Here is a 56,621-nt window from a genome sequence, read left to right as displayed (position 1 = left end):
AAGACCGTGCGCGAGCGCACCAAGGACACCTGGGGACTGTGGCGCAAGCGCGAGCTGCATGCCGAAAGCAACGTGCAGTTTGGCGAAGGCGGCGCCGGCACCTTCAGCGACGGCAAGCTCTACAGCCAGATCAAGGACCCGCGCCACCTGGGCCGCAAGGTGATGAACGAGTTCGTCAAGGCTGGCGCACCCGAAGAAATCCTCTACGTCGCCCACCCGCACATCGGCACCTTCAAGCTGGTGAAGGTGGTGGAGAACCTGCGCGAGCAGATCATTGCGCTGGGTGGCGAGATCCGCTTTGAGCAACGCGTGACCGACGTGATCGTCGAGGGCCAGGGCGAGCAGCGCCACCTGCGCGGCCTCAAGGTGCTGAACCAGGCCACGGGCGAGACCACCGAGCTGCGGGCCGACCACGTGGTGATGGCGCTGGGCCACAGCTCGCGCGATACCTTTGCCATGCTGTACCAGCGCGGCGTGGCGATGGAGGCCAAGCCGTTTTCCATCGGCTTTCGCATCGAGCACCCGCAGAGCATCATCGACCGCGCCCGCTGGGGCCGCCACGCGGGCCACCCGCTGCTGGGCGCGGCCGACTACAAGCTGGTGCACCACGCCGCCAACGGCCGTGCGGTCTACAGCTTCTGCATGTGCCCCGGCGGCACCGTGGTGGCCGCCACCAGCGAGCCGAACCGCGTGGTGACCAACGGCATGAGCCAGTATTCGCGCAACGAGCGCAACGCCAACGCCGGCATGGTGGTGGGGATCGACCCGCGCGACTACCCGCAGGACGCGCAGGCATTTGAAACCCACCTGGGCCAGACCTATGGCGTCGAGGCCCTGCCCGCCGGGCAGTTCCACCCGCTGTCGGGCAGCGTGCTGCAGCGCCAGCTCGAATCCAACGCCTTTGTGCTGGGCGGCCGCGACTACAGCGCGCCGGGCCAGCTGGTGGGCGAGTTCATTGCGGGCAAGCCTTCGACCCAGCTGGGCAGCGTGGAACCCTCGTACAAGCCCGGCGTGGCGCTGGGCGATTTGCACGCCGCCCTGCCCGGCTACGCCATCGAAGCACTGCGCGAGGCGCTGCCCGCGTTCGGTCGCAAGATCAAGGGCTTTGACATGCACGACGCGGTGCTGACGGGCGTGGAGACGCGCACCTCGTCGCCCCTCAAGATCGGGCGCGGCGACAACCTGCAAAGCCTGAACACGCCCGGCCTGTACCCTGCAGGCGAAGGCGCGAGCTACGCGGGCGGCATTCTGTCGGCGGGGGTAGATGGCATCAAAGTGGGCGAGGCCGTGGCGCGCAGCATGTTGGCGCAGAGCCTCTAAGCGGCAGCGTTCTTCTATCTCCGGATTCACCGAAATACTGTATGCTTAAACAGTTTTTAGCCCGAAGGATTTGCTGTGCCGCTGAGTTCCATTGAAATCTGTGCGGGTGCAGGCGGCCAGGCGCTAGGCCTGGAGCAGGCCGGTTTTGAGCATGTCAGTCTGGTTGAGATCGAGCCCCCAGCCTGTGAAACCCTGCGGTTCAATCGCCCGCAATGGCATGTCACGCAAGGTGATGTGCGCCACTACCAGGCAGATCGCTGGCGGGGTGTTGCTTTGTTGGCGGGAGGAGTTCCCTGCCCCCCTTTCTCGAAAGCGGGAAAACAACTCGGGATCGACGATGAGCGGGACCTTTTTCCGGAGGCCATTCGTTTGGTGTCTGAATGCCTGCCCGAGGCAGTGATGCTGGAGAACGTGCGCGGCCTGCTGGACGCAGTGTTCGACGACTACCGCAAGAGCATTGTTGAGAGCCTTCAAAAGTTGGGCTACGTCGCTGAATGGCGCTTGCTGCATGCAAGTGACTACGGCGTGCCGCAATTACGACCGCGGGTGGTTTTTGTAGCGCTGAAGAAGGATGCCGCAGCCTACTTCAGCTGGCCCGAAGCCCAATCGAAACGCCCGCCAACCGTGGGCGATGCGCTGGTAGATCTGATGCAAGCCGATGGATGGCACGGCGCTGAGCAATGGAGGCAACAGGCGAATGAGATTGCCCCGACCTTGGTGGGCGGCAGCAAAAAGCATGGGGGCCCAGACCTCGGCCCCACACGCGCCAAAAAGGCGTGGGCAGCGCTTGGCGTGGATGGCATGGGGATTGCCAATGCAGCCCCAGAGCCCGGCTTCGTCGGCATGCCTCGTTTGACGGTTCGAATGGCAGCTCGCATCCAGGGCTTCCCAGACCACTGGCAGTTCAGCGGGAAAAAAACAGCGGCTTACCGGCAAATCGGCAATGCTTTCCCGCCCCCAGTCGCCTGCGCAGTCGGCGAAAAAATACGCATCGCGCTCAACGCGGCCGCCAAACCCAAACTCAAAAGAGCCTGACCATGCAAGACAAACCAGCCCGGGGTGGTGCCCGAGGCAAACTGCGCGCCCATTTCCTCGCCAACCTGGGTCGCGTGATGGACTCAGACGAGCTGCGCACGGTGGCAGACAACCAATCTGAATGGGCTCGGAGGGTACGTGAACTGCGCACCGAAGAGGGTTACCTGATCCTGACGCACAACGACCGCAGCGCACTTAAGCCCGGGCAGTACCTGCTCGAAACCGCCAAGCCACAACCGGCATTCGCCCGTGCCATTTCGAAAGAAACACGGGCCTTCGTGCTGGACCGGAACGGGTTCACTTGCCAGATGTGCGGAGCCGTAGCAGGTGAACCCCACCCCTACGACACCACCCGCAAAACACGCTTGCACCTCGGGCATGTCATCGACAAAAGCATGGGCGGCACCGATGACCCGGCCAATTTGCGTGCCATCTGTTCGGTCTGCAACGAAGGCGCATCCAATGCCACCTTGACCCGTCCGGATCTGCAAAAAATCCTGATCCAGGTTCGCCGCGCCACGGCAGCAGATCAGTTGGAAGTGCTCAAGTGGCTCATGGCGAAATTCCCACAGCAGGCCAACGCGCACTTGCAACCCAAGCCGTGAGCGCTTGGCGGGTGTGCAATCTGCACACCCCATTTGAAGCCGTACACACTCGCACACACACCGTGGCTGCCTCCGCGTTTACCACCTTCACCTTGCGCCAGTTCACCATAACCGCCCTGGCCATGGCCGCCGTGGTGCTGGCGTCCAACATCCTGGTCCAGTTTCCCCTCAACGACTGGCTCACCTGGGGTGCCATCACCTACCCGGTGGCCTTTCTGGTGAGCGAGCTGGTCAACCGCGCCCACGGCCCGCTGCAGGCGCGGCGGGTGGCGTGGGTGGGGTTTGCGGTGGCCGTGGCGGCTTCGCTGGTGTTGGCGCCGGTGCGCATTGCCATCGCGTCGGGCACCGCGTTTTTGCTCTCGCAGTGGCTGGACATCGGCGTGTTCGACCGGCTGCGCCACGGCACCTGGTGGCGCGCGCCGCTGGTGGCCACGCTGCTCGCAGCGGTGCTGGACACCGCCGTGTTCTGGAGCATTGCGTTTGCAGGCACCAGCGACCCGTGGATCACCTGGGCGCTGGGGGACCTGGGCGTGAAGCTCGGGCTGGCGGTGGCGCTGCTGCTGCCGTTTCGCCTGCTCATCGGGCGCCAGCTGGCACCACCCCGCCGCGCGGCCTGAGCCGCACGGCGCCCCTCTTCTTTTCGCTGCTTTTTACTTGCGCTGCAAAAAGTCCACCGCCAGCGCAGCCAGGCTGCGTGCGCCGGTGGGCAGCTGGTCTTCGTCGATGTCGAACAGCGCGGAGTGGTTGGGCGGGGCCTTGGCAAATTCCTTGCCCTTGGGTGGCGCGCCCAGGAAGTAGAAGAAGCCCGGCACAACCTTCTGGAACTCCGAGAAGTCCTCCGACCCAGCGACCTTGGGGATCACCATGGTCTTGCCACCCATGGCCAGGTTCAGCGCGGGCAGCGAGGCCTGCGTGAGCTGCGCGGGGTTGGTGGTCACGGGGTAGGCCACGGGGCCAAAACGCACGCTGGCCTTGGCGCCGCTGGCAGCGGCGATGGACTCGGCCGTGGTGGTGATGCGCTTGAGCGCTTCCTGGCGCATGTCTTCGTCGAAGGTGCGCAGCGTGCCCATCATTTCCACCTTGTCGGGGATGATGTTGTAGCGCGTGCCGCCCTGGATCTGGCCGATGGTGACCACGGCCGGTTCCTGGCTGATGTTGAGCTGGCGGCTCACCACGGTCTGCAGGCCCATCACCACCTGGCTGGCGGCCACGATGGGGTCGATGGTGGCCCAGGGCGACGAGCCATGGCCGCCGCGCCCTTCCACATGGATGGTGATGTTGTCCGACCCGGCCATCAGCGGGCCGCTGCGGTAGCCCACCACGCCGCCGGGCAGGTTGGAGGTGATGTGCAGGCCGTAGATGGCCTGCACGTCCTTGAGCGCACCTGCTTCGATCATGGCCTTGGCGCCGAAGCTGGGCACCTTGCCATTGGCGTCGGCCTCCACGGGCGCGCCCTCTTCGGCGGGCTGGAAGATGAACTTGACCGTGCCGGGCAGCTGCGCCTTCATGCCCGCCAGCACCTCGGCCGCGCCCATCAGCATGGCGGTGTGGGCGTCGTGGCCGCAGGCGTGCATCACGGGCACTTCCTTGCCCAGATAGGTGGCCTTGGCCTTGCTCGCAAAGGGCAGGCCGGTGTTCTCCAGCACCGGCAGCGCGTCCATGTCGGCGCGCAGGGCCACCACCTTGCCCGGCAGGCCGCCCTTGAGCGTGCCCACCACGCCGGTGCCGCCCACGCCGGTCTGCACCTCCATGCCCAGCTTCTTCAGGTGCTCGGCCACCAGCTTGGCGGTGCGCACCTCCTGGCCCGAGAGTTCGGGGTAGGCATGGATATCGCGGCGCCAGTTGACCATCTTGGGCGCCACCGCGTTCACGGCGGCGTCGATGGCCTGCAGGCCGGTGGCATCCAGCGCCTGGGCCTGGGCCGAAGAGACAAAAGTCAGCCCGCTGGCGACGAGGCCGGCGGCAATCGCGATGGCAGAGAGGGGTTTGTGCATGGGCAGATCCGTAGGGAGTGAACAGCCACGAGGGCCTGGGTGGGGAAGCGAAAAGCACGTCCATGCTAAAAGCGCATGCCACCTTCATGACAAGCGAAAATCGCCATCCACAGAGCCAATATCGCCATGCCACCGTCACCTTTGTCCTTGCCTTCGGCGCCGCCCAAGCCCCCGGTGTTCCGCGTGGACATCCCGCTGCTGCCCGAGTCGGCTGTGGGCAGCGCGCTGCAGCTCATCGACCTGCTGCGCGGTGCCAACCTGCTGGCCAGCCTGCGGCTGGGGGCGCAGGCGCCCCGCCTGGCCTGGCGCCTGCTGGACGCCGAGGGCCTGCCGCTGACGCCCCTGCCCGGCCCCCTGGCCGCCTACATGGCGCCGGACGATGGTGCGGCAGCCCACGCGCCCGCCCAGGCGCTGCTCATCCCGTCCTTCCATGCGCCCGACATCCCGGCCATCCGCACCGTGGCAGCCCGGCACCAGGCGCTGTCCCGCCAGCTGGGCATTGCGCTGGACGCGGGGCAGAAGCTGCTCACTGTGGGCAACGGCGCTTGGCTGGCCGCACAGAGCGGGCGGCTGAACGGGCGCCAGGCCTGCCTGCCCTGGTTTTACATCGCGGGGTTCGAGCGGGACTTCCCGGGCATCGGCCACAGCCTGGGCCAGGACCTGGCGGACGATGGCCCCTGGCTGAGCTGCGCGCTGCCCAGCAATGTGAACCTGCTGGCCATCGCCCTGGTGCGCCAGGCACTGGGGCCAGAGCTGGCCGCCGCCTGCGAGACCGTGATGGCCCCCGACCACCTGCGCGCCCGCGCGGCGCTGCAGGCGAACGCGCAGCAGCACATCCCCGCCACACGCGACAGCACACTCGCCCGCGCCATTGCCTGGATGGAGGCCCACCTGGACCAGCCCTACTCGCTGGACCGGCTGGCCGAGGCGGCGTCGGTGAGCACACGCACCCTGCTGCGGCACTTCCAGCAGGAGCTGTCGCAGTCGCCGCTGGACCACCTGCACAGCCTGCGCTGCGCACGCGCCAAGGTGCTCCTGGAGGTCACGCTAGAGAGCGTGCCCAGCATTGCGGTGGCCTGTGGTTACGCAGACCCGGCGGCGTTCCGCCGCATCTTTGCGCGCTACACGGGCATGGCCCCGGCCGAGTACCGCAAGCGCCATGCGCTGCGTGCGCCACGGCGGCGCTGGCGGGTGGAAATATCGTGAAACCCCCTGTGGCGCTGCGCGCCTTCCCCCTTCCCGCATCGCTGCGCGATGCGGGAAGGGGGACGCCGCCAGCGCGGCGGGGCGGCCCTTGCGCGGCGGCCGCTGGCTTGGCCGTGCCAGTTTCGAATGCCGTATGTCACTTCAGGGAAGACTCCCTGACCTAGCGCAGCAGCGTTTTGCCAGCGGGCAGGCGGAACGCCTCCACCAGCTCGGCCAGCTGCTGCGCCTGCACGCGCAGGCCCTGGGCCGCGGCGGAGGATTCCTCCACCAGCGCGGCGTTCTGCTGCGTCATCTGGTCGAGTTGCGAGACGGCCTCGCCCACCTGGCTCAGGCCCGTGGTCTGCTCGCGCGCGGCCGTGCTGATCTCGCCAATGATGGTGGCCACCTGCTGCACCGAGTTCACGATCTCGCCCATGGTGCTGCCTGCCGCGTGGACCAGTTGCGTGCCCTCGTCCACCTGCCGCACGCTGTCGCTGATCAGGCCCCCAATCTCCTTGGCCGCGGTGGCCGAGCGCTGGGCCAGGCTGCGCACCTCGCCCGCCACCACCGCAAAGCCCCGGCCCTGCTCGCCCGCACGCGCGGCCTCGACGGCGGCGTTGAGCGCCAGGATGTTGGTCTGGAACGCGATGCCGTCGATCACGCTGGTGATGTCGGCAATGCGGCGGGACGACAGCGCAATGCCGTCCATGGTGCCCACCACGCGGTCCACCGCCTCGCGGCCCCGGCGGGCCACGTCGCTCGCGCTGGTGGCCAGGCTGCTGGCCTGTGCGGCGGCATCGGCGCTGTGGCGCACGGTGGCCAGCAGTTCTTCCATGCTGGCGGCGATTTCTTCGAGGTTGGAGGCCGTGTGTTCGGTGCGGGCCGACAGGTCACTGTTGCCCGCCGCAATCTCGCTGCTGGCACCCGCCACCGAGGTGCTGGCCTGGCGCATGCCCACCACCAGCCCCGCCAGGCGGGCCTGCATGCCGCCCAGGCGCGACAGCAGGGCTTGCAGCTCGTCGCGGTTGCCCGTGCTCAAGGTGGGGATGGCCGAGGTGAGGTCGCCGCCGGTAATGCGGTCCGTCACCTCGGATGCCTGGGCCAGCGGCTGCAGGATGGAGCGCGACAGCCACCACGCACAGGCCAGGCTCAGCAACAAGCCCACCACCGAGCCCGCTGCCAGCAGGGTGATGCCCTGGCGTTCGCTGCTGGCGGCGGCCTCGCGGGCCTGGGCCACGCGCTGGCGCTGGTACTCGGCCAGCTTGTTCACAGCCGCCGCATAGGCCTCGGCCGCCGGGCGCAGCTGGTTGGCCACCGCGTCTGCGGGCAGTGCCTCGCCCGCCTTGCGGCGCTTTACCAGGTCGTCCCGCACGGTGCGAAAACCATTGCCCGCCTTGTCGATGGCGTCGAACAGCGCCTGGGACTCGGGGTCTGCCGCCAGTTCGTCCAGGCGCTTGCGCACTTCGGACGAGCGCGCCGAGGTGGTCTTGCGGTCGGCGTCGATGCGCGCCGCGTAGGCGGGGTTGTTGTCGATCTCCAGCAACGTCTCCGCGCGGGCGGAGCTGAGCACCACGATGGCATGCAGCTCGCGCGCGAGCAGTGCGCGCTCGGACGACGCGCCGCCCAGGTCGTCGGCAATGTCCTGCAGCCCGGCCAGCCGCCAGATGCCCACGGCCGCCGAGAGCGACATGACAAGACACACAACGCCGAAGGCCAGGGCCAGGCGCACCGCAACACGTGCGTGGGAGATGGACATAAAGAGATTTCCGTGAGGATGAAAACGCCAAAAAACAGACTGCGCCCGCGCATGCCCATGGCACACCCGGGGAAACACCAACTTATCGACAAAACGATACAGGCACTTGAGACGGCAAGGCCCGGAATGCGGAGCGGGGGAGCCACCCTCGGCGCGGCCCATGAAAAAACCGCCGCAGGGCACAGACCCTGCGGCGGTTGCGTGAGGCGGGGCCCAGCCCCGGCGCGTCAGCCCTTATTGCTGCTGCGCGTTCTGCAGCGCGGCAATGCGCTCTTCAATGGGCGGGTGGGTGCTGAACAGCTTGCCAATGCCACCGGCAATGCCCATGGCGGCCACGCTCTTGGGCAGCTCGCCGGGGTGCATGCCGCCCAGGCGGGCCAGGGCGTTGATCATGGGCTGGCGGCGGCCCATCAGCTGCGCAGCACCCGCATCGGCACGGAACTCGCGCTGGCGGCTGAACCAGGCCACGATGATGGCTGCTGCAAAGCCCAGCACGATGTCGAGCACGATGGTGGTCACGTAGTAGCCGATGCCGGGGCCCGAGCTGTTCTCATCGTTCTTGCGCAGGAAGCTGTCCACCGCGTAGCCAATCAGGCGCGACAGGAACACCACAAAGGTGTTCATCACGCCCTGGATCAGCGTCATGGTGACCATGTCGCCGTTGGCAATGTGGGCGACCTCGTGGCCGATCACGGCCTCGACCTCATCACGCGTCATGCCCTGCAGCAGGCCCGTGGACACCGCCACCAGGGCGGAGTTCTTGAACGCACCCGTGGCAAACGCATTCGGGTCGCCTTCGAAGATGCCGACCTCGGGCATGCCGATGCCCGCCTTGTCGGCAAACTTGCGCACGGTCTCGACGATCCAACGCTCGTCGGGCGAGCCGGAGCCGTCGATCACGCGCACGCCCGAGGTCCACTTGGCCATGGGCTTGCTGATGAGCAGCGAGATGATCGCGCCGCCAAAACCCATGATGAGCGCGAAGCCCAGCAGCGCACCCAGGTTGAGCCCGTTGGCCGTGAGGTAGCGGTTCACGCCCAGCAGGCTGGCCACCACCCCCAGCACAACAACGACGGCCAGGTTGGTCATCACAAATAACAGGATCCGCTTCATGGCTTGAATTCTCCGTGGGGTAAACAACAACGAGTGTTTGCTGGCTTAGATGGGGGCCGGGGGCTGCGCTTCAAGCGCAGGCACCCGGCGCCATGGCCGCGATTTCATCGCGCTATGGTAGGTGCAAACCCGCGCCGGGGCCTTATCACACAAGGCTTGACGGGAATTGCGCGGGGTTCAGCGGGGCGGGCGGAACACCTGGGTGTCGGCATAAAAACCTGGCACCTCATTGGCAGGCCACCAGCCGGGCACGCCCAGCACGGGCAGCGGCGAGAACGGCTTGGCAGCCCAGGGCTCGGGCTGGATCTCCTGCACCAGCCAGGTGTCCATATTCGCTATCGATTCAATAGCTACCGGGGCTTGATAGACGTGCGCAACCATGGGTTTTCGGGGCACAACCAGCTTTTCCATCAGCGCATGGCCCACCAGCACCAGCCGGGCCTCGGCCCACAGCGGGCGCAGGTCGATGAACAGCCGCTGCCAGTCGCGCGAGCGCAGCGCCTGCCACAGCACGTCCGGCGCCTGCAGCAGTGCGCCGTTTTCATCAAACACCGTGAGGGCATCGCGCAGCGGCCCGCGCACGGCCTGCACACCGTCGGCGGCAATGGCCTGGGCCTGCAGCTGGTTCAGGCGGCGCTTGGTGTGCGGGAACTGGTGCCACACCAGGCCGTTGAAAAAATCGTGCAGGTTGTCGCGCGTGGGCACGCGGCGGGTGTCCCCGATGTACTGCTCATAGGCCATGCCCTCGGGCAGCTCGAACTGGGGCACAAAACCCACCGGCAATTCTGGCGGCGCTGCGGCCTGCAGCGCCCGGTGCACCGCAGGATCGTGCTGCAGCTGCTGCGCCACGGGCTGGCCCAGGGTGCGCCACGGCGCCAGCCAGGGGGCGCTCCAGTCGATGGCGTCGAAGGCTTCGCTTACACCAGCCGCCACGGCAGGGCTTCACCGGCGCGCAGGGGCTTGAGTTCGGCTTCGCCAAACGCAAAGCTGTCGGGCGGCGTCCACGACTCGCGGCGCAGGGTGATGGTGCCGGTGTTGCGCGGCAGGCTGTAGAAGTCGGGGCCGTGGAAGCTGGCAAAGCCTTCGAGCTGATCGAGTGCACCGGCGTTGTCGAACGCCTCGGCGTACATCTCGATGGCCGCGTGGGCCGTGTAGCAGCCCGCGCAGCCGCTGGCGTGCTCCTTGAGGTGCGCGGGGTGTGGGGCGCTGTCGGTGCCCAGAAAGAACTTGCTGCTGCCGCTGGTGGCGGCCTGTACCAGCGCCACGCGGTGGGTTTCGCGCTTGAGCACCGGCAGGCAGTAGTAGTGGGGGCGCACGCCGCCGATGAAGATGGCGTTGCGGTTGTACAGCAGGTGGTGCGCGGTGATGGTGGCGGCGGTGAAGCGGTCGGCCTGCATCACGTAGTCAGCGGCATCCTTGGTGGTGATGTGCTCGAAGACGATCTTGAGTTCGGGGAAGTCGCGGCGCAGGGGGATGAGCTGCTGCTCGATGAACACGGCCTCGCGGTCGAACAGGTCGATGTCGCTGCTGGTGACCTCGCCGTGCACCAGCAGCAGCAAACCCGCCTTCTGCATGGCTTCGAGTGTCTTGTAGGTCTTGCGCAGGTCGGTCACACCCGCGTCGCTGTTGGTGGTGGCGCCAGCGGGGTAGAGCTTGCAGGCCACCACGCCCGCAGCCTTGGCGCGCACGATTTCTTCGGGCGGCAGGTTGTCCGTCAGGTAAAGCGTCATCAGCGGCTCGAACTGCATACCGGCGGGCACGGCGGCCAGGATGCGCTGCTTGTAGGCCAGGGCCTGCTCCGCCGTGGTGACCGGCGGGCGCAGGTTGGGCATGATGATCGCGCGGCCGAACTGGGCGGCGGTGTGGGGCACCACCGTGTGCAGCGGCTCCCCGTCGCGCACATGCAGGTGCCAGTCGTCGGGGCGGGTGATGGTGAGGGTGGTGGGCGCGGTGGGGGTGTGGAGTGCGGCTGTCATGGGCGACATTGTCCCATTGGCATGATTACTATCATTTTTATAGCTATCAGCGCTTATCCATTGCGCGGAGGCAGCCAAAAACACCCATATTCCAGCGGCCCGCGCCTTATTCGGCGGTGATGCCCGCCTTGCGGACCACCTCGCCAAACTTCACCAGGCGCTCGGACATCATCTTCTCGAACGCGGCGGGGGTCATCTCTTCGGGCGGGATCACGCCGCGCTCCTTGAGGTTGGCCAGCATGGCGGGCGAGGTGGCGACCTCGCGCACCGCCTTGTAGAGGGTCTGCACCACCGCATCGGGCGTGCCGCCGGGCGCGGCCAGGCCGATCCAGGACGTGAGGTTGAGCTGGGGGTAGCCCACTTCGGCCAGGGTTGGCACGTCGGGCAACTGGGGCAGGCGCTGGTCGTTGGCCAGGGCCAGCGCGCGCACCTTGCCCGCCTGGATGTGCGGCAGCATGATGACCAGGTTGTCGAGGATGAACTGCACCTCGTTGCCCAGCACCGCCGTGATCAGCGGCGTGCCGCCCCGGTAGGGGATGTGGGTGGTGAAGGCGCCGGTGGCGGCCTTGAGCATTTCCACGTTCAGCTGGCCCATGCTGCCCACGCCGCCGCTGCCGTAGTTGAGCTTGCCGGGGTTCTTCTTGGCGTAGTCGATGAACTCCTTGAAGGTCTTGAACGGCAGGCTGCTGTGCACCACCAGCGCATTGGGCAGGCGGCCCAGGATGGCGATGTTTTCAAAGTCCTTGACCGGGTCGTAGCCCACCTTGGGCTGCGTGAGCGGGTTGGCCAGGTGGCTGCTTTGCGACGACACGACCAGCGTGTAGCCGTCGGCCTTGGCGCGCGCCACATACTGCGCGCCCACCGAGCCGCCCGCGCCCGCGCGGTTCTCCACCACGATGGGCACGCCCAGCAGCCTGGACAGCGGCTCGGAATACTGGCGCGCCATGATGTCCACCGACCCGCCGGGCGGGAACGGCACCACCAGCGTGATGGGGCGCGAAGGGAATTTTTCCTGTGCCCACGCGGGCACAGCGGCAAGACCGGCCAGGCCGAGGCCGGTGGACAGGAGGTGGCGGCGGGAAGGGATGTGGTTCATGGCTGTCTTCAAAAACGCAAAAACAAAAAAGGGGAGTAAAGCTGGAATCAGGGATGGCCCAGCACCGCCAGCGCCACGGCCTGCGCGCGGGGCACAAAGGTGGCCAGCTCGCAGTACTCGCGCTCGGTGTGCGGATGCCCGCCCACGGGGCCCGTGGCGCACAGCGTGGGCACGCCCACCGAGGCCGTGAGGCCGCTGTCGGCCGCGCCGCCGGTGAATTCGCCCGCCACCTCAAAGCCCAGCGAACGTGCGCCCTGCTGGTAGAGCGCGAGCAGGTAGTCGGGCGTGGGCTTCATGGGCAAGGTGCGGCGCGCGGTGGTGATGCGGCCCTGGGTGCGGGGCACGGATGCTTCCTCAACGATGGCACGCACGCGTTCCAGCAACTCGTCGGGATCGGTGTCGGCGGTAAAGCGCAGGTCCACCTCGGCCTTGGCATGCGGGGCGACCATGTTGGGCACGATGCCGCCCTGCACCACACCCACGTTGCAGGTCACACCCGTGGCCGGGTCGGTGAGCGCGTGCAGTGCCAGCGTCTTGCGCGCCAGGGCCTCGATGGCGCTCGCGCCTGCGGCGTGGTTGATGCCTGCATGCGCGGCCACGCCCGTCACTTCAAACTCCACCACCATCGAGCCCTTGCGGCTGGTGACCACGTTGCCGCTCACGCGGCCGGGCTCGGCATTGAACACGGCACGGGCGCCGCGCACCTTGTCCATGATGAGGTCGCGCGTGGCGGGCGAGCCGATCTCTTCGTCGCACGAGAAAAACAGGTGCAGCGGCGCAGCCAGGCCGCCACAGCGCGCAAAGGCCTCGGCCACAAACACGTTGAGCACCAGGCCGGACTTCATGTCGGCCACGCCGGGACCGTAGGCACGGCCGTCTTCCACGCGGAAGGGGCGGCGCGCCACCGTGCCAGCGGGGTACACGGTGTCCATGTGGCCCATGAGGATGATCGGTGCGCCCTCGCCTGCGGCCTCGTCCGGGGTGACCTGGGCGTGCAGCAGCACGCCGTAGCCGGGCACAGGCTCGAACTGCACAGGCACGCCCGCGGCCAGCAGGCGCTCGGCCAGCGCATGGGCCACGGCGGTCACACCCGCTTCGTCGCGGCTGCCGCTGTCGATGTTGACCACTTTCTGCAACAGGTCTTGCATGGCCTGCCCCTGGCCCGCCAGCCAGGCCAGCGCCGGAGCGGTTGGGGCAGATGGCGGCTGGGACGCCGTGTTTTCAAGCGTTTCGTGCATGTTTGTCCTTGGGTCAGCCCCCGGGCCGGGGCACAATTTGCGCCGCAGTGTTGCACGCGTTTCGGCTGTTTGCAATACATTTTTCATAAATGAGACATAAATGAAATCATCATTGCAATCATCCACCGCACTGCTGACCGAGCGCCTGGCCCGCCAGGGCGGCGAACTCACCGCCAGCGAGCGCGCCCTGGCCGAGGCGCTGGGGCGCGACTACCCCCACGCGCTGCTGGAGTCGGCCACCGCGCTGGCGGCGCGCACCGGCACCAGTGCATCCACCGTGGTGCGGCTGTTTGCCAAGCTGGGCTACGCGAGTTATGCGGAGGCCCAGCGCGAGGCGCGGGGCGAGGTCACGGCGCTGCTGCAAACCGCCGGGCAGCGCGCGCCCGTCACCATCGGCACCGAGCGCAGCCTGCAGCAATGTGTGGACGACGCCCTGCTGCACGACCAGCACAACATCACCGCCACGCGCGACGGGCTGGACATGGCGGCATTCGAGGCCATCGTGGCGCGCATCGCGCAGAGCCCGGGGCGCATTTTTGTGCTGGCGCAGATCAACAGCGCCCCCGTGGCCGCCTGGCTGGCGCTGCACCTGAACATGTGCCGCCCCGGCGTGCACGAGCTGGGCGCGGGCGCCGTGGCCGCCACCGACCAGCTGCTGTGGATCCAGCCCGAGGACACGCTGCTGGTCTTCAGCATCCGCCGCTATGCCAGCGGGCCGGTGAAGGTGGCCCAGCGGTTTCGCGATGCGGGGGCGCAGGTGCTGGCCATCATCGACAGCAACGCCGCGCCGCTGGCGGCCCTGGCCCACCATCGCGTGCAGGTGCGCATCTCCAACGCATCGCCGTTCGACTCGTACACCGCCGCGTTTTTTGTGTGCAATGCCCTGGTGTCGGCCGTGGCCCAGCTGCGGCACGAGGCCGTGTCCGAAGCCCTGAAACGGCGCGATGACCTGTGGAAGGACGTGGAAGCCCAGCTCATCGTGGAAGGCAACCCGCCGGCGGGGCGGCGGGGGAGCAAGCGCTAACTGGAGCCCCCCCCCCCGCTGGACCGCCCCACGTTTTCGGGCGTTCCTGTGCCCATGAAAAAAGCGCTCCGAAGAGCGCTTTTTACCTTCCTCTTTCCGGCCTCATCCCGCCCTGCGGACAGCCCACACCCGTGGAACAGGCAGGGCCTAGGCCAGTAGCTGCCGCGCAAGGGCCGCCCCGCCGCGTCGGCGGCGTCCCCTGGGGGAAGGCGCCACAGGCGACTCAGGGGGGAATCAATGCGCCAGGATCTTGTTGAGGAAGTCCTTGGTGCGCGGTTGGCGCGCATCGGGGTTATTGAAGAACTCGTCCTTGGAGCAGTCCTCCAGGATCTTGCCGCCCACGTCCATGAAGATCACGCGGTTGCTCACCTTGCGGGCAAAGCCCATTTCGTGGGTCACGCACATCATGGTCATGCCTTCGTTGGCCAGGCCCACCATCACGTCCAGCACTTCGCCGACCATTTCGGGGTCGAGCGCCGAAGTGGGTTCGTCGAACAGCATCACGATGGGGTCCATCGACAGCGCGCGCGCAATGGCCACACGCTGCTGCTGGCCGCCGGACAGCTGGCCGGGGAACTTGTCCTTGTGGGCGATCAGGCCCACGCGCTCCAGCATCTTGAGGCCGCGCTTCTTGGCTTCGTCCGCGCTGCGGCCCAGCACCTTGATCTGCGCGATGGTCAGGTTGTCCGTCACCGACAGGTGGGGGAACAGCTCGAAGTGCTGGAACACCATGCCCACGCGGCTGCGCAGCTTGGGCAGGTTGGTGCTAGGGTCGTGCAGCTTCACGCCGTCCACCGTGATCTCACCCTTCTGGAAGGGTTCGAGCGCGTTGATGGTCTTGATCAGCGTGGACTTGCCCGAGCCCGAGGGGCCGCACACCACCACCACTTCACCCTTGTTGATGGTGGCCGAGCACTCGTTGAGCACCTGCACGGGGCCATACCACTTGGATACGTTTTTGAGTTCGATCATTGTTTATTCCTCAATCTCTCGGATCACCGGATGATGGCGATCTTCTGGTGCAGGCGCTTGACCGCCCAGGACAGCGCATAGCACATCACAAAATACAGCACGGCGGCAGCCAGGTAGGCTTCGATGGGGCGGCCGAAGTTCTTGCCCGCCACTTCAAAGCCCTTGAGCATGTCGTAGGCGCCAATCGCATACACCAGCGAGGTGTCCTGGAACAGGATGATGGTCTGCGTGAGCAGCACCGGCAGCATGTTGCGGAACGCCTGGGGCAGCACCACCAGCTTCATGTTCTGGCCATACGTCATCCCGAGCGCCTGGCCGGCATGCACCTGGCCGCGTGGGATGGACTGGATACCGGCGCGCATGATTTCGCTGAAATACGCGGCTTCGAAGGCAATGAAGGTGATGACCGCCGATACCTCGGCGCCGATGGGGCGGCCGATGATGGCAGGCACCAGCAGGAAGAACCACAGGATCACCATCACCAGCGGGATGGAGCGCATCCCGTTGACGTAGATGGTGGCGGGCACATCCAGCCACTTCTTGCCCGACAGGCGCATCAGCGCCAGCAGGGTGCCGAAGAACACGCCGCCAATGGTGGCGATCACCGTGAGCATGAGACTGAAGTACAGCCCCTTGAGCACGAAGTTGGAGATCAGGTCCCAGTTGTAGAAGGAGAAGTCGAGATTCATATCAGTGTCCTCCCCCTGCCGCACCAGCCACCACCATGCCCGGGATGCGCACGCGTTTTTCGATGAACGCCATGATCCGGTTGATGGCAAAGGCCGAGATGATGTACAGCGATGTCACGGCGAGGTAGACCTCAATGCCGCGCGAGGTTTCTTCCTGGGCCTGCATGGCGAACATGGTGAGTTCGGCCACCGACACGGCAAACGCCACGGACGAGTTCTTGAAGATGTTCATCGTCTCGCTGGTGAGCGGCGGGATGATGATGCGAAACGCCATGGGCAGCAGCACGTAGCGATAGGTCTGAAAGGTGGTGAACCCCACGGCCATGCCCGCATAACGCTGACCGCGCGGCAAGGCCTGGATGCCCGAGCGCACCTGCTCGGCGATACGCGCCGAGGTGAAGAAGCCCAGAGCCAGCACCACCAGTGCAAAGCCGGGCACGCCCTTCATCACAGGAAACAGACTGGGGATGACGTGGTACCAGAGGAAGATCTGGACCAGCAGCGGAATATTGCGAAATAGCTCGACCCAGGCATTGCCCAGCCGAACGATCATGGGCCGGTCCTGCAAGGTGCGCAGCGTGCCGATCAATGAGCCCAACACAAGCGCCAGCACCAGGGCCAGCAACGAAACAGACACGGTCCAGCCCCAGGCCGACAGCATCCAGTCCAGGTAAGTGATGTCGCCGCCCTTGCCAAAGCAGCTCTGCACAACTTCCCGGTCCATGGTGTCCTGGCAGAACACCTGCCAATCCCAACTCATAGGAGCACCCCTTTAATTCTTGGTATTGCGCCGGGCCAGGCACCATGGCGCCCGGTCCAACAAAAAAGCCCCTTCAAACCGGCTGGCCGAAGGGGCACAAGCGTCGCAAAGATTACTTCTTGGCGTAGTCTTCCATGGGCTTGTCATTCGGATTGGCCCAAGCTTCCTTGGTCGCATCCGACATCGGCAGGCCAATCTTCACGTTGGCTGGAGGCACAGGCTGCATGAACCACTTGTCGTACAGCTTGGCCAGCGAGCCATCCTTGATCTGGCGCTTGATGGAATCGTCCACGGCCTTCTTGAACGCAGGGTCGTCCTTGCGCAGCATGCAGGCAATGGGTTCCACGTTCAGCACTTCACCGACGATCTTGTAGTCGGCGGGAGACTTGGACTTGGAGATGTTGGCGGCCAGGATGGAGCCGTCCATCACGAACGCTTCGGCACGGCCGGTTTCCAGCATCAGGAAGCTGTCGGCGTGGTCCTTGCCCATGACTTCCTTGAAGTCGATGCCGCCAGCGCGCTCGTGCTTGCGCAGCGTTTGCACCGAGGTGGTGCCCGTGGTGGTGGCCACGGTCTTGCCGTTCAGGTCCTTGATGGACGTGATGCCCGAGTTGGCCTTGACGACCATGCGGACTTCTTCCACATAGGTGGTCACGGCAAAGGACACGTCCTTCAGGCGGGCAGCGTTGTTGGTGGTGGAGCCGCACTCCAGGTCCACGGTGCCGTTGGTCACCAGGGGGATGCGGTTCTGCGAGGTCACGGGCTGGTACTTGATGTCCAGCTTGGGCAGGCCCAGTTGCTTTTGGACGTCGGCCAGCACGATTTCGCCCATTTCGGTGTGGAAGCCCACGTACTTGCCGTTGCCCAGCGTGTAGGAAAGCCCCGAAGACTCGCGCACACCCAGCGTCACGCTGCCAGAAGCCTTGATCTTGGCCAGGGTGTCGGTGGCTTGGGCAAACGCGCTGCCTGCGGCCAGGGCGGTCACAGCAATCGCGAGCAAATGTTTCTTCATAGGGATCTCCTTGTGTTGAAAACAGAAAAAAGGGGGGAATTCTAGAGACTGGCCGCAACCCGTCCGGGCTGCAAGCCCAAACGTCTAGAAATAGGGGAGGACTTACCCGAGGATATTAGTCAGAACGGGACCTGATCGGTAGGGTACTTCCAGAAGTCACGCAACAGGTAACTGACCGGCAGGTTCAGCACCGTGTTGTTCGGGGGGATGGGTTTGTTGAACCACTTGTCATAGATGGGATAAATATCGCGGCTGGTGATCAGACGGCGCATTTCCTCGTCCACCAGCTTTTTGAACTCAGGGTCGTTCTTGGGCAGCATGATGGCCAGCGGCTCGGTGGTCATGAAGCGGCCCACCACCTTGAGTGCCTTGGGGTCGGGCCGCCCAGCGGCCAAGCCATACAGCAGCACGTCGTCCATCACAAAGGCATCGGCCTCGCCTTTTTCGACCATCTCGACCGCCTTGGCGTGGTCGGGCGCTTCCATGATGGTGATGCCCATCAGGCGCTCGCGGTTGGCTTGGTCGGCCGCCTTGAGGGGCGTGGTGCCCTTAGTGGACACCAGCTTCTTGCCATTGAGGTCCTCCACCTTGTCGATGGGGCTGGCGGATTTCACCAGCAGCCGCGCGCCGGTGATGAAGTGGGGAATGGTGAACGCCACCTTCTGGCGCCGCTCGGCGTTGTTGGTGGTGGAGCCACACTCCATGTCGGCCTTGCCCTCTTCAATCATGGTGATGCGGTTGGCGGGCGTGACGGCCACGAACTCCACTTCCATGTCCTTCTTGCCGGTCTTCTTGCGCACCACCTCGGCCATGCGCAGGCACAGGTCCACGGCGTAGCCCACGGGCTTGCCCGACTGGGAATCGACATACGAGAACGGCACCGACGACTCCCGGTGGGCAATCACCAGCTTGCCGCCCGCGCTCACGCGCTCCAGGACCGTCGCCGCCTGCACGGACGCCGCCAGCAGGCAGCCCAGGGCGACCAGGCCCTTAGCGAATCTCCAGTGCTGAACTTTCATACGACGTCCCGTTAAAAGAAAGGAATCGGGTTTGCAATGTTCGTGCCATCGTGGCAGTTGCAGGCATGTGTTGTTGCCACCGACCCAGCGATGGCGCGAACTGTACGTGTCGTTACTATGAAACTCCAATGCCGTTTGCGGGCGCAACTATGCAAAGTGTTTATATCCGTATTTACCCTTAGCATGACCCTGCCTGGGCCTGGAGGTAGGTCCAGAGCGCCTGGGCCGTGCCCTTGGGGGCTTCTTTGCCCCCCGGTTTCTCGCGGTAGGCCCGCACGTCCATGGTCATCTGCAGGCCCTCGGCTTCGGAGGGTGCGGCGCTGACCAGGCGGCGCGAGCGCAATTCTTTCTTCACGGCACTGTGCGGCAAAAAGGCCACGCCATGGCCTTCGAGCGCCATGGCCTTGAGGCCCTCGGCCATGTCGGTCTCGTACACCCGCTCCAGGTGGATGGGCGTGCCCGACTGCTTGAGGATGAGTTCCGTGACCCGCCCCAGGTAGGCGCCGGGCGCGTAGCCCAGGTAGGGCAGCGGCTGGCCTGCGCGGCCCGGCAGGCGGTGCACGGGCTGGCCGTCGGCGTCGGCCTTGCTGTAAGGGGACAGCACCTCCTGCCCCAGGCTCACCATCTCGTAGCGGTCGGCATCGAGCTGGAAGGGCTGGGAGGGGTGGTGGTAGGCGATCAGCAGATCACAGCCACCTTCCACCAGGCGCATCACGGCGTCATGCACATTGAGGGCGATCAGCCGACTCTTGAACGGGCCGAACTTGTCGGCCAGGCTGGACACCCAGGCCGGGAAGAAGGTGAACGCCAGCGTGTGTGGCACGGCGAACTCGATCATGTCCTTGCCCGCGCTGGTGTGTGCGCGCAGCATGGCACGGGTGTTCTGCAGCGCCTGCAGCATTTCCAGCGCCTGGTCATACAGGGTTTTGCCAGCGGGCGTGAGGCGGGTGGGGTAGGAGCTGCGGTCCACCAGATCGGTGCCCGCCCAGGCTTCGAGCGCCTGGATGCGCCGCGAGAACGCGGGCTGGGTCACATGCCGCAACTGGGCGGAGCGGCTGAAGCTGCGCGTTTCCGCAAGACTGACGAAATCTTCAAGCCACTTGGTTTCCATCGGCGCATTATCCGCGCGCAGGCTGCGCCCTGCTGGCGCCCGGCATGAGGGTTTCTACAGATCATGCGCGGCGCGGGCCTGCATGGTGTGTCGCCTGCACGCCCCCGGCCGGGTCCAGCGGCGTCGTTTGCCGCACTGCACCAATGCTGTGCATGCTTAGCAGGCAACGCATAATGCGCTGCGCGCCCACCCCGCCGCTCCATCGGTCAACGCCCAGGTGCACAACACCGCCGGGCCACAAGATCGGCATCCGCCCCGTGTGTTTTCTGACTCCCCGCGTCCATGTCCACCTCCACTCCCGATGGCCCGCCCGCTGCGCCCACAGCGCCAGCGGCTGCTGACGCCCCCCGATCCCTGCGCCTGGAAGACTGGCTTATCGTCCTGACGATGGCCGCCCTGGCACTCATCACCTTCGTCAATGTGGTGGTGCGCTATTTCACCGATGCTTCGTTTGCCTGGACCGAGGAGATCTCGGTGTTCCTGATGATCGTGCTGGCCCTGGTGGGCGGCTCGGCGGCAGTGGCGCGGCAGCTGCACATCCGCATCGAGTTCTATGCCGATGGCGGCTCGGAGCGTCGGCGCCAGGTGCTGGCACAGTTCGGCGCGCTCATGGTCGCGCTGTTGTTTGGGCTGATCACGGTGCTGAGCGTGCGCGTGGTGTGGGACGACTACCGGTTTGAAGAAACCTCCCCCGGCATCGGCGTGCCACAGTGGTGGTATTCCGTCTGGCTGCCGGTGCTGTGCGCGCTGACCACGGCCCGGGCACTGCAACTGTGGGCACGCCTGCGGCGTACAGCGGCCCCCTCAGCCACCACGGAGGCACGCACATGATCGCCACACTGCTGTTTGTGGCCTTCCTGGGCATGATGTTTCTGGGCGTGCCGATTGGCGCCGCCCTGGGCCTGGCGGGCGCTGCCGCCATTGCACTGGCCAATGCCGAGACCCCCTGGTTCGGCCTGCTGGCCGTGCCGCAGAACTTCTATGCCGGGCTTGGCAAATACCCGCTGCTGGCCATCCCCATGTTTGTGCTCGTGGGCTCGATCTTTGACCGCTCGGGCGTGGCGCTGCGGCTGGTGAATTTTGCGGTGTCCATCGTCGGGCGCGGCCCGGGCATGCTGCCGCTGGTGGCGATTGCGGTGGCCATGTTTCTGGGCGGCATCTCGGGCTCGGGCCCGGCCACTGCCGCCGCCGTGGGCGGGGTCATGATTGCGGCCATGGCGCGCGCAGGCTACCCCGCCGCCTACTCGGCCAGCGTGGTGGCGGGTGCAGCGGCCACCGACATCCTCATCCCGCCCTCGGTGGCCTTCATCGTGTATTCGGTGCTGGTGCCCGGCGCCTCGGTGCCCGCGCTGTTTGCGGCCGGCATGTTCCCCGGGGTGCTGGCGGGCATTGCCCTGATCGTCCCGGCCGTGTGGCTGGCGCGGCGCCACAAGATGGGTGGCGCCGAAGCCGACATGCCGCGCCCGCCGTTCTGGCGCAGCCTGCGCGAGGCCTCCTGGGGCCTGGCAGCGCCGGTGGTGATCCTGGGCGGCATGCGTGCAGGCTGGTTCACGCCCACCGAGGCCGCCGTGGTCGCCGTGTTCTACGGCCTGTTTGTAGGCATGGTGGTGCACCGCACGATCCGGGTGCGCGACCTGTTCACCATCCTGCGCGAGGCCGGGGAACTCTCGGCCGTGATCCTGGTGGTGGTTTCGCTCGCGGGCATCTTTGCGTTCTCGCTGTCCACACTGGGAGTGATCGACCCCGTCACCCGCGCCATCGTGCAGTCGGGCCTGAGCGAGCAAGGCGTGCTGGGCGCGCTGATTGTGGTGCTGCTTGTCGCGGGCATGTTCCTCGACGGCATCTCCATCTTCCTGATCTTCGTGCCCCTGCTCATGCCCATCATGCAGCACTACCAGTGGGACGTGGTGTGGTTCGGCGTGGTGCTGACGCTCACGGTGGCGATTGGCCAGTTCACGCCCCCCATGGCCGTGAACCTCATGGTGTCCAGCAAGATTGCGGGCGTGCGCATGGAGCAGACCACCCGCTGGGTCGTGTGGTTTGTGCTGGCCATGACCCTGGCCATGCTGCTGGTCGTCGTGTTCCCGCAGATTGCGCTCTGGCTGCCCCAGCGCCTGGGCTACTGATTTCCTCTTATTGATTACTCACCCACCCACTCATCCATCCAACAAGGAGACAACCCATGAAACTGCGCACCTTCCTCACCTCGGCCGTGGCCGCTGCGGCCGCCCTCGCCTTCACTGCCCCCGCCGCCATCGCACAGACCACGTACAAGAGCGAGTACCGCATGTCGCTGGTGCTGGGCACTGCCTTCCCCTGGGGCAAGGGCGGCGAGCTGTGGGCCAACAAGGTGCGCGAGCGCACCCAGGGCCGCATCAACATCAAGCTGTACCCCGGCGTGTCGCTGATCCAGGGCGACCAGACGCGTGAATTCAGCGCGCTGCGCCAGGGCGTGATCGACATGGCCGTGGGCTCCACCATCAACTGGTCGCCCCAGGTCAAGCAACTCAACCTGTTCTCGCTGCCCTTCCTGTTCCCCGACTACGCCGCCGTGGACGCCGTGACGCAGGGCGACGTGGGCAAGAGCATCTTCGCCACGCTGGACAAGGCCGGTGTGGTGCCTCTGGCCTGGGGCGAGAACGGCTACCGCGAAATCTCCAACTCCAAGAAGGCGATCAAGACCCCTGAAGACCTCAAGGGCCTGAAGATCCGCGTGGTGGGCTCGCCCCTGTTCCTGGACACCTTCACCGCCCTGGGCGCCAACCCCACGCAGATGAGCTGGGCCGACGCACAGCCCGCCTTTGCCAGCGGCGCGGTGGACGGGCAGGAGAACCCCCTGTCCATCTTCACTGCCGCCAAGCTGCACAGCGTGGCGCAAAAGAACATCACGCTGTGGGGCTACGTGAACGACCCGCTGATCTTTGTGGTGAACAAGGAAATCTGGAACAGCTGGACGCCCGCCGACCGCGAGATCGTGAAGCAGGCCGCCATCGACGCGGGCAAGGAAGAAATCGCCATCGCCCGCAAGGGTGTGGTCGAGGCCGACAAGCCCCTGCTCAAGGACATCAGCGCCCTGGGCGTGACCGTGACCCAGCTCTCTCCCGCCGAACGCGCCGCGTTTGTGAAGGTCACGCGCCCCGTCTATGACAAGTGGAAGGGCCAGATCGGCGCCGACCTGGTGAACATGGCCGAGAAGGCGATCGCGGCGCGCAAGCAGTAAAAGAAAGCAAACACCTGCCCGCCCTGCGCCGTCAGCGATCTGATGGCGCTATACAAACAATAGCTGCCAGCGCTTATCCATCAGGCGCAAGCGGCTATTTTTGTATCAGATCGCCCTCCGGCACCGGGTGCTTGACCGCGTTCTTGCGCAGCTTGTTCTCCACCGCCTGGGCCAGGTCCACGCCTGCGTGGTCGGCAATCTGCAGCAGGTAGAGCAGCACATCGGCCACCTCGTCGGCAATGGGCTCCTTCAGCGCCGGATCGCCTGCTACCGCCAGCGACTGCTCGGGCGTCATCCACTGGAAGATCTCGGCCAGCTCGGCGGCCTCCACCATCAGCGCCATGGCCAGGTTCTTGGGCGTGTGGAACGGCTGCCAGTGGCGCTCGGCCGCAAAGGCGCGCAACCGGGCCTGCAGGGCGTCGAGATCGACAGCGGGCATCAATACTCCTGATTTGATAGCTAAAAGCGCTTACCCATCGCGCGCAAACGGCCTTTTTTATTCAAATTTCAGAGCGGCGACACCGGCGCCTCACCCGCCAGATGGCGGCGGGCGTTCTCCAGGAAGCGGTCCACCGAGGCCTGCACCGCCTCGGGCGACCAACCCGCCACATGGGGCGTGAGCACGACGTTGTCCAGCCCGACCAGCTCGGCCGGGGGCGCGGGCTCGCTCTCGTACACGTCCAGCCCCGCAGCGGCGATGCGGCCTTCGCGCAGCGCGGCGGCCAGGGCGGCCGTGTCGATCACGCTGCCACGTGCAATGTTGACCACCACGCCGCGCGGGCCGAGCGCGCTCAGCACGGCGGCGTTCACCAGGTGCTGCGTGCCCGCGCCGCCGGGCGTGGCAACGATGAGGAAGTCCGTCCAGTCGGCCAGCGCAGTCACGTTGGCAAAGTAGCGGTGGGGCACATCGGTGCGCGCGCTGCGGTTGTGGTAGCCCACCTGCATCTCGAAGCCCAGCGCACGCTGCGCGATCTTCTTGCCGATGGTGCCCAGGCCAACGATGCCCAGGCGCTTGTGCGACACATTGGGCGGCAGCGGCAACGCCGTGCGCCACACGCCCTGGCGCGTGAGCTGGTCCAGCCGGGGGATGCCACGCACCGCGGCAATCAGCAGGCCCAGGGCATGGTCGGCCACGCAGTCGTCATTGGTGCCCGCACCAGTCGCCACCACAATGCCGCGCGCCTTGGCATGCGCCACGGCGATGTTTTCGTAGCCCGCGCCCAGCGCGCAGACGAGGGTGATGTTCGGCAAGGCATCGATCTGCGCGGCAGACAGGCCCGTGGCGCCGATGGTCAGCACCACGGTGATGCGCGGGCCATGCTCGGCGATGGCGGCTGCGGCCTGCGCCGCGTCGGGCGCGTAGACCAGCTCGAACGACTGCGCCATCTGGGCGCGGTGTTCTTCGGACAGGAACATGAGGGCAAGCAGGACAGGCTTCATGGGGACGGATATCGCAAAAAAGTGAAAAAAGGCAAGGAGGCGCGGATCAGGCCGATGGGTCGCTTTGCTGGAGAGACCACATGCTGGCGTAACGGCCGCCCAGGGCCAGCAGCTGCGCGTGCGTGCCGCGTTCGATGATGCGGCCCGCGTCCATGACCAAGATCTCGTGCGCGTCCACCACCGTGGACAGGCGGTGCGCAATCACCAGCGTGGTCTTGTTCTGCGCCACGCCCTGCAGCTCGGCCTGGATGGCGCGTTCGTTGGCCGAGTCCAGCGCGCTGGTGGCCTCGTCAAAGATCAGGATGGGCGGGTTCTTGAGCAGGGTGCGCGCAATCGCCACGCGCTGCTTTTCACCGCCCGAGAGCTTGAGCCCCCGCTCGCCCACCATGGTGGCGTAGCCCTTGGGCGTGCTGGCAATGAAGTCGTGGATGCGCGCGGCGCGGGCGGCGGATTCGATCTCGTCCTGCGTGGCGCCAGGGCGGCCGTAGGCGATGTTGTAGGCCACGGTATCGTTGAACAACACCGTGTCCTGCGGCACGATGCCAATCGCCTGGCGCACGCTGCCCTGCGTCACGCTGCGGATTTCCTGCCCGGCAATGGTGATGCGGCCCTGCTGGATGTCATAAAAGCGAAACAGCAGCCGCGCCAGCGTGCTCTTGCCCGAGCCCGAAGGCCCGACCACCGCCACGGTCTTGCCCGCCGGAATCTCGAAGCTCACACCGTGCAGGATGGTGCGCCCCTCCTTGGGATCGTAGGCAAACACCACGTCCTCGAAGCGCACGGTGGGCTGGTCCAGCCCCGCCAGCGGCTGGGCGCCGGGGGCGTCGGCCACCTCGCGCTCCTTATCCATCAGCGTGAACATCTTGTCCAGGTCGGTGAGGCTCTGCTTGATCTCGCGGTAGATCACGCCCAGGAAGTTGAGCGGGATGTACAGCTGGATCATGAACGCGTTGACCATCACCAGATCGCCCAGCGTCATGCGGCCATCGACCACGCCCTGCGTGGCGCGCCAGAGCATAGCCACCAGGCCCACGGCAATGATGAGCTGCTGGCCGGTGTTGAGCAGGGACAGCGTGGTCTGGCTCTTGAGCCGCGCGCGGCGCAGGCGCTCCAGGCTTTCGTCGTAGCGGCGGGCCTCGAAGCCCTCGTTGTTGAAGTACTTCACCGTCTCGTAGTTGAGCAGCGAATCCACGGCCTTGGAATGCGCGGCCGAGTCGAACTCGTTGGCCTCGCGGCGGAACTGGGTGCGCCACTCGGTCACCAGCACCGTGAAGAGGATGTACAGCGCCAGCGCCGCCAGCGTGATCCACGCAAACCAGGCATCGAACTTGATGGCCAGCACCGAGAGCACCAGCACCACCTCGACCAGAGTGGCGACCACGTTGAACAGGGTGAACGAGATCAGCGACTCGATGCCGCGCACGCCGCGTTCGATATCGCGCGTCATGCCGCCGGTCTGGCGCTCCAGGTGAAAACGCAGGCTCAGGGCGTGCAGGTGCTCGAAGGTCTGCAGCGCAATCGAGCGCGCCGCGCCCTGGGTGGCCTTGGCAAACACCAGCTCGCGCAGTTCGGTGAACAGCGAGGTGGACAGCCGCAGCGCGCCATAGGCCACGAGCAGCCCCACGGGCACCACCAGCAAGGCGGCCGGGTCGCCGGGCTGCAGGCTCATGGCATCGACCAGCGTCTTGAGCAGGATGGGCACGCCCACGTTGGCAAACTTGGCGCCCACCATGAAGACGATGGCGGCGATCACGCGCCATTTGTATTGCCACAGGTAGGGCAGGAGCCGGTGCAGGGTGGCCCAGTCGGACGGGGCGGGCGGGGTGGTGCCAGCGGCGGGGGCGGGGGCAATGGCACCGGCAGCGGTGGGGGCAGTTTCGCCGTGGTGGCGCATGGGGGACAATTCCGGTTGTTGTTTTTACCGACCTGGCTGATGCCCAGGTGGTTTTTCTCGGGGCGCAAGGCCTGGTGAAACCACCGGTTTCCCCAAGGATTGGCTCAGCCCCAACCGAGATTGTGCCCATGTCTGCCGTTTTCAGCCCACCACCCGCCGCATTGCCCACCGACAAGGAACTGGTGCTCAAGGTCATCCCTATGCCCGCCGACACCAACGGCAATGGCGACATCTTTGGCGGATGGGTGATGGCGCAGGTGGACCTGGCGGGATCCGTGCTGCCCGCGCGCTACATCCAGGGCCGCATGGCCACGGTGGCGGTCAATGAATTCATCTTCAAGCAGCCCGTGCGCGTGGGCGACATCCTGTCGTTCTTCTCGGCCATCACGCGCGTGGGCAACACCTCGGTCACCGTGGAGGTGGAGGTGTATGCCGAGCGTTTTTCTGCTCAGGGGCAGTATGTGAAGGTGACCGAGGCGCGCCTGACCTATGTGGCCATTGATAACCAGGGCCGCCCGCGCCCGGTGCCCAAGCACGACGCACCGGCCTGAGTGCGGCGCGTTCGCGTGACGGCGCCGCAGTGACGCGCCGCTCGCGGCGGCGCGCAGATACGGGCGTCAGGCCGCCAGAGCAGTGGCCGGTTCGGTGCGCAAAGGCCCGGCCCCGCGCTGCAGATGGCTGCTGCTGGAGGCGCTGGATGACGACGATGAAGCAGAGGAGAACCCCGCCTCGATCTCGCCCGCCAGCTGGCCGCCCTCTTCCACCACCAGCTTGCCGTAGCGGATCTTGCCGTTGACCTTGCCCGAGCTGTAGATCACGAGCTTCTGGCGCACGGTGAGCGTGCCGTTGAATTCGCCGTGGATCTCGGCAATGTCGATCTCGGCCGAGCCCTTGAAAGCCCCGTTTTCCGAAATCTGGATCACGCGCGAATCCATGGTGGCCTCGACGGTGCCCTCGACCACGAGCGTGTCGCAGTCGGTGATCTCCACGCCCTTGAGCTTGATGTTGGGGCCCACCGTGAGCTTGCTGCCCGTGCTGTCGCTGGCGCTGCTGGGCTTGGGGGCTGCCGGTGCGGTCGGCTGCGCCGACGCTGCGCTGTTGTGCACCGCACTGCTGCCCAACACGGAGCCTGAAGTGGTGCTGCTGCGGGGTTGGAACGACTCGGGTTCACGCTTGCCAAAGAAGGGGTTTTGCACGGCCATCAGATCTCCTTGAAAAGAGGCCATGCTAGGTTTCGCATCTAGCGAAAGATGCCCCTGTTACGCAAGAACAGTAACCAAACGGTTCGGTCGTTGCATGCGCTTGCAGGGCTTGCAAGACCACACAGCGTGACACCCCCTGTCACCTGCGCAAGCCTCGCGCAGCGCGAAGCTTGATAGTCTGCCCCCCATGCAGATATCCGAACTCGCCCGCCTCACCGGCGTCACCGTGCATGCGCTGCGCCACTACGAACGTGCCGGGCTGCTGCGCCCTGAACGCCTGCCCAATGGCTACCGCCACTACGCCCCCTCGGCGCGGCGCGAGGTGGTGTTCATTGCCATGTCGCGCGCACTCGGGTTTGGCGTACCGCAGATCCGCAGCCACCTGCTCGCCTGGCGGCGTGGCCGCATCGGCCCCGGTGGCCTGGCCGATGTGGTGCAGGCCCGCGCCGACGAGATCCAGGCGCAGATCGCGGCGCTGCAGGCCCAGCACCAGCAGGCGCTGGACCATGTGCAGTGGCTGCGCGCCCGCCAGGCGGAGCAGGCAACACGCCAGCGCCCTGCCGCCAGCGGCACCCCACCGCGTGCACCCTGGCCCCGGGTGCGCCGCGCCCCCACCCCGCTTTCACAAGGAGACCGCCCATGACCCCCGACACCTCTGCCACCAACACCGAGCCCGCCCTGCAGCAGCTGCAGGCCGCCGTGCTGGCCATGCCCATGGCGCGCACCCTGGGCCTGCGCTTCGTGCATACCGCGCCGGGCGCCGTGACGCTGGAGATGCCCATCCTGGAATCGTTCTGCTTTCGCCCCGGCCAGCTGCAGGCCACGGCCGTGTATGCGCTGGGCGACTTCGCCGCCGTGGCCGCTGCAGGCAGCCTGCTGCCGCCCGGCTGGGCCAACGCCACGGTGGATGGCACGGTCAAGCTGTTTGCCCCGGCGCGCGGCGCCTGCCTGCGCGCGCGGGGCCGCGTGGTGGACGCGGGCCGGGTGCTGAGCATCTGCGCCGCCGACGTGCTGGCGGTGGACGCATCGGGCGCCGAGACGCTGTGCGCCACCTGGCTGGGCACGGCGCGCAACCTGGAGCCTCGGCCGGTCGCCTAGGGCCCCTCTGCACGAGTCAAGCGGCAAGTGTGCGCAGCGGATCGGGAGGGGCTGCAAGGCGCTGAACTGGAAAAATTGACGCAGCAATAGCCGTAGCTATTGCGAGTATTGGCAATGCAGCAGGCCGCCCGAGCCCGCTGATGCACACGGCGCGCTGATTCGTGCAGAGGGTCCCTAGAGATCAGGACACGATGTAGGCCGCCGCCCCGGCCGACATGATCTGCCCGTCCGGCCCCAGAAACTCCATGCGCGTGGTGGCCACGCGCGAGCCCAGGCGCAGCACCTGGGCGCGCAGCTCGAAGTGGCTGCCAATGCCGGGGCGCAGGTAGTCAATGCGCAGGTCGATGGTGCCCAGCTTGGCAAAGCGGTGCAGGCGCTGCTCGGGCGGCTCGTCCAGGTGTTTGGCACCAATCGCGGCCATCACGGCCAGGCCGCCCATGGCGTCGAGCCCCGCGCTGATCACACCGCCATGGATGCGGTTGTAGGCGTAGTGGCCCACCAGGTCGGGCTTCATGTCGATGCGGCCCACCACGCCATCGGGCGCCAGCGACGTGATCTTGAGGCCCAGCACCTGGTTGAACACGATCTTCTCTTCAAAGATGGCCTTGAGCCCGGCGATGAAGGCGGGCTCGAAGGCTTGCGGGGCGGGGGGCGCGGATTTGCTCATGGGTCTCCTGGGATGGATGGTGTGTGGGGAACAAGGGGCACAGCCCCGAATGCTCCTGATTTTGTAGCTATCAGCGCTTGATGGACAGGCGCAAGCGGCCATTTTTATCTAAAACTTGCCATGACGCCCTTCCCCGTCGGCAAACCGGGTGGCCCCGCGCAGCGCTTCGGCCAGGCATTCGCGCCCACCGGCCCACTCCTGCAGCAGCGCCTGCTGCAGCGGCAGGCCCTCGCCCGCCAGCGCACTCGCGCGGTCGGCGCGCAGCGTGGCCTGCGGGAAGGCGGCCAGCGTGTGTGCCAGCGCCAGCGCCGCCTGCAGCGCCTGGCCCGCAGGCACCACACGGTTGCACAGGCCGATGCGCAAGGCCTCGTCGGCCTCGACCTTGCGGCCGGTCAGGATCAGGTCCAGCGCGTGCGACAAGCCCACCAGGCGCGGCAGCCGCACGGTGCCGCCGTCGATCAGGGGCACACCAAAGCGGCGGCAGAACACGCCCATGTACGCGTCCTCGGCCATCACGCGCAGGTCGCACCACAGCGCCAGCTCCATGCCGCCCGCCACGGCTGCGCCTTCAATTGCCGCGATCACGGGCTTGGACAGCTGCAATCGGCTCGGGCCCATCGGCCCCGGCGGGTGGACCGCATCGGCGGCGAAATCGAGCGATTGCGCCAGCGCCTCGGGCGCCACACCGCCGGCCAGCAAACGCGCGCCCGACTGCAGATCCCAGCCCGCACAGAAATGCCCGCCTGCACCGTGGAACACGGCCACGTCGGCCTGCGCGTCCTGGTCGAACGCGACAAATGCGGCGTGCAAGGCCTGCGCCGTGGTTGCGTCCACCGCGTTGCGCACATCCGGCCTGTGCAGTGTCACCAGCGTGACACGGCCTTGCGTTTCCACCTCTACGGACATGGGGTTCTCCTGTGGGCGGGCTATATGCACCCGACGTAACTCCTATTGCGCGGGGGTTGGTGCTGGGTCAATATCCGCCGCTACCCGATCACGCCCCCCATCAGGGTTAGCCCCGAGTGCGGTGGGCAGCGGTCGCAGGCAGCATTATTTATGCAAAGCAACCGCTTTGTAAAAATCTTCTGGAGAGCCAGGGTGCAATTTGTGCAACTGTTGATCAGCGGTGTCTCCCAGGGGTGCATCTACGGGCTGATCGCGCTGGGTTTTGTCCTCATCTACAAAGCCACCGAAACCGTGAGTTTTGCGCAGGGCGAACTCATGATGCTCGGCGCGTTCTGCGGCCTGGCGCTGATGACCGTGCTGGGCTTTCCCTTCTGGGTGGCGGTGCTGGCCAGCGTGGTGGCCATGGGGCTGTTCGGGGTGCTGGTCGAGCGCGCAGTGATCCGCCCCATCCTCGGCCAGCCTGCGTTCTCCATCGTCATGCTCACCATCGGCATCGGCTATGTGCTGCGCGGCCTGGTCACCATGATCCCCAACATCGGCACCGACACGCATACGCTGCCCGTGCCCTACAAGGACCAGTCCCTGCGGCTGGGCGAGCTGGTGGTCAGCGCCGAGCAGCTGGTGGTGATCGGCGCCACGGGTGCGCTGTGTGTGCTGCTGTTTGCGATGTTCCGCTACAGCAAGCTGGGCATTGCGATGCAGGCCGCATCGCAAAACCAGCTGGCGGCCTACTACATGGGCATCCCGGTGCAGCGGCTCAACGGCCTGGCCTGGGGGCTGGCGGCCGTGGTGGCGGCGGTGGCCGGGCTGCTGCTGGCACCCATCACCTTTGTGCACGCCAACATGGGGTTCATCGGGCTCAAGGCTTTCCCGGCCGCCGTGGTGGGCGGCTTTGGCAGCTTGCCCGGTGCCATCGTCGGCGGGCTGGTGATTGGCATCGTCGAGTCGCTCTCGGGCTTTTACCTGCCCGACGGTTTCAAGGACACAGCGGCGTACATCGTGGTGCTGATCATGCTGATGGTCAAACCGAATGGACTGTTCGGCGAGAAGCTCCGTAAAAAGGTCTGAAAGACAACCATGCGTTTCATCTTCAAGACCTCGTACGCGCAAGACATCCGCCTGGCCAAACATGGCGGCCATGTGTTCTGGTACAGCCTGCTGGGCCTGACGCTGGTCGCCGCGCCCTGGGTCGCGCCTGAATACTGGCTGGCGCAGCTCACCTTTGTGCTCATCTACTCCATCGTGGGCCTGGGGCTGATGCTGCTGGCGGGTTTCACGGGGCTTTTCTCGCTGGGGCATGCAGCGTTTCTGGGCGTGGGTGCGTACACCCAAGCCGTGCTCACCGGCATGGGCTGGCCGTTTGCGCTGTCGCTGGCCTGCGCCGCAGGGTTGTCGGCCGCCGTGGGTGTGGTGGTCGGCCTGCCCGCGCTGCGCGTCAAGGGCATCTACCTCGGCATGGCCACGCTGTCGTTTGGCTTCATCGTCGAAGAGGTGTTTGCGCGCTGGGAGTCGGTGACGGGTGGCAACTCGGGCAAACACTTGGTGCCGCCGCAGATGTTCGGCTACTCGTTCGAGTCCACCGAGTCGTTCTACTTTCTGTGCCTGGTGATTGCCGTGGTCAGCACCCTGGCCATCCTGAACCTGCTGCGCTCGCCCACGGGGCGCGCGTTTGTCGCCATCCGCGATTCAGAAATCTCGGCGCAGAGCATGGGCATCCACCTGGCGCGCTACAAGACGCTGTCGTTCTCGCTGTCGGCCGCGCTGGCGGGCGTGGGTGGCGCGCTGTACGCCCACAAGCTGCAGTTCATCTCGCCGGACCAATTCAACATCCTGCAGTCCATCGACCTGCTGCTCATGATCGTGATCGGTGGCCTCGGCTCGGTGCACGGGGCGTTCCTGGGCGCGATCTTCCTGATCTCGATGCCGCAGATGATCTCGCTGAGCAAGGACTGGCTGCCTGCGGCCATCGGCCAGGCGCCGGGCCTGCAAGCGGTGGTGTATGGCGCGGTGCTCATTGCCTTTGTGCTGTTCGAGCCCATGGGGCTGTACGGCCGCTGGCTCAAGGTGCGCACCTGGCTGCAGATGTTTCCGTTCTACCGCCAGGGCATGTTCAAGCGGCAGAAGTCGTTCCAGAAATCGGACAGGTTGAAATGACCAACGACACCCTGCTTTCGGCACAGAACCTCAGCGTGCGCTTTGGCGGCGTGCTGGCGGTCAACAACGTGAGCTTTGACGTGCGGCGCGGCGAGGTGTTCACCCTCATCGGCCCCAATGGCGCAGGCAAGACCACGGTGTTCAACCTCATCAGCCGCATCTACACGCCCACCACCGGCACCATTGCCTATGCGGGCCCGGGCGGCGCCATGCTGCCGCTGACCGACCAGCCGCCCCACAAGGTGGCCAGCCTGGGCATTGCGCGCACCTTCCAGAACATCGAGCTGTTCGAGCACGCGAGCGTGCTGCACAACCTGCTGATCGGCCGCCACACGCAGCAGCACAGCAGTCTGTGGGCCGAGATGTTCTTCACCCGCAAGGTGCGCGAAGGGGAAATCCAGGCGCGCGAGAAGGCCGAGCAGATCATCGACTTTCTCGACCTGCAGCACTACCGCGACACCATGGTGGCGGGCCTGCCCTATGGCGTGCGCAAGGTGGTGGAGCTGGCCCGTGCGCTGTGCACCGAGCCAAAGCTGCTGCTGCTTGACGAGCCCTCCTCGGGCCTGAACGTGGAGGAGACCGACGACATGGCCTTCTGGATCCAGGACATCCAGCACGAGCTGGGCATCACGGTGCTGATGGTGGAGCACGACATGTCGCTCGTGTCCAAGGTGTCCGACCGCGTGCTGGCCATGAACCAGGGCGAGGTGGTGGCCATGGGCACGCCGCGCGAGGTGCAGACGCACCCCGGTGTGGTCGAGGCCTACCTGGGCACGATTGACGACGTGAGCAACCTGCGCCGTCCGGCAGGCTCCACCATGGGAGTCCGCACATGAGCGCCGTGCTGGCCGCCAACAACCCGTCCGCTGTAGCCGCAGCGGACCAGCCCCTGCTGCGCCTGCAGAACGTGGAGAGCGCCTACGGCCCCATCAAGGCCATCCGGGGCGTGAGCCTGCAGGTGCGGCGTGGCGAGATCGCCGCCGTGCTGGGCAGCAACGGCGCGGGCAAGACGACCATCCTCAAAACCATCAGCGGCATCATCGACCCGCGCAAGGGCTCCATCGAATTCCAGGGCCAGGACATCACCGCCCGCGACCCGGCCGCCATCGTGCGCCGGGGCCTGATGCATGTGCCCGAGGGGCGCGAGGTGTTCCCGCTGCTGTCGGTGCGCGACAACCTGCTGATGGGCGCCTACACACGCGCCGACAAGGACGGGGTGGCACGCGACATCGAGACCGTGTTCGGCTACTTCCCCATCCTCAAGGAGCGCGCCGCGCAGGACGCGGGCCTACTCTCCGGAGGGCAGCAGCAGATGCTGGCCATCTCGCGCGCGCTCATGGCCGCGCCCGAGCTGATCCTGCTGGACGAGCCCAGCCTGGGCCTGTCGCCCAAGCTCACCAAGGAGATCTTCGAGATCGTGGTGCGCATCAACCGCGAGCGCGGTACCACCATCCTGCTGGTGGAGCAAAACGCCAACATGGCCCTGAACGCATCGGACTACGGCTACGTGCTGGAGAACGGCCGCATCGTGATGGAAGACAGCTGCGAGCGCCTGCGCGAGAAGGACGACATCAAGGAGTTCTACCTCGGCATGAAGGATGAAGGCGTGCGGGGCGAGCGGCGGTGGAAGAAAAAGAAAACATGGCGATGAGGACGGTATGAGCAATCTCTGGAACCTTTCTCATATCCAACCTGCGGGCATCGACGTGCTGGCCGGCAGCACCATCCCCGCCATGTTCTGGAACGCCGTGGCCGAGCGTGGCCCGCGCGTGTGGATGCGCCAGAAAGAGCTGGGCATCTGGAAGAGCTGGACCTGGAACCAGACGGCCGACGCTGTGCGCGAGATTGCGGGCGGCCTGATGTCGCTGGGTTTTGCGCCGGGCGAATGCGCGTCCATCCTGTCCAACACCAACATCGAGTGGGTGCTGGCCGACCTGGCCGTGCTGAGCTGCGGCGGCGTGGCCAACGGCATCTACCCCACCGATGCGGCCGCGCAGGTGCACTACCTGAGCGAAGACTCGCGCACCACGGTGCTGTTTGTGGAAGACGACGAGCAGCTCGACAAGGCGCTGGAAGTGCGCGGCCAGCTGCCGCTGCTGCGCAAGATCGTCGTGTTCGACATGGAAGGCCTGCGCGGCCTGCAAGACGCCGATGTGCTGAGCCTGGCCGCCCTGCGCGAGCTGGGCCGCGCCTGGAACGCCCAGCACCCCGACGCCCTCATGCAGCGCGTCAAGGCCTGCCGCCCCGACGAAGTGGCCATCCTGGTCTACACCTCGGGCACCACGGGCAAGCCCAAGGGCGCCATGCACACCCATGCCGCACTCACCTACACCGTGCGCGGCTACAACACGCTCATCTCGCGCAGCGAGGCGGATGAGACCATGTGTTTTCTGCCGCTGTGCCACATTGCCGAGCGCATGGGCGGCGAATACTTCTCGCTCTACACCGGCGCACGGCTGAACTTTGTGGAGAACCCCGACACCGTGCCCGAGAACGTGCGCGAGATCGCACCCACGGTGTTCACCGCCGTGCCGCGCGTGTGGGAGAAGTTCTATTCGGGCGTGATGATTGCCCTGAAGGAATCCACGCGGCTGCAGCAGGCGGCCTATGCCTGGTCCATCGGCGTCGGCACACGCATTGCCGACCTGGTGCTGGCGGGCCAGCCGGTGGGCGGGTTGCTGAAGCTGCAGTTCCAGCTGGCGCGCTGGCTGGCGCTCAACAACGTGCGCAAACTCATCGGCATCCACCGCGCGCGTTTTCTCGTCACCGGCGCCGCGCCCATCTCCCCCGAGCTGGTGAAGTGGTACCTGGCGCTGGGTGTGCCCATGCTGGAGGTATGGGGCATGACCGAGACCTGCGGCGCCGCCACCGGCGTGCCCGCCACGCGCATCAAGCCCGGCTCCATCGGCCCGGCGGCGAGCTACAACGAGGTGCGCATCGACCCCGCCACCGGCGAGATCCTGGTGCGCGGCCCCAACGTGTTCAAGGGCTACCTCAACCTGCCCGAAAAGACCGCCGAAACCATCGACGCCGACGGCTGGCTGCACACGGGCGATGTGGGCGCCATCGACGCCGACGGCTACCTGCGCATCACCGACCGCATGAAGGACATCATCATCACGGCAGGTGGCAAGAACATCACGCCCAGCGAGCTGGAGAACGAACTCAAGTTCAGCCCCTACGTGACCGACGCCGTGGTGATTGGCGACAAGCTGCCCTACCTCACGGTGATCATCATGATCGACCAGGAGAACGTGGAGAAGTTTGCGCAGGACCACGACGTGCCCTTCAGCAACTACGCCAGCCTGACGCGGGCTCGCGAAGTGCAGGATTTGATCCAGGCCGAAATCGACCGGGTGAATGCCAAGTTCGCCCGCGTGGAGCAGATCAAGAAGTTCTTCCTGCTCGACACCCAGCTCACGGCCGAGGACGAAGAGCTGACGCCCACCATGAAGCTCAAGCGCAAGCTGGTGCAGCAGAAATACGCGCCGCAGATTGAGGCGATGTACCGGTAGGTGCCGGCCTTCGACAGGCTCAGGCGGAACGGACTCTGAGCGCGTTGAGGTGGGCCCCCACCGTTCGGGCTGAGCCTGTCGAAGCCAGGGCACACCGCTGGCCAAAGCGCAGTTCGAGATAGGGAAAGTGCTGGTGCCCCACCCCGGGCATCGTTCTATAACGAGCGATCGTGTTTGTTTCGATCCAACCGAAGGAGACGTGCCATGAAGTTTCATCACATCGCCGCGCTGGCCCTCGTGGCCATGGCCGGTGCCTCCGCCCAAGCCCAGCCCAGCCAGGGCGTGAGCAAGGACACCATCACGCTGGGCTCCATCCAGGACCTGTCGGGCCCGCTGGCCGGGTTTGGCAAGCAGGTGCGGCTGGGCATGATGCTGCGCGTGGACGAGGCCAACGAGCAGGGCGGCATCAATGGCCGCAAGCTCGACCTTAAGGTGGAAGACTCAGGCTACGACCCCAAGAAAGCCGTGCTGGCCGCGCAGAAGCTGGTCAACCAGGACAAGATCTTCATGATGGTCGCGCACATCGGCACGGCGCAAAACCTGGCCGCCATGCCGGTGCAGTTCAGCAAGAACGTGATCAACTTCTTCCCCGTGACGGCCGCGCGGGAAATGTACGAGCCCTTCCACAAGCTCAAGTATTCGTTTGCCGCCACCTACTACGACCAGATCCGCCTGGCCGCGCCCAAGCTCATCAAGGAAAAAGGCGCCAAGAAGATCTGCACCATCTACCAGGACGATGAGTTCGGCCTGGAAGTGATGCGCGGCGGCGAGGCTGCGCTCAAGTCCATCGGCATGGACTTCACCGAGAAGACCTCGTACAAGCGCGGCGCCACCGATTTCTCTTCGCAGGTCGCCAAGATGAAGTCTTCGGAGTGCGACTTCGTGATCCTGGGCACCATCATCCGCGAGACCATCGGCACGATTGGCGAAGCGCGCAAGACGGGCTTCAACCCCACCTTCCTCGGCTCCAGCGCCGCCTACACCGACCTCATCCACAAGCTGGGCGGCAAGCCCATGGACGGCCTCTACGCCACCATGACGGTGCAGCACCCCTACCTGGACGAGGCCAGCCAGCCCATCCGCTTCTGGGCCAACAAGTACAAGACCAAGTTCAACGAAGACCCCACCGTCTTCTCGGTCTATGGCTACAACGCGGTCGATGCGTTCATCAAGGCGGCGCAGAAGGCAGGCCCCAACCTGAGCACCGACAGCTTCATCAAGGCCATGGACACCATGGTGATTCCACCCGACATGTTTGGCAGCGCAGAAGCCACCTTTGGCCCCCAGAAGCGCCTGGGCAGCGACCTCTCGCGCCTGTCGCAGATCACCGACAGCAAGTGGAAGGTGGTGTCGGACTACGTCAAGCCATGAGGACCTAAGCGCCCTCACCCCAGCCGCCTTCGGGCGGCTTTTTGCGTTTCAGGGGGTGCGTTCCGGCGGCGTCGATGGCAAAATGATTTTAACCAAGCAGTAACTTTGCATAAATAGGATCGACCAGCATCATGATCGAACGCACCCTCTTCCAGCCCGAGCACCAGGCCTTTGCCGACAGCTTTCGCCGCTTTATCGAGAAGGAAGTGACGCCCCACCATGCCGACTGGGAAGACCAGGGCTACGTGGCGCGCGAGGTGTGGAGCCAGGCGGGCGCCAACGGCTTTCTGTGCATGAGCCTGCCCGAGGAATACGGCGGCGCCGGGGCCGACAAGCTGTATTCGGTAGCGCAGATGGAAGAGCTGGCGCGCGCGGGCACCACCGGCATCGGCTTTGGGCTGCACAGCGAGATCGTGGCGCCGTACATCCTGCACTACGGCACCGAGGAGCAAAAGCGCAAATACCTGCCCCAGATGGCCAGCGGCGCCGTGGTGGGCGCCATCGCCATGAGCGAGCCCGCTGCGGGCAGCGACCTGCAGGGCATCAAGACCACGGCCATCAAGAGTGCGGATGGATCGCACTACGTGCTCAACGGCAGCAAGACCTTCATCACCAACGGCTGGCATGCCGACCTGGTGATCGTGGTCGCCAAGACCGACCCGGCCGCAGGCGCCAAGGGCACCAGCCTGCTGTTGGTGGAGCGTGGCATGCCCGGGTTTGAAAAGGGCCAGCGCCTCAAGAAGCTGGGCATGAAGGCGCAAGACACCTCCGAGCTGTTCTTCAACGACGTGAAGGTGCCCGCCGAGAATCTGCTGGGCGGGCCCGCCATGGAAGGACGCGGCTTCATCTGCCTGATGGAGCAGCTGCCCTGGGAGCGCCTGCAGATCGCCATCACCGCCGTGGCCGCGGCCCAGGCCGCGATTGACTGGACGCTGGACTACGTGAAAGAGCGCAAGGTCTTCGGCCAGCCTGTGGCATCGTTCCAGAACACCCGCTACACGCTGGCCGAACTGCAGACCGAAGTGCAGGTGGCCCGCGTGTTTGTGGACAAATGCTGCGAGCTGATCGCGCGCGACCAGCTCGACACCCAGACCGCCAGCATGGCCAAGTACTGGACGACCGACCTGCAGTGCAAGGTGATGGACGAATGTGTGCAAATGTTTGGCGGCTACGGCTACATGTGGGAATACCCCATCACCCGCGCCTACGCCGACGCGCGCGTGCAACGCATCTACGGCGGCACCAACGAGATCATGAAAGAAGTCATCTCACGCGGCATGGGCTTGAAATGAGCCCCCCCCTGTGGCGCTGCGCGCCTTCCCCCCGCTCTCGCATTGCTGCGCAATGCGGGCAGGGGGACGCAGCCCTCACTGCGGGGCGGCCCTTGCTTGGCTGCCCGCGCCTGGGCCAGTGGAGAAACCACCCACCGCTACTGTATTCATAGCTATCAGCGCTTGATGGACGCGCGCAAACGGCCAATTTCATTCAAATCTGGAGACCACACCATGACCGAAGCCTATGTTTTCGACGCGCTGCGCACCCCGCGCGGCAAGGGCAAGAAGGACGGCACCCTGCACGAGGTCAAGCCCATCGACCTGCTGGTGGGCCTGCTGACCGAACTGCAAGCGCGCCACCGCTTTGATACCGCCGCGGTGGACGACGTGGTCATGGGCATCGTCTCGCCCGTGGGCGAACAGGGCTCGGTGCTGCCCAAGGTGGCCGCGCTCAAGGCCGGGTGGGACTTTCGCTGTGCGGGCGTACAGGTCAACCGCTTCTGCGCCTCGGGACTGGAAGCCGTGAACCTTGCCGCACAAAAAGTGCGCAGCGGCTGGGAGGATCTGGTGGTGGCGGGCGGCGTGGAGAGCATGAGCCGCGTGCCCATTGGCTCCGACGGCGGCGCCTGGGCGCAAGACCCGGAGACCAACTCCGCCACGCTGTTCGTGCCCCAAGGCATCGGCGCCGACCTCATCGCCACGCTGGACGGCTATACCCGCGCCGACGTGGACGCCTTCGCGCTCGAATCCCAACGCCGCGCCACCGCCGCGCGTGCCGCGGGCTACTTTAAGAACTCTGTCGTGCCCGTGCGCGACTTCATCGACCAGACCATCCTGGCGGAAGACGAATTCATCAAACCCAAGACCACGCTGGAGGGCCTGGGTGCGCTCAAGGCCTCGTTCGAGCAACTGGGCGGCATGGGCTTTGATGCCGTGGCGCTGCAGCGCTACCCGCAGGTGGAGCGCATCCACCATGTGCACCACGCGGGCAACTCGTCGGGCATTGTGGATGGCGCCGCCGCCGTGCTCATTGGCAACGAGGCCGCCGCCAAGGCACATGGCCTCACACCGCGCGCACGCATCGTGGCCACTGCGCTCAGCGGCGCCGACCCCACCATCATGCTCACCGGCCCCGTGCCCGCTGCCAAGAAGGCGCTGGCCCGCGCGGGCATGACCATTGACCAGATCGATCTGTTTGAAGTGAACGAGGCCTTCGCCGCCGTGCCCATGCGCTTCATGCGCGAGCTGGGCGTACCGCACGACAAGGTCAACGTGAACGGCGGCGCCATCGCCATGGGCCACCCGCTGGGCGCCACGGGCGCCATGATCCTCGGCACCCTGATTGACGAACTGCACCGCCGGGGCCAGCGCTATGGCCTGGCCACGCTGTGCGTGGGCGGCGGCATGGGCATTGCCACCATCGTTGAACGTATCTGAACGGGCAGGAGACAAGAACATCATGCAAACCATCCGCTACGAACTCATCCCCGCCCAGGGCACCGACGGCGAAGTTGCCGTCATCACGTTTGACGAAACCAACTCCCCCGTCAACACCATGTGCCGCCAGTGGCAGCAGGAGCTGGGCGAGGTCACGGCGCGGGTAGCAGCCGACCGCGAACGCCTGGGCGCCGCGCTCAAGGGCATCGTGCTCGCGTCGGCCAAGACCAGCTTCTTTGCGGGCGCCGACCTCAAGGCCACCATGCGCCTCACGCCCGCCGATGCACCCAACGCGTTTGGCGAAATCGAGCGCATGAAGAAGCACTTCCGCACGCTCGAAACCCTGGGCATCCCCGTGGTGGCGTGCCTCAACGGCGCGGCGCTGGGCGGCGGATGGGAGGTGGCCCTGGTCGCCCACTACCGCATCGCCGTGGCCGACCCCAAGATCCAGTTCGGCCTGCCCGAGGTCACGCTGGGCCTGATGCCTGGCGCCACCGGCGTGACCAAGATGACCCGCCTGCTGGGCCTGATGGGCGCGCAGCCTTACATCCTGGAAGGCAAGCTCTTCAACCCCGCCGAGGCGCTGGAGCTGCAACTGGTGCACGAGCTGGTGGCCACGCGCGAGCAACTGCTGCCCGCCGCGCTGGCCCACATCTCCACCCACCCGCACGCGGTGCAGCCGTGGGACGACAAAAACTACAAGATGCCCGGCGGCACGCCCGCCAACCCCAAGATTGCAGGCGCCCTCACGGTAGCCCCTGCCATGCTCAAAAAGACCACGCGCGGCCGCTACCCCGCGCCCGAGGCAGCTCTCGCCGCCATGGTGGAAGGCGCCATGGTGGACTACGACACCGCCCTGCGCATCGAAAGCCGCTACCTCGCCCGCCTGATGACCGGCCCCGTGGCGCGCAACATGATCAACACGTTCTTCTTCGACATGAACGCGATCAAGAGCGGCAAGTCGCGCCCCGCTGTAAATGGAGCTGTGGCCCCACGCTACAAACCCCAAAAGGTCGGCATCCTGGGCGCGGGCATGATGGGCGCGGGCATCGCCTGGGCCCAGGCCAGCCGGGGCATCGCCACCGTGCTCAAGGACGTGAGCGCGGAAAAGGCCGAGGCGGGCAAAGCCTACAGCGCCAAGCTCACCCAGGCCCGTGTGGACAAGGGCCGCATGACGGCCGAGGCGCAGCAAGCGCTGCTCTCGCGCATCACGCCCACCGCCAGCGCGGCCGACCTGGCGGGCTGCGACCTCATCATCGAAGCCGTGTTCGAAAGCCGTGACCTGAAAGCCAAAGTCACGCAAGAGGCCGAGCCGCAGCTGGCACCCGGCGGCTTCTTCGCCAGCAACACCTCCACCCTGCCCATCAGCGGCCTGGCCACGGCCAGCAGCCGGCCCGAGAAGTTTGTCGGCATCCACTTCTTCAGCCCCGTGGACAAGATGAAGCTCGTGGAGATCATTCGCGGCAATCAGACGGACGACGAGACCGTGGCCCGCGCGTTCGACTACGTGCAGGCCCTGGGCAAGGTGCCCATCGTCGTCAACGACTCACGCGGCTTCTACACCAGCCGCACCTTCGGCACCTTCGTGATGGAAGGCGCCGCCATGCTGGGCGAAGGCATCCCCGCCGCCGCCATTGAAAACGCCGCCATGCAGGCCGGCCTGCCCGTGGGCCCGCTGGCCGTGATGGACGAAACCGCGCTGACCCTGAGCGTGCACGTGCTGGACCAGACCCGTGCCGACTACGCGACCGAAGGCAAGACCTACACAGCCACACCCGGTGAGCTGCTGGTGGAGCGCATGGTCAAGGAACTGAAGCGCCCCGGACGCGCGGGTGGCGGCGGCTTTTACGACTACCCCGCAGGCGCCAAGAAGCACCTGTGGCCGGAGCTGAAACCCTTGTTCGAAAAGCCCGGCGTGGAGTGGAGCGTGCAGGAGATTCAGGACCGTCTGCTCTACCGCCAGGCCATCGAAACCGCGCGCTGCCTGGCCGAAGGGGTGCTGACCAGCGTGCATGACGCGAACATCGGGTCGATTTTTGGGATTGGGTTTCCGGCGTGGACGGGGGGGGCGATGCAGTTCATTTATGGAACTGGGGTGGAGGCGTTCCTGAAGCGCGCGGATGAACTGGCGGCGAAGTATGGAACGGGGTTTGCGTTGACTGCGAGGGCCCGAGCAACGGTTGCTAATTTTCAACCGGTGTATTAACGTAGAAACAGCCTGCAGAGACTCATACCCTATTCACCCTCTGCTTCAATAAACTGACCCGACAGGCACGCAGGCAGAACTTTCAAATACGTTTCTGCATCCTGGGCAATCTCTTGCGCAGTTTCAGCGCGCTCCGCAAGATTGGCCGCCCAGCCACGACCAGGATGCAATACGTCCCAGCGTGGGCGCATGCCTGCGTGTCGCCCTTTGCCGGGATTGTGGTTTCCAAAACCGTCAATCAGGGAGTTCCAAATCGGAGTAAACCTCGCGATGATCAATGACTCACCGAGTGGAATCCAGATATCGTCCACCACCAAGAACCGACAGTAGAAATCATCAATATTCAGGTTTGCGGCTGCTTTGATGCTATCTGCGTGCTCTTTGAGTCGCTTGCTCAAGACCTTCCCCGCCGCTAGCTCCAAACTAGCCCCCATCCGGGCACCTGCGGGGACCGCCTTGCCCACATAAATAGGAAGCAGGAACTTGCAGTCGCAGTTCAAGCGCGCTAGCTGTTGATATGCGGGAAAACTACCTGTGTAGTAAATCGCATAGATACCGGCACCTTCAAACACAGGCAAACGGCCAAGTGGATGAACTTCTTTAGTCAGCAAGGCCTCAGCAACGCTTGCGCCAAGGTTCTTCTTGTCAAGCGGATTGAATGGAATAACCTGCCCAGTCACGCACTTTTCCTCTTAACGCTTGGCACCATTGAGGCAACTCGTTTCAGCTCGGCCAAAGCCAATTGTTCAGCTACGGAACTTGCCACGCGCTGCGCCAAGACAACAGGCACTGCATTGCCGAGTTGCCGCATGGTTTCAGACCAGCTTCCGTGAAAATGAAAGCCATCGGGAAAGGTTTGAATTCGGGCGCTTTCACGGACCGTGAAGTAACGCACGCTCCCATCGTCCTTTACAAGCATATTTTCACCGCCAGGGACACCATGACCACCCGCCTTGAGTGTCTTGGCTGGTAAATCAAGCGGGCTCCCCGTATGACCGGGGTAGACACGCGCACCGGGCTGGAACACATGATTGGGCACCTGGAACGCTGTTGGAGACTCGGGGTCCGGCAACCCTTGGATTGCATCGCGCACAGTGCGCCACGGCAAGGTAGTCCGTGGCTCTCTGGATATCCTAATCGTGGCTACACGCGCTGCAATCTTGTCCGGCATCTCCGGTCGGGAAATACGATGACGTCGCCAATATGCCCCGCTGATCCATTGCTCGTAGAGCAGAGCATCGTAGCTATGGGTCGGAGCGGGAAAGGACCACTCGATTTCTAAATCATCCCGGAATCCAATGATGAATACGCGTTCACGCTTTTGCGGCACGCCATAGTCGGCGGCATTCACCAAGGTAGGTATGACGTTATAGGTAAGCCCACTGCCTTTGCGCTTTCCGGAACTTTTCTCCATTTGCAAGCGCGCCAAATGCTCAGCCCAATCCTCATCTAAACGAGGCGGCAGTTCGGGAAACTCCAGCTGCAGTTGGATGTAGTGGAAATAGTTGGCAAAGGCTGATCGCGTCAGCCCTTTGACGTTTTCCACGATGAAAGCCTTGGGCCGCAGATGTCGGATGACCTCGACAGTGGCCGGAAACATGTCGCGGCCGTCGTGATGTGCCTTGTGCTTGCCCCCAATTGAGAATGGCTGACAAGGAGGCCCACCGGCCAGCAGTTCAATGTCCTTCGGAATCGACGACCAGTCAAACGCTCGAACATCCCCTTCATGCAAATTCCAGCCAGCCAAGATTGGGTAGCCTCGCTTCTGGTTCTCACGGACAGTGTCGCAGGCCCATTTGTCCCACTCCACTACGGCCAAATGTTCGAATCCAGCGATCTCACATCCCATCGCGAGGCCACCAGCACCAGCGAAAAGTTCAACTGATCTCATCGCGCAACTCCATTGCAAACCTCTGTTTTTTCATCCAGTAGTTTACCAGCGGCTTGCTGCGCTCCTGCTGCCAAAGCAGCTTAAATGGGAGAGGCCAAACGGAACGGAGGCAGCACCTGCTGAAGCTTCCACGAAATGTGCGCAAGTATCTCGATGCATGGCTCTTTTCAGGACGGCGCCTCGTAACCTTGTGATCAGACCAACGCAATCCACAGCAGGAATGCACTAGCGCAGACTGACCAGGATGTTTCCCACTTGCTGCAAAGTTCCTTGCAAATTGATCGAAGGCCGATCAATTTGCAAGGATGAATAGACCGGTATCCAGTGGTTTAGCGACCAGCCCCCTCTCAAGACCACCTCACGCGCTGCGTTGACCACCTAAATGCAAAGGGCTTAAAAAATAGCTCCCTCATACATCGGCAACCTCAGCATTTACGTATTTCAACCCCAACATCCCCCGCGCCTCCTGCGGCGAAGCCACCTCCCGCCCTGCATTCCGCGCGTACTCCGCCAGCTTCTCGATCAACGGCCCGTTCGAATCCGCCTTGGTCCCATCCGGCAGATAGAACGTGTCCTCCAGCCCCGTGCGCAGATGCCCGCCCAGTTCGGCCACGCGCTGGTGCACGGGCCAGATCTCGCTGCGGCCGATGACGGTGGCTTGCCAGGGAGCGCCTTTGATCTTGAGCTTGAGCAAGATGGGCAGCAGGTCCGGGTCGGCGGGCATGCCGGATTCGACGCCCATCACAAAGTTGTATTCGGGCAGGCGCTCGGTGTACATGCCGGTCTGCACATACATCTCCACGCAGCGCACGATGCCCACGTCGAAGCATTCGAACTCGGGCAGCGTGCCGGTCTCCAGCATCACGTCGATGAAGTCCTTGACCTTGGCGGGCTGGTTGTCGAACAGCATGGGCGGCCAGGCCCAGGTGCCGTTGCTGCGCACCTTCAGGTAGTTGAGCGAGCCGGCGTTGCACGCGGCCATCTCGGGGCGGGTGGCGCGCAGGCAGTCGAGCGGGCCCTGGTAGTGGGGGCCGACCACACCGGTGGTCTGGTTGATGATCAAACCCGGGCAGGCCTCGCGCATGGCTTGCACGCAGTCGCGCGCCACCTGCGGGTCCCAGCTGGGCAGGTGGCCCTTGCCGGGCTCCTGGTTGCGAAAGTGCACGTGGACCACGGCGGCGCCTGCGTCGCAGGCGCCGCGGGCTTCTTTGGCCAGTTGCTCGGGCGTGACGGGCACGTGGTGCTGGCCGGGGTCGGTCAACACGCCGGTGATGGCGCAGGTGATGATGGCTTTGTTGCTGGTGGTATGGCTGCTGGTCATGGTGCGTCTCCGAATAGCGTTACTGCTCTTGTTTCGCAATCCCTCGACCGTTCGGCCTGAGCCTGTCGAAGGCGGGGCGCCCTGGCTTCGACAGGCTCAGCCCGAACGGTTGGGGCCGAGGTGAGTTTCTGGCCCATGGCACGACTCAAATGCCTAGCTGACGTGCAGCCAGGTCTTTCATGATTTCTTCCGCACCGCCGCCGATCATCATGACTTTGACCTCGCGGTAGATGCGCTCGCTGACGGTGCCGCGCATGAAGCCCATGCCGCCCAGGATCTGCACGGCCTGGTCGGCACAGAACTGCATGGTTTGGGTGGCGTGGTTTTTCAACATGCAAACCTGCGCCACCCACTCGGGCCCGGTGCGGCTCGCATCGGCCTGCGCGGCCACGGATTCGCACCACGCGGCGGTGGACTGGATGCGCATCTGCATGTCCACCAGCTTGTGGCGGATGACCTGGTGCTCGACCAGCGCGGCGCCAAAGGTCTTGCGCTGGCGGGCCCAGGCCAGAGCTTCGTCGTAGCAGGCCTCGGCAAAGCCCAGGGCCGATGCGGCCAGGCCAAAACGTTCGCCGTTGAAGTTGGCCATGATGATCCGAAAGCCCGCGCCCTCTTCGCCCAACAGGTAGCGGGCGGGCACGCGCACGTTGTCAAACCGCAGGTGGGCGGTGTCGGAGCAGAGCCAGCCCATCTTGTCGAGTTTGCTGCGCGACAGGCCTGCGCTGTGGCCGGGGATGAGCAGCATGGAGATGCCTGCGCTGCCCTTGCTTCCTGCTTCTCCCGTTCTGACAGCTACCGTGATCCAGTCTGCGCGCATGCCGGAGGTGATGAACACCTTTTCGCCGTTGACGATGTACTCGTCGCCCTCGCGCCGCGCGGTAGTCTTGAGCTGCGCCACGTCGGACCCGCCACCGGGCTCGGTGATCGCCAGTGCGGCGATCTGCTCACCCGCCAGCACGGGCGGGATGACCTCGGCACGCACCGCGTCGCTGCCATGCGCCAGCACGGGCGGCAGGCCGATGTTGTGCGACAGCAGGCTGGCCAGCACGCCGCCGCTGGCGCCGTGGCGGCTGAGCGCGCGCCACAGCGGCAGGCGCAAGGCGTAGCTGGCGGGTGTGCCGCCGTACTGCTCGGGGTAGCCCAGGCCCAGCAGACCCAGGTCGGCCGCGTGGCGGTACAGGCTGCGGGGGAATTCACCGGCCGCGTCCCACGCGTCCACATGCGGGGCGATCTCGGCGCGGGCGAAGCGGGTGACGGTGTCGGCGAGGGCGGTGCGCTCTTCGTCGCTCACAGAAATCGCAGCGGATGGGGCGGTCATGCGGGCGCTCCTTGCGTGGCAGGTGCAAAGCGGGCCAGCACCTGGCCAGGCGACACCTGCTGGCCGGGGGCGACCAACAACTCGGCCACAGTGGCTGCGACCGGGCTGGCCAGGCTGTGTTCGAGCTTCATGGATTCGATGACCACCACCGTGTCGCCCGCCGACAGCGCCTGGCCTGCTGCCACGGGCAGCGCGACCACCTTGCCGTTGAAGGGGGCGCGCAACTCCGTCGCACCGCCCGCCGCACCCGCGCGCGCAGCGGGCTCCCACGAGGCGTCTTCCACCCAGCCGTCCACACCGCCGGTTTGCCAGTGCCAGCGCCGGGGGCCCACCGGAACGGCGCGCACGGTGTGGTCGGCATGGTGCACCTCACCCACCGCGCCGGTCTGCATGGTGGTGATGCGCACCATGCCCGCAGCCTGCGGCGCCAGCTGCAGGTGGGTGGTGCCACCCGCATGCTCCACCCACAGCCGCCCCGCGCCCAGCTCGCGCACGGCCAGCGGAACCACCTGGCCCTGGTGGCGCAGGCGCAGCGGCCGGGCCAGCGCGCAGGGCAGTTGGGCAGACGCGGCGCCCGAAGAATTTGAAGAAAAAATGACCGCTACCGCGCTCTGCACAAGCACTTTCAGCTCTATATTTGATAGCAACCCTTGTAGCTGCGCCGCATGCTCCGCGAGAAACGGCACCAGGGCATGCCCCGCGCCAAACACCGGGTGCTGCAGGCACGCTGCCAGAAACGCGCGGTTGGTGGGCAGGCCCAGCACGCGGGTGCTGTGCAGCGCACGTACCAGCGCGGCGATGGCCTCGGCCCGCGTGGGGGCGTGCACGATGAGCTTGCCCAGCATGGCGTCGTAGTGGGGCGTGACTTCGGCCCCCTCCTCTAGCGCATGGTCAAAGCGCAGCGCGCCCGGCGCAGCCCGTTCAAACGCGGTGGCGGGCGGCGCGCTGAACTGCAGCACACGGCCGGTGTGGGGGCGGAAATGCGCGTCTTCGGCACACAGGCGCACTTCGATGGCGTGGCCTTGCAGATGCACCTGATCTTGCGTGAGCGGCAGCGGCTCGCCCCGAGCCACTCGGATCTGCCACTCCACCAGGTCCAGCCCCGTGAGCGCTTCGGTCACCGGGTGCTCCACCTGCAGGCGGGTGTTCATCTCCATCAGGTAGAAATCTGGGCCGTCCAGCAGAAACTCCACGGTGCCCGCGCCCACATACCCCGCAGCCTGCGCCAGCGCCACGGCGCAGGCACCCATGCGCTCGCGCAGCGCTGCGTCCACGGCGGGGCTCGGCGCCTCTTCAATGATCTTCTGGTGGCGGCGCTGCACCGAACAATCGCGCTCGCCCAGGTGGATGCAGGCGCCGTGGGCGTCGGCAAAGATCTGCACCTCCACATGGCGCGGCTGCAGCAGCGCACGCTCGATGAGCAAGTCGCCACAGCCAAAACCCGCCAGAGCCTCCGACCGCGCACTGGCCAGTGCGGCGGGCAACTGCGCTAGGTCAGTGACCAGGCGCATGCCGCGCCCTCCCCCGCCTGCCACGGCCTTGACCATGAGGGGTGTGCCGATGCGTGCGGCCTCGGCGGCAAAGCGCTCGTCGCTCTGGTCGTCCCCCGCATAGCCGGGCAGGCAGGGCACGCAGTGCGCGACCGCCAATGCCTTCGCACCGGCCTTACTGCCCAGCGCGCGGATGGCTGCAGGCGGCGGGCCGATCCAGGTCAGGCCTGCATCCACCACGGCCTGGGCAAAGTCGGCGTTCTCGCTGAGGAAGCCATAGCCGGGGTGCACGGCATCGGCGCCGGTGGCGCGGGCTGCGGCCAACAGCTTGTCGGTGCGCAGATAGGTGTCGGCGCTGGCTGCGCCGCCCAAAGCGACGGCCTGGGTGGCTTCGCGCACGTGCAGGGCGCTGGCATCGGGGTCGGAGTAAACCGCGACCGTTTCGATGCCCATGCGGTGGGCGGTGTGAATGATGCGGCGGGCGATCTCTGATCGATTGGCTATGAGAATTTTCTTCATGAGTTCGCACTCCACGGCGGCACCTTGCGTGCGGCAAATGCAGCCAGCCCTTGCGGAGCCTCGGGCCCGCGCAGCGCCTGCGCAAAGGCGATGGCGGCGTCATCGAGCAGCGCGGGCAATGGCTTATCTGGCTGGGCCAGCAGCAAACGTTTGGTGGCGGCTACGGCTTGGGGTGCGGCGGCGGTGTGGCGTGCGATGGCAGCCCGTACAGCAGCATCCATGTCACCCTCCACCACGTCATCGACCAGGCCCAAGCGCTGGGCGGTAGCGGCATCCCAGCGCTCGCCCGTCAGCAAACACCGCCGCGCCGCTGCAGGGCCCAGGCGCTGCACCACAAACGGCGCGATCTGCGCGGGCACGATGCCCAGCGTGACCTCGGGCGTGGCGAACTGAGCGCTGGCATGGGCTAGCACCTGGTCGGCGCAGCACACCAGGCCAAAGCCGCCGCCCATCGCAGCACCTTCCACCGCCACGATGAGCCACTGCGGCAGCGCGCACAGTGCCTGCAGCAGCGCGCCAAAGCGGCGGTTCAGCGGCACCAGCGGGTCGTCCTCACCAGAAGCCAACGGCTGTCCGATGGTCTTGGCAAAACCGCCCAGGCTGCCACCTGCGCAGAAGTGCCCACCGGCACCGCGCAACACCACGCCACGCAGGTCGGCATCGGCCGCAGCGCGCTCGCATGCGGCCAGCAGGGCATCCACCATCGCCTCCGACAGGGCATTGCGGCTGGCGGGGTCATTCAGCGTCCATGTTTCAACGCTGCCGCTGGGCAGCGGCACGCGGTCGATGAGCAAAGAGGCAGGGGTCATTTCAGTGATCCATTGCGCGCGCGCAGCGGGCTGCATTCACTCCCTCTCCCCTCGCGGGAGAGGGCCGGGGAGAGGGGGTCTTGGACTGGGGCACGGCGCAAGTTCACCCCCTCTCCCCAACCCCTCTCCCACGAGGGGCGAGGGGCTAGACGGCGAGCACCGCGTACTTCTGAGGAGAACCAGTGGTTCGTCATACCGGTCGTTTCGCAATGCCCATCAGCTTGGCAAGAATGCCCAGCATCACTTCATCCGCGCCCCCGCCGATGGACGCCAGCCGCCCGTCGCGGTACATGCGCGAGACCTTGTTCTCCAGCGTGTAGCCCATGCCGCCCCAGAACTGCAGGCAGGTGTCGGGCACCTCGCGGTTCAGGCGGCCAGCCTTGAGCTTGGCCATGCTGGCCAGCTCCAGCACGTCCTGCCCGTTCACATACAGGTCGCAGGCGCGGTAGGTGAGTGCACGCAGCGCTTCGACCTCGGTCTTGAGCTCGGCCAGCTTGAACTGCACCCACTGCTGGTCGGCCAGCGTGGCGCCAAACAACCTGCGCTCTTGCGCGTAGTCGATGGTCCACTGGATGCAGTGGTTCAGCGATTCAAGCGTGCTGGCGGCGCACCACAGACGCTCCTCCTGGAACTGCTGCATCTGGTAGATGAAGCCCTGCCCTTCGGCACCGATGCGGTAACGCTGTGGCACGCGCACTTCGTCAAAATAGATCAGGCCCGTGTCGCTGCTGTGCATGCCGATCTTGCGGATCTTCTGCGCCACCTCGATGCCCTTGGTGAGCTTGCCGCCGGGGCCATCGCGCATGGGCACCATCACCAGGCTCTTGTTCTTGTGCACAGGCCCTTCGCCCGTGTTCACCAGCATGCACATCCAGTCGGCCTGCAGGCTGTTGGTGATCCACATCTTCTGGCCGGTGATCACGTAGTCGTCGCCGTCCTTGCGCGCCACGCTCTTGATGCCCGACACATCGCTGCCCGCCGCAGGCTCGCTCACGCCGATGCAGCCCACCATGTCGCCCGCAATCGCAGGGGCCAGAAAGTTGCGCTTGAGTTCTTCGCTGCCATAGCGCGCCAGCGCCGGGGTGCACATGTCGGTCTGCACGCCGATGGCCATGGGCACGCCGCCGCAGTGGATGTGGCCCAGCGCCTCGGCCATGGCCAGGCTGTACGAATAGTCCAGGCCCTGGCCGCCGTATTCCTCGGGCTTGCACAGGCCCAGCAGGCCCAGGTTGCCCATCTTCTTGAAGACCTCGTGCGCGGGGAAGATCTCGGCCGCCTCCCACTCGTCCACATGGGGGTTGATCTCTTCGTCGATGAAGCGCTTGAGGGTCTTCTGGATCTCGCGGTGCTCGTGTGTGAACTGCATGGTGCTTGTCTCCTGCTGTTGCGTTTGTGTGTTTGTGTGCCTGCAAACCTCGATCACGAAAGCTGAAACTGCCCCAGCGGCTGGGGCCGCCCGTTGAGCACCAGCTCCACCTGGTGCGCGCCGGGGTAGTGGGTGCGTGTGGTCATCTGCTGCAGCGACAGTGTCTTGCCCACGGCCACGGTGGCGCCGGGGGCTATGTCCAGCGTTTGCAGCTTGAACACCTTGGGCGCCGTGCCGCCGTGGGCCTTGACGTAATGCACTTTGAGGTCGGCCAGCACGCGCTGGGGCTGGGGTGTGGGGTTGTGCAGCTCGGCTTCGATGCGCACCTTGTCGCCGATGCGCGCACGGGCGGGCAGCACGCGCGCGGCCCGCACATCCAGCGCCACGGCATGGCCCACGCCCAGGGCATCGAGCGCAGCGGCGTCGCCGCGTTTGATAAGAAAACGCAGGCCGTGGCGCACCAGGGCTTCACGCGGTGCGGGTGCGCCCTGCAGCCAGGTGCGCGCGGTGCCTACGGCGAGGTCGGGGTGGTCCTTGGCGATATCGCCCAGGTGGTTGGCGACCGAGCGGCGCACGTAGGACGATGGGTCGTCCTTGAGCGCGTCGAGCAACGGCAGGGCCAGCTGCGGGTCCTTTTGGAACGCGGGCAAGCGCGGCGCCCAGGGCAGGCGGGGCCGCGTGCCTTCGCTCACCAGACGGCGCACATGGGCGTTGTCGTCCTGCGCCCAGTCGCGCAGCCGCGCAAGCGTGGCGCCCTGGTGGTGCAGCAGGTAGGGGCGAATGCAGAACTCGGCCGTAAAGCGCTGGGTGAGCGCGTGCTGCGCGGCCATGGCCGCCTCGAAATGCGGCAGGCCGTGTTTGCCGATGTAGATGCTGTGCGGCAGGTACAGGAAGGCGCTGTAGGGGCGGTCACCCGCATCGGGCTCACCGGCGGCATCGATGCCCATCGGCGGGTCCATCGATTCGACCAGCACACCCAGCGCGCGTGGCACGTCTTGCGGCAGGTGGGCCTGCAGGGCCTGCGCAATGCGCTGGCCGCGTGCCATCAGCTTCAGCGATTCGTAGCCGGGCTCTACCTGCTGCAGAAATGCAGTGGTATCGAACTTGCGCCACGCGCGCCGCACCATGGCAGCGATGCGCGGCGGCACGGAATCATTGAGCAGGTGTTTGAGAGGCTCGGCCATCGGGGAGATTGCGTGCGAAGCGCTTACATCCGCGCCACGCCAAAGCTCAGGGGCCGCAGCGTGCGGGCCTGGGCCTCGGCGCAGGTGTCCAGGCAAAACGCCAGCACGGCGCGCGTGTCGCGCGGGTCGATCACGCCGTCGTCCAGCAGCAGGCCGCTGGTGTAGAACACATCGGCCTGGGCCTCGAACATGGCGACGATCTTGTCGAACTGGGCCTGCGACTCGGCCGGGTCGGGCGTGATGCCTTTGCGCGCGAGCGCTGCCTCGGTCACGATCTGCATGGTGCGCGCCGCCTGCTCGCCGCCCATCACCGCCGTCTTGGCACCGGGCCAGCTGAACAGGAAGCGCGGCGCATAGCCCCGCCCGCACATGCCGTAGTTGCCCGCGCCAAAACTGGCGCCGCACTGGATGGTGATCTGAGGCACGGTGGCGTTGGTCACGGCCTGGATCATCTTGCTGCCGTGCTTGATCATGCCGCCCTGCTCGCTGTCCTTGCCCACCATGTAGCCCGTGGTGTTCTGCAGGTAGATGATGGGGTGGCCCAGCTGGCACATCCACTGGATGAAGTGCGTGGCCTTGTTGGCACCCGCCACGTCGATGGGACCGTTGTTGCTGATGAAGCCGACGGCATGCCCGCCGATGTGGCCCTGCGCGCACACCGTAGCCATGCCGTAGCGGGCCTTGAACTCCAGCAATTCCGAGCCATCGACCAGCCGCGCCATCACCTCGCGCATGTCCACGGGCTGGCGCAGGTCGGCAGACATCAGGGACAGCAGGTCGTCTGCGGGCAAGAGAGGTACAGGCGCGCTGGGTCGCCGGGGCATGTTCCAGCCCAGCTGCGCGACCACATCGCGCGCCAGGCCAATGGCCTCGCGGTCGTCCTGGGCCAGGTATTCGCCCAAACCGGACACAGCGGTGTGCATCTCGGCTCCGCCCAGTTCTTCTTCCGTCGCGATCTCGCCCGTGGCAGCCTTGAGCAGCGGTGGCCCGGCCAGAAAGGCGCGCGAGCGGCCCTGCACCATGATGACCACATCCGACAGCCCCGGCATGTAAGCACCGCCTGCGGTGCCCGAGCCGTGCTGCACGGTGATCACCGGAATGCCCGCCGCCGACAGCCGCGCGAGGTTGCGGAACAGTGTGCCGCCGTGCACGAAGCCCTCCACCCGGTAGCGCATGAGGTTGGCGCCCGCGCTCTCCACAAGGTGGATGAACGGCAAGCGGTTTTGCAGCGCGATCTCCTGCACGCGCAAGATCTTTTCCAGCCCCATGGGCTGGATCGCCCCCGCCTCGATGCCCGAATCGCTGGCCACCACCATGCAGCGCACACCGCTGACAAAACCAATGCCCGCGACCATGCCGCCACCGGGCACGGACTTCTCGGGGTCTTTCACATCCTGCAGGTAGCCCGCCAGCGTGCACAGCGGAAGCCAGGGCGCACCGGCATCCAGCAGCAGCGCCACGCGCTGGCGCGGTAGCAGCTGGCCGCGTTTTTCAAACTGGGGGAGCGAGCGGGCCGAGGCGGCGGCGGCACGCTCTTCCAACGCGCGCAGGGCATCCAGGCGGGCCTGCAGCGCTGCGCGGCGCTGCGTGGCCTCGGCGCTGCCTGGGTTGAATCGGGAGGTGAAGACGGCAGTCATGCGGCCTCGGTCTTGGGGGTATGGGAAGGTGCAAACACCTGCGGCACCTGCGCGCGGTGAAAGCCGTCAAACGGCCGCACGGCCGGGTGTGCTGCGGCGGTGGCACCGGGCGGGCGCTGCGGCCAGCCCATGCGCACCTGGGGCCGTGCGCCATCCACCCGCAGCGTGGTGCCGCTGATGAAGCTGGCTGCCGGGCTGAGCAAAAAGGTGATGGCCGCCGACACCTCGGCCTCGTTGCCAAAACGGCCGAGCGGCACCGTGCGCGGCATGGCGCGCAGCATGTCTGCCGCCTCGGGCGGGTAGTTGTCCATGCCGCTGGAGGCGATGTAGCCCGGCGCCACGGCGTTCACGCGCACACCGCTGTGCGCCCATTCCAGCGCAGCCGTTTCCGTCAAGCTGACCATGCCCGCACGGGCAGCCCCACTGTGCCCCATGCCAGGCATGGAGCCCCACATGTCGGCCACGATGTTGACGATGGAGCCTCCGTGCTGCGCCATCCACTGCCGGTAGAACTCTCGCGCCATCAAAAAGCCGCCGGTGAGGTTGGTGTGCAGCACCGCCTCCCAGCCCTTGGCGCTGATGGATTCGAGCGGCGCCATGAACTGCCCGCCCGCGTTGTTGACCAGCGCATCGATGCGCCCCTGCGCAGCAACGATCTGCTGCACCAGCGCCACCACGCCTTCTTCGGATCGGATGTCGCACACCTGGCACGACACGCGGCCACCATCGGCGGTGATCTCTTCGGCCACGGCCAGCAGCTTTTCAGGCTTGCGCCCCACCAGCACCACATGCGCGCCCAGGTGCGCCAGCTCATGCGCCGTGCAACGGCCTATGCCCGAGCCACCGCCGGTGACCACCACCACCTGCCCCTGGAACAGGCCCGGAGCAAACACTGACTGGTAGGCGTTGCGCGCTGTGGGGGCCATGGTGACTCTGCCTTGATGGGGTTGTTTGTTATGAACGGATGAACAAGGCGAGTGCCTCGTCGGTGAGCGCGTCGAGCGACTTGCCCTTCTTGGGCGAGAACCACTGCACCGCCCAGTTAAGCGCCCCGAAGATGAACAGCCGCGCCACACCGGGCTCGGCCTGCAGCGCGCCCTGCTGTGCCAGCGCTTCCAGCACGGGCATCCAGGTGGCCTCGTAGCTGTCCTTGATGCGGGCAATGCCCTTGCGCTGCGCAGGCGTGAGCGAACGCCACTCGTAAAGCATCACAGGGATGAAGCTGCTGCGGGGCCCGAGCAGGATCTCGAAGTGGTGGCGGATGAGTATGTGCAGCTGCTCGCGCGGTGTGGCCGTGGCGGGCAGTGCATCCAGTGCCTGCTGCTGGCTTTGTGTGGCCATGGTCATGCCCTCGCTCATCACGGCGTAGAGCAGCGCGCTTTTGCTTTCGAAGTGGTAGAAGGGCGAGCCGCTGTGCATGCCTGCGGCCGCTGCAATGTCGCGCGTGCTGGTGGCGGCGAAGCCCTGGGTGCGGAAGAGCTTGGCGGCGCCGTCCATGAGCTTGCGGCGGCGGTTGCCGTCGTCGAGTTCCTCGGCGGTCTTGCGGGGGCGGCCACGGGGGCGGCGGGTGGTGGTGGCCTCTGTGGTGGCTGCGTTGGCGTCGGAGGAGGCTACGGCCTTGCTGCGGGAGCGGGCCGGGGGGGTCTTGGGAGCGGGGGCGATGGCGCTGGTGCGCGGCACGGGTGAATCCATGCGGGCACGATAGCAAACCTGTTTATTTTTAGCAAGCAAGTGCTTGGTAAAAATAAATCATCCGACTGTGCGTTGCTTTGGTTGGCTGAATTTTCGGATATTTTTGGCCTCTTGCGCCTTTCCATCAAGCGCTGGTAGCTATTGTTTTTATAGTCATCCCAGCTTTCAACTGCCGTTTGGGCTGAGATTTTCGCAGCCTCGTCGTGCTGGGGTTGGGGGCGGAGGCCGGGGGGTGCGCCCGGCGGCGCAGTAACTTTCTTTCGCGTCGCCGAAAAAAAGTCACCAAAGAAAGGGCGACCCTACACGCTGCGTCCCTCCGCTTCGCTGCGGGCAACCTGCGGTGCTCGGGCGTGGGGCGCGCCGTGGAACTCGCTTTGCGCTGCGCGCGCCGCTCGGACAACCACGGCGAGTCAGAGCACGAAGCACGCGCGCTCCGACGCGCGTGCCGCCCCACGCCCTGCGCTCCTCGGCGCATCGCGAAGGGAACCCGCGAATCGGACATCCACACGGGCCATCGCTGCGCTCGGCCCCGCCTGCGCAGCGCGTGGCGCTTGCGCCCGCGAGAGGGGGCCGAGCGAAGCAAAGGCCCGTGGGGCTGTTCGGCTGTCCACCCCCTGCTGGCTGCGCCTGCGGCGGGGCGGTTGTGGGGTGGCATGGGCGTCGAAGCGCCCATGCTTCGTGAACTGACTCGCCGCAGTTGTCCGAACGGAGCTGCGAAGCAGCGCAGTGAGTTCTGCGGCGCACCCCGCAACCGCCCCGCCGCAGGTTTGCCCCGTAGCAAAGCGCAGGGGTCGCAGACTGGGGGTCGCCTTTCTTTTGGGTACTTTTCTTTGGCGAAGTGTATGGACCGGACACATGGTTAACAGGTGTGCGGGGACATGGTTTACAGATTTGATTTAACGGCTTCGGTGTCAGTCAGGTCAATCACCAGACAGCGGTGATGCGCGAAGAACACTTCAAAGCAACCGTCCTTGTCCTGCTTGGGCCGGATACCCACCTTATGGTGCTGCAGGGCGTTGCTCAGCTTGTAGCTCCTTCCCCTGAATCTCAGGACCCCGTTCCAGCCGACCGTACTCACCTCGTCTTCACTGCTGTACTCGGGCTG

General features: G+C 65.8%; 51 protein-coding genes and 1 pseudogene (1 of these 52 running past the window's edge). 21 read left to right on the top strand and 31 right to left on the bottom strand.

Annotated elements, in window-relative coordinates; translation table 11 throughout:
• The 4 genes from A1D30_RS06910 to A1D30_RS06895 all read left to right on the top strand — a co-directional run.
• Positions 1-1,320, top strand: the 3' portion of a protein-coding gene (locus tag A1D30_RS06910) for an NAD(P)/FAD-dependent oxidoreductase (protein ID WP_063460047.1). It extends 399 nt beyond the left edge of the window; only the last 1,320 of its 1,719 coding nucleotides appear in the window; the start codon falls outside the window, past its left edge; the stop codon is at positions 1,318-1,320.
• Positions 1,321-1,395: 75 nt separating this feature from the next.
• Positions 1,396-2,355: a DNA cytosine methyltransferase gene (locus A1D30_RS06905; RefSeq protein WP_082836354.1), complete on the top strand. Its 960-nt coding sequence runs from the start codon at positions 1,396-1,398 to the stop codon at positions 2,353-2,355.
• A 2-nt stretch (positions 2,356-2,357) separates the two neighbouring features.
• Positions 2,358-2,960 (top strand): HNH endonuclease, encoded by a 603-nt coding sequence (locus A1D30_RS06900; protein ID WP_063460046.1) that lies wholly within the window; start codon positions 2,358-2,360, stop codon positions 2,958-2,960.
• A gap of 122 nt (positions 2,961-3,082) precedes the next feature.
• Positions 3,083-3,577 carry a VUT family protein gene (locus A1D30_RS06895; protein WP_109790926.1) on the top strand — a complete coding sequence of 165 codons (495 nt, stop codon included), beginning with the start codon at positions 3,083-3,085 and terminating at the stop codon, positions 3,575-3,577.
• Positions 3,578-3,610: 33 nt separating this feature from the next.
• Here the strand turns inward: A1D30_RS06895 and A1D30_RS06890 are convergent, their stop codons facing one another.
• The gene (locus A1D30_RS06890; protein ID WP_063460044.1) at positions 3,611-4,954 is read right to left on the bottom strand and encodes an amidohydrolase; all 1,344 of its coding nucleotides are present in this window, start codon (positions 4,952-4,954) and stop codon (positions 3,611-3,613) included.
• A gap of 126 nt (positions 4,955-5,080) precedes the next feature.
• Between A1D30_RS06890 and A1D30_RS06885 the strand changes: the two genes are divergently transcribed.
• Positions 5,081-6,160 carry a helix-turn-helix domain-containing protein gene (locus A1D30_RS06885; RefSeq protein ID WP_063460043.1) on the top strand — a complete coding sequence of 360 codons (1,080 nt, stop codon included), beginning with the start codon at positions 5,081-5,083 and terminating at the stop codon, positions 6,158-6,160.
• Positions 6,161-6,320: 160 nt separating this feature from the next.
• Here the strand turns inward: A1D30_RS06885 and A1D30_RS06880 are convergent, their stop codons facing one another.
• The 6 genes from A1D30_RS06880 to A1D30_RS06855 all read right to left on the bottom strand — a co-directional run bounded on the left by A1D30_RS06880 (position 6,321) and on the right by A1D30_RS06855 (position 13,318).
• Positions 6,321-7,895 (bottom strand): methyl-accepting chemotaxis protein, encoded by a 1,575-nt coding sequence (locus A1D30_RS06880; RefSeq protein WP_063460042.1) that lies wholly within the window; start codon positions 7,893-7,895, stop codon positions 6,321-6,323.
• A gap of 234 nt (positions 7,896-8,129) precedes the next feature.
• The gene (gene htpX, locus A1D30_RS06875) at positions 8,130-9,008 is read right to left on the bottom strand and encodes a protease HtpX (protein ID WP_063460041.1); all 879 of its coding nucleotides are present in this window, start codon (positions 9,006-9,008) and stop codon (positions 8,130-8,132) included.
• Between the two features lie 177 nt (positions 9,009-9,185).
• The gene (locus A1D30_RS06870; protein ID WP_063460040.1) at positions 9,186-9,941 is read right to left on the bottom strand and encodes a DUF3025 domain-containing protein; all 756 of its coding nucleotides are present in this window, start codon (positions 9,939-9,941) and stop codon (positions 9,186-9,188) included.
• Positions 9,926-10,984 carry a dihydroorotase gene (gene pyrC, locus A1D30_RS06865; protein ID WP_063460039.1) on the bottom strand — a complete coding sequence of 353 codons (1,059 nt, stop codon included), beginning with the start codon at positions 10,982-10,984 and terminating at the stop codon, positions 9,926-9,928. The genes A1D30_RS06870 and pyrC overlap by 16 nt, the downstream gene beginning before the upstream one ends.
• 106 nt (positions 10,985-11,090) lie before the next feature.
• Positions 11,091-12,080 carry a tripartite tricarboxylate transporter substrate binding protein BugE gene (locus A1D30_RS06860; protein WP_063460038.1) on the bottom strand — a complete coding sequence of 330 codons (990 nt, stop codon included), beginning with the start codon at positions 12,078-12,080 and terminating at the stop codon, positions 11,091-11,093.
• 47 nt (positions 12,081-12,127) lie between these two features.
• Positions 12,128-13,318, bottom strand: a complete 1,191-nt coding sequence (locus A1D30_RS06855) for a M20 family metallopeptidase (RefSeq protein WP_063460037.1) — start codon at positions 13,316-13,318, stop codon at positions 12,128-12,130.
• Between the two features lie 100 nt (positions 13,319-13,418).
• Between A1D30_RS06855 and A1D30_RS06850 the strand changes: the two genes are divergently transcribed.
• Complete coding sequence (locus tag A1D30_RS06850; RefSeq protein ID WP_063460036.1) at positions 13,419-14,342, top strand: MurR/RpiR family transcriptional regulator; 924 nt, start codon at positions 13,419-13,421, stop codon at positions 14,340-14,342.
• A 234-nt stretch (positions 14,343-14,576) separates the two neighbouring features.
• Here A1D30_RS06850 and A1D30_RS06845 read toward each other — a convergent pair whose 3' ends face one another.
• The 6 genes from A1D30_RS06845 to A1D30_RS06820 all read right to left on the bottom strand — a co-directional run bounded on the left by A1D30_RS06845 (position 14,577) and on the right by A1D30_RS06820 (position 19,905).
• Positions 14,577-15,314 carry an amino acid ABC transporter ATP-binding protein gene (locus A1D30_RS06845; protein WP_063460035.1) on the bottom strand — a complete coding sequence of 246 codons (738 nt, stop codon included), beginning with the start codon at positions 15,312-15,314 and terminating at the stop codon, positions 14,577-14,579.
• A 23-nt stretch (positions 15,315-15,337) separates the two neighbouring features.
• Complete coding sequence (locus A1D30_RS06840; protein ID WP_063460034.1) at positions 15,338-16,003, bottom strand: amino acid ABC transporter permease; 666 nt, start codon at positions 16,001-16,003, stop codon at positions 15,338-15,340.
• Between the two features lies 1 nt (position 16,004).
• The gene (locus tag A1D30_RS06835; RefSeq protein WP_063460033.1) at positions 16,005-16,763 is read right to left on the bottom strand and encodes an amino acid ABC transporter permease; all 759 of its coding nucleotides are present in this window, start codon (positions 16,761-16,763) and stop codon (positions 16,005-16,007) included.
• A 112-nt stretch (positions 16,764-16,875) separates the two neighbouring features.
• Positions 16,876-17,775, bottom strand: coding sequence for an amino acid ABC transporter substrate-binding protein (locus A1D30_RS06830; protein WP_063460032.1), 900 nt, complete (start codon positions 17,773-17,775; stop codon positions 16,876-16,878).
• Positions 17,776-17,894: 119 nt separating this feature from the next.
• On the bottom strand, positions 17,895-18,794 hold the full coding sequence (locus A1D30_RS06825; RefSeq protein ID WP_063460031.1) for an amino acid ABC transporter substrate-binding protein: 900 nt from the start codon (positions 18,792-18,794) through the stop codon (positions 17,895-17,897).
• A gap of 178 nt (positions 18,795-18,972) precedes the next feature.
• The gene (locus A1D30_RS06820; RefSeq protein ID WP_109790905.1) at positions 18,973-19,905 is read right to left on the bottom strand and encodes a LysR family transcriptional regulator; all 933 of its coding nucleotides are present in this window, start codon (positions 19,903-19,905) and stop codon (positions 18,973-18,975) included.
• A 282-nt stretch (positions 19,906-20,187) separates the two neighbouring features.
• On the opposite strand from A1D30_RS06820, the gene A1D30_RS06815 reads away from it, so the two are divergent.
• From A1D30_RS06815 to A1D30_RS06805, 3 genes are read left to right on the top strand one after another with little or no spacing between them, the layout of a single operon-like run.
• Complete coding sequence (locus A1D30_RS06815) at positions 20,188-20,736, top strand: TRAP transporter small permease (protein ID WP_063460029.1); 549 nt, start codon at positions 20,188-20,190, stop codon at positions 20,734-20,736.
• The gene (locus A1D30_RS06810; RefSeq protein WP_063460839.1) at positions 20,733-22,031 is read left to right on the top strand and encodes a TRAP transporter large permease; all 1,299 of its coding nucleotides are present in this window, start codon (positions 20,733-20,735) and stop codon (positions 22,029-22,031) included. Before A1D30_RS06815 ends, A1D30_RS06810 begins: the two co-directional genes overlap by 4 nt.
• A 56-nt stretch (positions 22,032-22,087) precedes the next feature.
• The gene (locus A1D30_RS06805) at positions 22,088-23,125 is read left to right on the top strand and encodes a DctP family TRAP transporter solute-binding subunit (RefSeq protein WP_063460028.1); all 1,038 of its coding nucleotides are present in this window, start codon (positions 22,088-22,090) and stop codon (positions 23,123-23,125) included.
• Between the two features lie 94 nt (positions 23,126-23,219).
• Here A1D30_RS06805 and A1D30_RS06800 read toward each other — a convergent pair whose 3' ends face one another.
• From A1D30_RS06800 to A1D30_RS06790, 3 genes are all read right to left on the bottom strand, one after another.
• A complete protein-coding gene (locus tag A1D30_RS06800) occupies positions 23,220-23,564 on the bottom strand; it encodes a nucleotide pyrophosphohydrolase (protein ID WP_063460027.1) in 345 nt (114 codons plus the stop codon).
• Positions 23,565-23,632: 68 nt separating this feature from the next.
• Complete coding sequence (locus A1D30_RS06795) at positions 23,633-24,565, bottom strand: 2-hydroxyacid dehydrogenase (RefSeq protein ID WP_063460026.1); 933 nt, start codon at positions 24,563-24,565, stop codon at positions 23,633-23,635.
• Positions 24,566-24,611: 46 nt separating this feature from the next.
• Positions 24,612-26,459 carry an ABC transporter ATP-binding protein/permease gene (locus A1D30_RS06790; protein ID WP_063460025.1) on the bottom strand — a complete coding sequence of 616 codons (1,848 nt, stop codon included), beginning with the start codon at positions 26,457-26,459 and terminating at the stop codon, positions 24,612-24,614.
• A 128-nt stretch (positions 26,460-26,587) separates the two neighbouring features.
• On the opposite strand from A1D30_RS06790, the gene A1D30_RS06785 reads away from it, so the two are divergent.
• Positions 26,588-27,010 carry an acyl-CoA thioesterase gene (locus tag A1D30_RS06785; protein ID WP_063460024.1) on the top strand — a complete coding sequence of 141 codons (423 nt, stop codon included), beginning with the start codon at positions 26,588-26,590 and terminating at the stop codon, positions 27,008-27,010.
• A 66-nt stretch (positions 27,011-27,076) separates the two neighbouring features.
• Here A1D30_RS06785 and A1D30_RS06780 read toward each other — a convergent pair whose 3' ends face one another.
• The gene (locus A1D30_RS06780; RefSeq protein WP_063460023.1) at positions 27,077-27,661 is read right to left on the bottom strand and encodes a polymer-forming cytoskeletal protein; all 585 of its coding nucleotides are present in this window, start codon (positions 27,659-27,661) and stop codon (positions 27,077-27,079) included.
• A 187-nt stretch (positions 27,662-27,848) separates the two neighbouring features.
• On the opposite strand from A1D30_RS06780, the gene A1D30_RS25175 reads away from it, so the two are divergent.
• Both A1D30_RS25175 and A1D30_RS25170 read left to right on the top strand, forming a co-directional pair.
• Positions 27,849-28,304: a MerR family DNA-binding transcriptional regulator gene (locus tag A1D30_RS25175; protein WP_063460022.1), complete on the top strand. Its 456-nt coding sequence runs from the start codon at positions 27,849-27,851 to the stop codon at positions 28,302-28,304.
• Positions 28,301-28,759 carry a PaaI family thioesterase gene (locus A1D30_RS25170; RefSeq protein ID WP_063460021.1) on the top strand — a complete coding sequence of 153 codons (459 nt, stop codon included), beginning with the start codon at positions 28,301-28,303 and terminating at the stop codon, positions 28,757-28,759. The genes A1D30_RS25175 and A1D30_RS25170 overlap by 4 nt, the downstream gene beginning before the upstream one ends.
• 181 nt (positions 28,760-28,940) lie before the next feature.
• On the opposite strand, the gene A1D30_RS06765 is transcribed toward A1D30_RS25170, so the two are convergent.
• Positions 28,941-29,426, bottom strand: coding sequence for a thioesterase family protein (locus A1D30_RS06765; protein WP_063460020.1), 486 nt, complete (start codon positions 29,424-29,426; stop codon positions 28,941-28,943).
• A gap of 108 nt (positions 29,427-29,534) precedes the next feature.
• The gene (locus A1D30_RS06760; RefSeq protein WP_063460019.1) at positions 29,535-30,332 is read right to left on the bottom strand and encodes a crotonase/enoyl-CoA hydratase family protein; all 798 of its coding nucleotides are present in this window, start codon (positions 30,330-30,332) and stop codon (positions 29,535-29,537) included.
• A 192-nt stretch (positions 30,333-30,524) separates the two neighbouring features.
• Here A1D30_RS06760 and A1D30_RS06755 point away from each other — a divergent pair, with 192 nt between their 5' ends.
• From A1D30_RS06755 to A1D30_RS06715, 9 genes are all read left to right on the top strand, one after another.
• The gene (locus A1D30_RS06755) at positions 30,525-31,400 is read left to right on the top strand and encodes a branched-chain amino acid ABC transporter permease (RefSeq protein WP_063460018.1); all 876 of its coding nucleotides are present in this window, start codon (positions 30,525-30,527) and stop codon (positions 31,398-31,400) included.
• 9 nt (positions 31,401-31,409) lie between these two features.
• A complete protein-coding gene (locus A1D30_RS06750; protein WP_063460017.1) occupies positions 31,410-32,486 on the top strand; it encodes a branched-chain amino acid ABC transporter permease in 1,077 nt (358 codons plus the stop codon).
• Entirely contained in the window at positions 32,483-33,322 is an 840-nt protein-coding gene (locus A1D30_RS06745) for an ABC transporter ATP-binding protein (RefSeq protein WP_063460016.1), read from the top strand. The genes A1D30_RS06750 and A1D30_RS06745 overlap by 4 nt, the downstream gene beginning before the upstream one ends.
• Positions 33,319-34,137 carry an ABC transporter ATP-binding protein gene (locus tag A1D30_RS06740; RefSeq protein WP_063460015.1) on the top strand — a complete coding sequence of 273 codons (819 nt, stop codon included), beginning with the start codon at positions 33,319-33,321 and terminating at the stop codon, positions 34,135-34,137. The genes A1D30_RS06745 and A1D30_RS06740 overlap by 4 nt, the downstream gene beginning before the upstream one ends.
• A gap of 7 nt (positions 34,138-34,144) precedes the next feature.
• Entirely contained in the window at positions 34,145-36,001 is a 1,857-nt protein-coding gene (locus tag A1D30_RS06735; protein WP_063460014.1) for a long-chain fatty acid--CoA ligase, read from the top strand.
• Between the two features lie 204 nt (positions 36,002-36,205).
• Positions 36,206-37,372 (top strand): ABC transporter substrate-binding protein, encoded by a 1,167-nt coding sequence (locus A1D30_RS06730; protein WP_063460013.1) that lies wholly within the window; start codon positions 36,206-36,208, stop codon positions 37,370-37,372.
• A gap of 131 nt (positions 37,373-37,503) precedes the next feature.
• A complete protein-coding gene (locus A1D30_RS06725) occupies positions 37,504-38,664 on the top strand; it encodes an acyl-CoA dehydrogenase family protein (protein ID WP_063460012.1) in 1,161 nt (386 codons plus the stop codon).
• Positions 38,665-38,877: 213 nt separating this feature from the next.
• A complete protein-coding gene (locus A1D30_RS06720) occupies positions 38,878-40,083 on the top strand; it encodes an acetyl-CoA C-acetyltransferase (protein WP_063460011.1) in 1,206 nt (401 codons plus the stop codon).
• A 22-nt stretch (positions 40,084-40,105) separates the two neighbouring features.
• The gene (locus A1D30_RS06715; protein ID WP_063460010.1) at positions 40,106-42,289 is read left to right on the top strand and encodes a 3-hydroxyacyl-CoA dehydrogenase NAD-binding domain-containing protein; all 2,184 of its coding nucleotides are present in this window, start codon (positions 40,106-40,108) and stop codon (positions 42,287-42,289) included.
• Positions 42,290-42,318: 29 nt separating this feature from the next.
• Here A1D30_RS06715 and A1D30_RS06710 read toward each other — a convergent pair whose 3' ends face one another.
• The 12 genes and pseudogenes from A1D30_RS06710 to A1D30_RS25990 all read right to left on the bottom strand — a co-directional run.
• The gene (locus A1D30_RS06710; RefSeq protein ID WP_063460009.1) at positions 42,319-42,969 is read right to left on the bottom strand and encodes an Eco29kI family restriction endonuclease; all 651 of its coding nucleotides are present in this window, start codon (positions 42,967-42,969) and stop codon (positions 42,319-42,321) included.
• Positions 42,966-44,180: a DNA cytosine methyltransferase gene (locus tag A1D30_RS24690; RefSeq protein ID WP_082836352.1), complete on the bottom strand. Its 1,215-nt coding sequence runs from the start codon at positions 44,178-44,180 to the stop codon at positions 42,966-42,968. The genes A1D30_RS06710 and A1D30_RS24690 overlap by 4 nt, the downstream gene beginning before the upstream one ends.
• 409 nt (positions 44,181-44,589) lie before the next feature.
• On the bottom strand, positions 44,590-45,501 hold the full coding sequence (locus A1D30_RS06705; RefSeq protein ID WP_063460008.1) for a 3-keto-5-aminohexanoate cleavage protein: 912 nt from the start codon (positions 45,499-45,501) through the stop codon (positions 44,590-44,592).
• Between the two features lie 145 nt (positions 45,502-45,646).
• Entirely contained in the window at positions 45,647-46,819 is a 1,173-nt protein-coding gene (locus A1D30_RS06700) for an acyl-CoA dehydrogenase family protein (protein WP_063460007.1), read from the bottom strand.
• Positions 46,816-48,828, bottom strand: a complete 2,013-nt coding sequence (locus tag A1D30_RS06695) for a biotin carboxylase N-terminal domain-containing protein (RefSeq protein WP_063460006.1) — start codon at positions 48,826-48,828, stop codon at positions 46,816-46,818. The genes A1D30_RS06700 and A1D30_RS06695 overlap by 4 nt, the downstream gene beginning before the upstream one ends.
• The gene (locus A1D30_RS06690; protein ID WP_063460005.1) at positions 48,825-49,637 is read right to left on the bottom strand and encodes an enoyl-CoA hydratase/isomerase family protein; all 813 of its coding nucleotides are present in this window, start codon (positions 49,635-49,637) and stop codon (positions 48,825-48,827) included. Before A1D30_RS06690 ends, A1D30_RS06695 begins: the two co-directional genes overlap by 4 nt.
• Positions 49,638-49,827: 190 nt before the next feature.
• Entirely contained in the window at positions 49,828-51,003 is a 1,176-nt protein-coding gene (locus A1D30_RS06685) for an acyl-CoA dehydrogenase family protein (RefSeq protein WP_063460004.1), read from the bottom strand.
• Between the two features lie 53 nt (positions 51,004-51,056).
• Positions 51,057-52,187 carry a hypothetical protein gene (locus A1D30_RS06680; protein ID WP_063460003.1) on the bottom strand — a complete coding sequence of 377 codons (1,131 nt, stop codon included), beginning with the start codon at positions 52,185-52,187 and terminating at the stop codon, positions 51,057-51,059.
• A gap of 23 nt (positions 52,188-52,210) precedes the next feature.
• A complete protein-coding gene (locus A1D30_RS06675; protein WP_063460002.1) occupies positions 52,211-53,824 on the bottom strand; it encodes a carboxyl transferase domain-containing protein in 1,614 nt (537 codons plus the stop codon).
• A complete protein-coding gene (locus tag A1D30_RS06670; protein ID WP_063460001.1) occupies positions 53,821-54,750 on the bottom strand; it encodes an SDR family oxidoreductase in 930 nt (309 codons plus the stop codon). The genes A1D30_RS06675 and A1D30_RS06670 overlap by 4 nt, the downstream gene beginning before the upstream one ends.
• Positions 54,751-54,778: 28 nt before the next feature.
• Positions 54,779-55,516, bottom strand: a complete 738-nt coding sequence (locus A1D30_RS06665) for a TetR/AcrR family transcriptional regulator (RefSeq protein ID WP_063460000.1) — start codon at positions 55,514-55,516, stop codon at positions 54,779-54,781.
• Positions 55,517-56,399: 883 nt separating this feature from the next.
• A pseudogene (locus tag A1D30_RS25990) lies at positions 56,400-56,621 on the bottom strand (hypothetical protein); the annotation flags it as partial.

It is taken from the genome of Acidovorax sp. GW101-3H11 (genome assembly GCF_001633105.1).
GTDB lineage: Bacteria > Pseudomonadota > Gammaproteobacteria > Burkholderiales > Burkholderiaceae_C > Acidovorax.
Note: the sequence above shows the minus strand (reverse complement) of the source record. Positions and strands in the feature narration are given on the sequence as shown.

Coding starts and splice junctions, on each gene's coding strand:
- A1D30_RS06845 (WP_063460035.1), bottom strand. CDS start 15,314: ATGATCGAACTCAAAAACGTATCCAAGTGGTATGGCCCCGTGCAGGTG.
- A1D30_RS06855 (WP_063460037.1), bottom strand. CDS start 13,318: ATGCACGAAACGCTTGAAAACACGGCGTCCCAGCCGCCATCTGCCCCA.
- A1D30_RS06690 (WP_063460005.1), bottom strand. CDS start 49,637: ATGACCCCTGCCTCTTTGCTCATCGACCGCGTGCCGCTGCCCAGCGGC.
- A1D30_RS06765 (WP_063460020.1), bottom strand. CDS start 29,426: ATGAGCAAATCCGCGCCCCCCGCCCCGCAAGCCTTCGAGCCCGCCTTC.
- A1D30_RS06850 (WP_063460036.1), top strand. CDS start 13,419: ATGAAATCATCATTGCAATCATCCACCGCACTGCTGACCGAGCGCCTG.
- A1D30_RS06900 (WP_063460046.1), top strand. CDS start 2,358: ATGCAAGACAAACCAGCCCGGGGTGGTGCCCGAGGCAAACTGCGCGCC.
- A1D30_RS25170 (WP_063460021.1), top strand. CDS start 28,301: ATGACCCCCGACACCTCTGCCACCAACACCGAGCCCGCCCTGCAGCAG.
- A1D30_RS06750 (WP_063460017.1), top strand. CDS start 31,410: ATGCGTTTCATCTTCAAGACCTCGTACGCGCAAGACATCCGCCTGGCC.
- A1D30_RS06890 (WP_063460044.1), bottom strand. CDS start 4,954: ATGCACAAACCCCTCTCTGCCATCGCGATTGCCGCCGGCCTCGTCGCC.
- A1D30_RS25175 (WP_063460022.1), top strand. CDS start 27,849: ATGCAGATATCCGAACTCGCCCGCCTCACCGGCGTCACCGTGCATGCG.
- A1D30_RS06760 (WP_063460019.1), bottom strand. CDS start 30,332: ATGTCCGTAGAGGTGGAAACGCAAGGCCGTGTCACGCTGGTGACACTG.
- A1D30_RS06780 (WP_063460023.1), bottom strand. CDS start 27,661: ATGGCCGTGCAAAACCCCTTCTTTGGCAAGCGTGAACCCGAGTCGTTC.
- A1D30_RS06895 (WP_109790926.1), top strand. CDS start 3,083: ATGGCCGCCGTGGTGCTGGCGTCCAACATCCTGGTCCAGTTTCCCCTC.
- A1D30_RS06685 (WP_063460004.1), bottom strand. CDS start 51,003: ATGCAGTTCACACACGAGCACCGCGAGATCCAGAAGACCCTCAAGCGC.
- A1D30_RS06720 (WP_063460011.1), top strand. CDS start 38,878: ATGACCGAAGCCTATGTTTTCGACGCGCTGCGCACCCCGCGCGGCAAG.
- A1D30_RS06695 (WP_063460006.1), bottom strand. CDS start 48,828: ATGAAGAAAATTCTCATAGCCAATCGATCAGAGATCGCCCGCCGCATC.
- A1D30_RS06805 (WP_063460028.1), top strand. CDS start 22,088: ATGAAACTGCGCACCTTCCTCACCTCGGCCGTGGCCGCTGCGGCCGCC.
- A1D30_RS06880 (WP_063460042.1), bottom strand. CDS start 7,895: ATGTCCATCTCCCACGCACGTGTTGCGGTGCGCCTGGCCCTGGCCTTC.
- A1D30_RS06745 (WP_063460016.1), top strand. CDS start 32,483: ATGACCAACGACACCCTGCTTTCGGCACAGAACCTCAGCGTGCGCTTT.
- A1D30_RS06725 (WP_063460012.1), top strand. CDS start 37,504: ATGATCGAACGCACCCTCTTCCAGCCCGAGCACCAGGCCTTTGCCGAC.
- A1D30_RS24690 (WP_082836352.1), bottom strand. CDS start 44,180: ATGAGATCAGTTGAACTTTTCGCTGGTGCTGGTGGCCTCGCGATGGGA.
- htpX (WP_063460041.1), bottom strand. CDS start 9,008: ATGAAGCGGATCCTGTTATTTGTGATGACCAACCTGGCCGTCGTTGTT.
- A1D30_RS06820 (WP_109790905.1), bottom strand. CDS start 19,905: ATGGAAACCAAGTGGCTTGAAGATTTCGTCAGTCTTGCGGAAACGCGC.
- A1D30_RS06730 (WP_063460013.1), top strand. CDS start 36,206: ATGAAGTTTCATCACATCGCCGCGCTGGCCCTCGTGGCCATGGCCGGT.
- A1D30_RS06665 (WP_063460000.1), bottom strand. CDS start 55,516: ATGGATTCACCCGTGCCGCGCACCAGCGCCATCGCCCCCGCTCCCAAG.
- A1D30_RS06885 (WP_063460043.1), top strand. CDS start 5,081: ATGCCACCGTCACCTTTGTCCTTGCCTTCGGCGCCGCCCAAGCCCCCG.
- A1D30_RS06700 (WP_063460007.1), bottom strand. CDS start 46,819: ATGACCGCCCCATCCGCTGCGATTTCTGTGAGCGACGAAGAGCGCACC.
- A1D30_RS06680 (WP_063460003.1), bottom strand. CDS start 52,187: ATGGCCGAGCCTCTCAAACACCTGCTCAATGATTCCGTGCCGCCGCGC.
- A1D30_RS06795 (WP_063460026.1), bottom strand. CDS start 24,565: ATGAAGCCTGTCCTGCTTGCCCTCATGTTCCTGTCCGAAGAACACCGC.
- A1D30_RS06785 (WP_063460024.1), top strand. CDS start 26,588: ATGTCTGCCGTTTTCAGCCCACCACCCGCCGCATTGCCCACCGACAAG.
- A1D30_RS06790 (WP_063460025.1), bottom strand. CDS start 26,459: ATGCGCCACCACGGCGAAACTGCCCCCACCGCTGCCGGTGCCATTGCC.
- A1D30_RS06835 (WP_063460033.1), bottom strand. CDS start 16,763: ATGAGTTGGGATTGGCAGGTGTTCTGCCAGGACACCATGGACCGGGAA.
- A1D30_RS06810 (WP_063460839.1), top strand. CDS start 20,733: ATGATCGCCACACTGCTGTTTGTGGCCTTCCTGGGCATGATGTTTCTG.
- A1D30_RS06840 (WP_063460034.1), bottom strand. CDS start 16,003: ATGAATCTCGACTTCTCCTTCTACAACTGGGACCTGATCTCCAACTTC.
- pyrC (WP_063460039.1), bottom strand. CDS start 10,984: ATGACAGCCGCACTCCACACCCCCACCGCGCCCACCACCCTCACCATC.
- A1D30_RS06825 (WP_063460031.1), bottom strand. CDS start 18,794: ATGAAAGTTCAGCACTGGAGATTCGCTAAGGGCCTGGTCGCCCTGGGC.
- A1D30_RS06705 (WP_063460008.1), bottom strand. CDS start 45,501: ATGACCAGCAGCCATACCACCAGCAACAAAGCCATCATCACCTGCGCC.
- A1D30_RS06740 (WP_063460015.1), top strand. CDS start 33,319: ATGAGCGCCGTGCTGGCCGCCAACAACCCGTCCGCTGTAGCCGCAGCG.
- A1D30_RS06800 (WP_063460027.1), bottom strand. CDS start 23,564: ATGCCCGCTGTCGATCTCGACGCCCTGCAGGCCCGGTTGCGCGCCTTT.
- A1D30_RS06735 (WP_063460014.1), top strand. CDS start 34,145: ATGAGCAATCTCTGGAACCTTTCTCATATCCAACCTGCGGGCATCGAC.
- A1D30_RS06815 (WP_063460029.1), top strand. CDS start 20,188: ATGTCCACCTCCACTCCCGATGGCCCGCCCGCTGCGCCCACAGCGCCA.
- A1D30_RS06670 (WP_063460001.1), bottom strand. CDS start 54,750: ATGGCCCCCACAGCGCGCAACGCCTACCAGTCAGTGTTTGCTCCGGGC.
- A1D30_RS06715 (WP_063460010.1), top strand. CDS start 40,106: ATGCAAACCATCCGCTACGAACTCATCCCCGCCCAGGGCACCGACGGC.
- A1D30_RS06860 (WP_063460038.1), bottom strand. CDS start 12,080: ATGAACCACATCCCTTCCCGCCGCCACCTCCTGTCCACCGGCCTCGGC.
- A1D30_RS06830 (WP_063460032.1), bottom strand. CDS start 17,775: ATGAAGAAACATTTGCTCGCGATTGCTGTGACCGCCCTGGCCGCAGGC.
- A1D30_RS06675 (WP_063460002.1), bottom strand. CDS start 53,824: ATGACTGCCGTCTTCACCTCCCGATTCAACCCAGGCAGCGCCGAGGCC.